General features: G+C 62.2%; 50 protein-coding genes and 1 pseudogene (1 of these 51 running past the window's edge). 36 read left to right on the top strand and 15 right to left on the bottom strand.

Going from position 1 to position 57671, the window contains the following annotated elements:
• On the bottom strand, positions 1–6 hold the start of the coding sequence (locus tag Q0687_RS25830; protein ID WP_298883242.1) for a hypothetical protein. The gene continues 345 nt to the left of window position 1, outside the view; 6 of the gene's 351 nt are visible here — the first part of the coding sequence; it begins with the start codon at positions 4–6; its stop codon lies off the left edge, out of view.
• A 571-nt stretch (positions 7–577) separates the two neighbouring features.
• Between Q0687_RS25830 and Q0687_RS25825 the strand changes: the two genes are divergently transcribed.
• From Q0687_RS25825 to Q0687_RS25815, 3 genes are all read left to right on the top strand, one after another.
• On the top strand, positions 578–784 hold the full coding sequence (locus Q0687_RS25825; RefSeq protein WP_298883237.1) for a hypothetical protein: 207 nt from the start codon (positions 578–580) through the stop codon (positions 782–784).
• A 39-nt stretch (positions 785–823) separates the two neighbouring features.
• Positions 824–1213: a hypothetical protein gene (locus Q0687_RS25820; RefSeq protein ID WP_298883233.1), complete on the top strand. Its 390-nt coding sequence runs from the start codon at positions 824–826 to the stop codon at positions 1211–1213.
• A gap of 1009 nt (positions 1214–2222) precedes the next feature.
• Positions 2223–2981 (top strand): outer membrane beta-barrel protein, encoded by a 759-nt coding sequence (locus tag Q0687_RS25815; protein ID WP_298883230.1) that lies wholly within the window; start codon positions 2223–2225, stop codon positions 2979–2981.
• A gap of 177 nt (positions 2982–3158) precedes the next feature.
• On the opposite strand, the pseudogene Q0687_RS25810 reads toward Q0687_RS25815, so the two are convergent.
• From Q0687_RS25810 to Q0687_RS25800, 3 genes and pseudogenes are all read right to left on the bottom strand, one after another.
• Positions 3159–3827 (bottom strand): annotated as a pseudogene (locus Q0687_RS25810) (IS3 family transposase); the annotation flags it as partial.
• 516 nt (positions 3828–4343) lie between these two features.
• Positions 4344–4493: a hypothetical protein gene (locus Q0687_RS25805; RefSeq protein ID WP_298883228.1), complete on the bottom strand. Its 150-nt coding sequence runs from the start codon at positions 4491–4493 to the stop codon at positions 4344–4346.
• An 849-nt stretch (positions 4494–5342) separates the two neighbouring features.
• Positions 5343–5534: a hypothetical protein gene (locus Q0687_RS25800; protein ID WP_298883226.1), complete on the bottom strand. Its 192-nt coding sequence runs from the start codon at positions 5532–5534 to the stop codon at positions 5343–5345.
• Between the two features lie 288 nt (positions 5535–5822).
• On the opposite strand from Q0687_RS25800, the gene Q0687_RS25795 reads away from it, so the two are divergent.
• The 5 genes from Q0687_RS25795 to Q0687_RS25775 all read left to right on the top strand — a co-directional run bounded on the left by Q0687_RS25795 (position 5823) and on the right by Q0687_RS25775 (position 12706).
• A complete protein-coding gene (locus Q0687_RS25795; protein ID WP_298883223.1) occupies positions 5823–6443 on the top strand; it encodes a response regulator in 621 nt (206 codons plus the stop codon).
• A complete protein-coding gene (locus tag Q0687_RS25790; protein ID WP_298883221.1) occupies positions 6440–8068 on the top strand; it encodes an ATP-binding protein in 1629 nt (542 codons plus the stop codon). The genes Q0687_RS25795 and Q0687_RS25790 overlap by 4 nt, the downstream gene beginning before the upstream one ends.
• Positions 8069–9390: 1322 nt before the next feature.
• Positions 9391–10011, top strand: coding sequence for an NYN domain-containing protein (locus Q0687_RS25785; RefSeq protein WP_298883259.1), 621 nt, complete (start codon positions 9391–9393; stop codon positions 10009–10011).
• A 1046-nt stretch (positions 10012–11057) separates the two neighbouring features.
• Positions 11058–12149: an AI-2E family transporter gene (locus tag Q0687_RS25780; RefSeq protein ID WP_298883218.1), complete on the top strand. Its 1092-nt coding sequence runs from the start codon at positions 11058–11060 to the stop codon at positions 12147–12149.
• Between the two features lie 119 nt (positions 12150–12268).
• The gene (locus Q0687_RS25775) at positions 12269–12706 is read left to right on the top strand and encodes a potassium channel family protein (protein ID WP_298883215.1); all 438 of its coding nucleotides are present in this window, start codon (positions 12269–12271) and stop codon (positions 12704–12706) included.
• A gap of 16 nt (positions 12707–12722) precedes the next feature.
• On the opposite strand, the gene Q0687_RS25770 is transcribed toward Q0687_RS25775, so the two are convergent.
• Positions 12723–13406 carry a helix-turn-helix domain-containing protein gene (locus Q0687_RS25770; protein WP_298883212.1) on the bottom strand — a complete coding sequence of 228 codons (684 nt, stop codon included), beginning with the start codon at positions 13404–13406 and terminating at the stop codon, positions 12723–12725.
• Between the two features lie 299 nt (positions 13407–13705).
• On the opposite strand from Q0687_RS25770, the gene Q0687_RS25765 reads away from it, so the two are divergent.
• Both Q0687_RS25765 and Q0687_RS25760 read left to right on the top strand, forming a co-directional pair.
• Positions 13706–14329, top strand: coding sequence for a response regulator (locus Q0687_RS25765; protein ID WP_298883210.1), 624 nt, complete (start codon positions 13706–13708; stop codon positions 14327–14329).
• Positions 14330–14456: 127 nt separating this feature from the next.
• Entirely contained in the window at positions 14457–14825 is a 369-nt protein-coding gene (locus Q0687_RS25760) for a response regulator (protein ID WP_298883208.1), read from the top strand.
• A gap of 14 nt (positions 14826–14839) precedes the next feature.
• Here the strand turns inward: Q0687_RS25760 and Q0687_RS25755 are convergent, their stop codons facing one another.
• Genes Q0687_RS25755 through Q0687_RS25745 form a run of 3 tightly spaced genes read right to left on the bottom strand, consistent with a single transcriptional unit; the run spans position 14840 to position 18017 of the window.
• Positions 14840–15424 carry an invasion associated locus B family protein gene (locus tag Q0687_RS25755; protein WP_298883205.1) on the bottom strand — a complete coding sequence of 195 codons (585 nt, stop codon included), beginning with the start codon at positions 15422–15424 and terminating at the stop codon, positions 14840–14842.
• Between the two features lie 8 nt (positions 15425–15432).
• A complete protein-coding gene (locus Q0687_RS25750; protein ID WP_298883257.1) occupies positions 15433–16284 on the bottom strand; it encodes a dienelactone hydrolase family protein in 852 nt (283 codons plus the stop codon).
• 44 nt (positions 16285–16328) lie between these two features.
• Complete coding sequence (locus Q0687_RS25745) at positions 16329–18017, bottom strand: TrkA C-terminal domain-containing protein (RefSeq protein WP_298883202.1); 1689 nt, start codon at positions 18015–18017, stop codon at positions 16329–16331.
• Positions 18018–18153: 136 nt separating this feature from the next.
• Here Q0687_RS25745 and Q0687_RS25740 point away from each other — a divergent pair, with 136 nt between their 5' ends.
• The 5 genes from Q0687_RS25740 (at position 18154) to Q0687_RS25720 (ending at position 25597) form a co-directional block, all read left to right on the top strand.
• Positions 18154–18834: a YoaK family protein gene (locus Q0687_RS25740; RefSeq protein ID WP_298883199.1), complete on the top strand. Its 681-nt coding sequence runs from the start codon at positions 18154–18156 to the stop codon at positions 18832–18834.
• Positions 18831–20534 carry a SulP family inorganic anion transporter gene (locus Q0687_RS25735; protein WP_298883196.1) on the top strand — a complete coding sequence of 568 codons (1704 nt, stop codon included), beginning with the start codon at positions 18831–18833 and terminating at the stop codon, positions 20532–20534. Before Q0687_RS25740 ends, Q0687_RS25735 begins: the two co-directional genes overlap by 4 nt.
• 137 nt (positions 20535–20671) lie before the next feature.
• Positions 20672–23425 carry a decarboxylase gene (locus Q0687_RS25730; protein WP_298883194.1) on the top strand — a complete coding sequence of 918 codons (2754 nt, stop codon included), beginning with the start codon at positions 20672–20674 and terminating at the stop codon, positions 23423–23425.
• Positions 23426–23442: 17 nt separating this feature from the next.
• A complete protein-coding gene (locus Q0687_RS25725; RefSeq protein WP_298883192.1) occupies positions 23443–25143 on the top strand; it encodes a transporter in 1701 nt (566 codons plus the stop codon).
• A 19-nt stretch (positions 25144–25162) separates the two neighbouring features.
• Complete coding sequence (locus tag Q0687_RS25720) at positions 25163–25597, top strand: hypothetical protein (protein ID WP_298883189.1); 435 nt, start codon at positions 25163–25165, stop codon at positions 25595–25597.
• 68 nt (positions 25598–25665) lie between these two features.
• On the opposite strand, the gene ppk2 is transcribed toward Q0687_RS25720, so the two are convergent.
• Both ppk2 and Q0687_RS25710 read right to left on the bottom strand, forming a co-directional pair.
• On the bottom strand, positions 25666–26466 hold the full coding sequence (gene ppk2, locus Q0687_RS25715; protein ID WP_298883187.1) for a polyphosphate kinase 2: 801 nt from the start codon (positions 26464–26466) through the stop codon (positions 25666–25668).
• A gap of 26 nt (positions 26467–26492) precedes the next feature.
• Positions 26493–26948 (bottom strand): hypothetical protein, encoded by a 456-nt coding sequence (locus tag Q0687_RS25710; protein WP_298883185.1) that lies wholly within the window; start codon positions 26946–26948, stop codon positions 26493–26495.
• Positions 26949–27085: 137 nt separating this feature from the next.
• Between Q0687_RS25710 and Q0687_RS25705 the strand changes: the two genes are divergently transcribed.
• The 9 genes from Q0687_RS25705 (at position 27086) to Q0687_RS25665 (ending at position 35823) form a co-directional block, all read left to right on the top strand.
• Positions 27086–27523, top strand: coding sequence for a hypothetical protein (locus Q0687_RS25705; RefSeq protein ID WP_298883183.1), 438 nt, complete (start codon positions 27086–27088; stop codon positions 27521–27523).
• The gene (locus tag Q0687_RS25700; protein ID WP_298883182.1) at positions 27516–28748 is read left to right on the top strand and encodes an HlyD family secretion protein; all 1233 of its coding nucleotides are present in this window, start codon (positions 27516–27518) and stop codon (positions 28746–28748) included. Before Q0687_RS25705 ends, Q0687_RS25700 begins: the two co-directional genes overlap by 8 nt.
• A gap of 85 nt (positions 28749–28833) precedes the next feature.
• Positions 28834–30726 carry a sensor histidine kinase gene (locus Q0687_RS25695; RefSeq protein ID WP_298883181.1) on the top strand — a complete coding sequence of 631 codons (1893 nt, stop codon included), beginning with the start codon at positions 28834–28836 and terminating at the stop codon, positions 30724–30726.
• 112 nt (positions 30727–30838) lie between these two features.
• Complete coding sequence (locus Q0687_RS25690; protein ID WP_298883179.1) at positions 30839–31831, top strand: ABC transporter substrate-binding protein; 993 nt, start codon at positions 30839–30841, stop codon at positions 31829–31831.
• Positions 31832–31937: 106 nt separating this feature from the next.
• Positions 31938–33650 (top strand): DUF3300 domain-containing protein, encoded by a 1713-nt coding sequence (locus tag Q0687_RS25685; protein ID WP_298883176.1) that lies wholly within the window; start codon positions 31938–31940, stop codon positions 33648–33650.
• Entirely contained in the window at positions 33647–34564 is a 918-nt protein-coding gene (locus Q0687_RS25680; protein ID WP_298883175.1) for a DUF2950 domain-containing protein, read from the top strand. Before Q0687_RS25685 ends, Q0687_RS25680 begins: the two co-directional genes overlap by 4 nt.
• Complete coding sequence (locus tag Q0687_RS25675) at positions 34548–35018, top strand: hypothetical protein (RefSeq protein ID WP_298883172.1); 471 nt, start codon at positions 34548–34550, stop codon at positions 35016–35018. Before Q0687_RS25680 ends, Q0687_RS25675 begins: the two co-directional genes overlap by 17 nt.
• A 215-nt stretch (positions 35019–35233) precedes the next feature.
• A complete protein-coding gene (locus Q0687_RS25670; RefSeq protein WP_298883169.1) occupies positions 35234–35425 on the top strand; it encodes a hypothetical protein in 192 nt (63 codons plus the stop codon).
• Positions 35426–35505: 80 nt separating this feature from the next.
• Positions 35506–35823 (top strand): DUF1476 domain-containing protein, encoded by a 318-nt coding sequence (locus Q0687_RS25665; protein ID WP_298883166.1) that lies wholly within the window; start codon positions 35506–35508, stop codon positions 35821–35823.
• 14 nt (positions 35824–35837) lie between these two features.
• On the opposite strand, the gene Q0687_RS25660 is transcribed toward Q0687_RS25665, so the two are convergent.
• The gene (locus tag Q0687_RS25660; protein WP_298883164.1) at positions 35838–36419 is read right to left on the bottom strand and encodes a TIGR00645 family protein; all 582 of its coding nucleotides are present in this window, start codon (positions 36417–36419) and stop codon (positions 35838–35840) included.
• Positions 36420–36567: 148 nt separating this feature from the next.
• On the opposite strand from Q0687_RS25660, the gene Q0687_RS25655 reads away from it, so the two are divergent.
• Both Q0687_RS25655 and Q0687_RS25650 read left to right on the top strand, forming a co-directional pair.
• Complete coding sequence (locus Q0687_RS25655) at positions 36568–36861, top strand: hypothetical protein (RefSeq protein WP_298883256.1); 294 nt, start codon at positions 36568–36570, stop codon at positions 36859–36861.
• A gap of 948 nt (positions 36862–37809) precedes the next feature.
• Positions 37810–38739, top strand: a complete 930-nt coding sequence (locus Q0687_RS25650) for a septal ring lytic transglycosylase RlpA family protein (RefSeq protein WP_298883161.1) — start codon at positions 37810–37812, stop codon at positions 38737–38739.
• A gap of 21 nt (positions 38740–38760) precedes the next feature.
• On the opposite strand, the gene Q0687_RS25645 is transcribed toward Q0687_RS25650, so the two are convergent.
• Positions 38761–39720, bottom strand: coding sequence for an alpha/beta hydrolase (locus Q0687_RS25645; RefSeq protein ID WP_298883158.1), 960 nt, complete (start codon positions 39718–39720; stop codon positions 38761–38763).
• Between the two features lie 152 nt (positions 39721–39872).
• On the opposite strand from Q0687_RS25645, the gene Q0687_RS25640 reads away from it, so the two are divergent.
• The 10 genes from Q0687_RS25640 to Q0687_RS25595 all read left to right on the top strand — a co-directional run bounded on the left by Q0687_RS25640 (position 39873) and on the right by Q0687_RS25595 (position 52162).
• Entirely contained in the window at positions 39873–41135 is a 1263-nt protein-coding gene (locus Q0687_RS25640) for a D-alanyl-D-alanine carboxypeptidase family protein (protein ID WP_298883155.1), read from the top strand.
• A gap of 2 nt (positions 41136–41137) precedes the next feature.
• Positions 41138–41824, top strand: coding sequence for a dTMP kinase (gene tmk / locus Q0687_RS25635; RefSeq protein ID WP_298883152.1), 687 nt, complete (start codon positions 41138–41140; stop codon positions 41822–41824).
• Complete coding sequence (locus Q0687_RS25630; RefSeq protein WP_298883254.1) at positions 41821–42867, top strand: DNA polymerase III subunit delta'; 1047 nt, start codon at positions 41821–41823, stop codon at positions 42865–42867. Before tmk ends, Q0687_RS25630 begins: the two co-directional genes overlap by 4 nt.
• Before the next feature lie 46 nt (positions 42868–42913).
• Positions 42914–44890: a methionine--tRNA ligase gene (gene metG / locus Q0687_RS25625; protein ID WP_298883149.1), complete on the top strand. Its 1977-nt coding sequence runs from the start codon at positions 42914–42916 to the stop codon at positions 44888–44890.
• Positions 44891–45282: 392 nt separating this feature from the next.
• A complete protein-coding gene (locus tag Q0687_RS25620) occupies positions 45283–47340 on the top strand; it encodes a PAS domain S-box protein (protein WP_363323990.1) in 2058 nt (685 codons plus the stop codon).
• A gap of 143 nt (positions 47341–47483) precedes the next feature.
• Positions 47484–48260 carry a TatD family hydrolase gene (locus Q0687_RS25615; protein ID WP_298883146.1) on the top strand — a complete coding sequence of 259 codons (777 nt, stop codon included), beginning with the start codon at positions 47484–47486 and terminating at the stop codon, positions 48258–48260.
• Positions 48261–48273: 13 nt separating this feature from the next.
• A complete protein-coding gene (locus tag Q0687_RS25610; RefSeq protein ID WP_298883143.1) occupies positions 48274–49071 on the top strand; it encodes an MBL fold metallo-hydrolase in 798 nt (265 codons plus the stop codon).
• Positions 49072–49248: 177 nt separating this feature from the next.
• Complete coding sequence (locus tag Q0687_RS25605; protein WP_298883140.1) at positions 49249–49830, top strand: TRAP transporter small permease; 582 nt, start codon at positions 49249–49251, stop codon at positions 49828–49830.
• 2 nt (positions 49831–49832) lie between these two features.
• Complete coding sequence (locus Q0687_RS25600) at positions 49833–51146, top strand: TRAP transporter large permease subunit (protein WP_298883137.1); 1314 nt, start codon at positions 49833–49835, stop codon at positions 51144–51146.
• Positions 51147–51184: 38 nt separating this feature from the next.
• The gene (locus Q0687_RS25595) at positions 51185–52162 is read left to right on the top strand and encodes a TRAP transporter substrate-binding protein (RefSeq protein WP_298883135.1); all 978 of its coding nucleotides are present in this window, start codon (positions 51185–51187) and stop codon (positions 52160–52162) included.
• Between the two features lie 61 nt (positions 52163–52223).
• Here Q0687_RS25595 and Q0687_RS25590 read toward each other — a convergent pair whose 3' ends face one another.
• The 3 genes from Q0687_RS25590 to Q0687_RS25580 are packed head-to-tail and all read right to left on the bottom strand — an operon-like array spanning position 52224 to position 56834.
• On the bottom strand, positions 52224–53873 hold the full coding sequence (locus Q0687_RS25590; protein ID WP_298883133.1) for an acyl-CoA synthetase: 1650 nt from the start codon (positions 53871–53873) through the stop codon (positions 52224–52226).
• A gap of 24 nt (positions 53874–53897) precedes the next feature.
• Positions 53898–55787, bottom strand: coding sequence for a TRAP transporter large permease subunit (locus tag Q0687_RS25585; RefSeq protein ID WP_298883130.1), 1890 nt, complete (start codon positions 55785–55787; stop codon positions 53898–53900).
• Between the two features lie 15 nt (positions 55788–55802).
• Entirely contained in the window at positions 55803–56834 is a 1032-nt protein-coding gene (locus tag Q0687_RS25580; protein WP_298883127.1) for a TRAP transporter substrate-binding protein, read from the bottom strand.
• Between the last annotated feature and the right edge of the window lie 837 nt (positions 56835–57671).

The raw sequence follows: 57671 nt of genomic DNA, 5'->3' as shown, positions 1-57671 counted from the left end.
GATCAAACAGGTCGTCGGTGCTAATGGCAAAATGAGCAAAGATTGATGCGATCGGCGCCGACTATGCAGAGCCGCCCGTTTGAGAAACGAAACCGGAAAAGTGGAGGCAATAGATCAACCTTGGGCGCGACCTGCAATAACCGTCCCTCTGAGGAGTAGTTCGCCCCGTCGCTGATTACGATGATCTGATCACGCCGCTTGACGATGTTCAGCGCTGTTTGTTTTCGTTCGCGGGTCGCTTCAGCTGGCTTGTCAGTGCGAAGTTTGCGCCGGCGGCAGGCCTGCGTAACCGCTCTATAGAACTCTGGTTATTCTGGTTACTCTGATTACTCCTCTAATGAATAACCGGAGTAATCGGAATAATCGGGGTTCTTTTAGCGGAGGATTAGGATCGGAATGTCTGTGAGGAGAGGGCGGTGATCTTGCCTCTAGGAAGGGCTGGCGTAGCCCGTCATGTATTTGAAGACTTGGCCCGTGTTCGCTAAGGGGCGCTGTCAAATAATGCGCTACGGCCAGCGGCTGAACGTTTGATTAAGAAGACTCGGCTAATCTGCCATTTATTTGCCGGAGCATTGCCGTGCGAATTTCAGCCGAGCATGCGGACCTGCGCCGCAAAATGAACGAGTTTCAAAAGTATATTGAGGATCAAGAACTTCTGCTTCCCGTGCTTGAGCGGGACGGTCACAACGTCGAGGCCGAAAGAGCTAAACTAAAAATCGAAAGAGCAAAGCTCGCGCGACTGATCGCGCAAGAGCTTGATTTTATCACGAAAGAGGCGGTTTAGCCGCTCTCCGCTGGTTGCCGTCCAAGGAGGAATCTAGATGTGGAGACCACAATAGCCCAAGTAATCGAGCTATTTTCCACAGCGAACCGGGCCGATGTCCGCCGCCGCGCAGCGCGCCGGCTCAAAGCTATTTCTAGTTCATTATCGTTCTTGGACTTGTCCGGTTTGCAAACGCAGGACGATGCCCGTCGAGCGTTATGCGTCCTCGAACTCGCTGGCCAGTTCGTGCACTCTGTATTGGCTGTGCTTCGCGAGGACGACGCCGGGGACGAATTAATCCGAAAAGGCGAAGAACTGATCGCGTCAGTTGACCTTGCCCGCAGATTGCTGAGCGCCGATACTGCAGGCCAACAGGACGGAACGGGCGTTAAGGTTGTCGACCGAAACCTGCCGCTATCTCAGTTAACTTCGCGTCAGAATCGATCCTGATCAGTAGGCCAACGCCCGGCTAGCGGAACGGAGCGCTTCTTAAAGGCGTTGAACGTCTGCTTCGTGCAGCGCTAACACGGCCCGTAGTACGTTTGAGGACTTGGCCGGTGTTTGGTCAGTGGCCCTGTCTAATCGCTCCTGCCGGCCCGCCTACGGTCTGCAGGGGCTCGCCGGGAGCGCGATCCAACGGTTGGTGCGCCTTGGCAAGGCCGGTGGCGTAAGGTGGCGCGTCGTTGCTTGCCGTCTGGAAGATGACCTTTTCCATGGTGACTGCTGACGCAATTACTATGACGGTCAACAGGGCGAATGCGAATACTGCCAATGTGGTCCTATGGCGCTCCATCGAAAAACCTCCGCCATGAAAATGATCGCAGTAACCGTACCGTAACGCGCCCAGCCAGGGCAGAGTTTCATTGGCTGTGCCGCATGTCCCGCTGTGGCTTGGTACGGTCGTTGTCAGGTAGACCCTGGCTAGCAGCACGCAGCTCGCGGTGTAACCGCTCTACATCTAAGTCGTGGACTGCTGTCGCCTCCTTGAGCGCTTCTAATACCTTGCAGGCATCGGCTGCACTGCGCCCGCGCTCACAGAGGTTTGCAACCAACGCCTCTTGGCGGACGACAAGGCGCCTGCCTTCGGCGGCGTGCCGTTCGGCTTGCGCGAGGTGTTGTTGGATCAGGGCTGCGTCCATGACCGATAACACTATGCCCGGAGGTTAGTTCTGTGCAGCCAAAGGCCGCGTGTTGCAGGTGCGCCAAGATGTTTACCGCCCCGCAGCCCTGTTTGCTCGTTACGTAAACCGTGTGGACAGAGTCGCGTATATTGAGGCCGCGATATGCACGCTAGCATGCTTTAGGGGCCCTAGTTCTTAACGGAAATCAATAACTTGATTGCGGTCTTCGATGGGCGGTGTTGTAGGGAAGCTACAGCAATCAGAGTGCGAACCGATTAGAATCAACTCAAGGTGGGGCGTAGCGTCGTTGCTCGAACTCGTTCTTGGGAGACTACTTCATGAAAAAGCTTTTGATTGCCGCGGCTGGAATGATGGCCGTGGGTCTATCCGTTCCTGCGTCGGCGGCTGATCTGGCGGCTCGCCCGTATACCAAGGCACCGCCTATGGTAGCTCCGATTTACGACTGGACCGGTTTTTACATCGGTGCCAACGGCGGTTGGGGTCAAAGCCACAGTTGCGTGGATTTCGTTACCGCTGCGGGAACGTTCGCGAGCGGCTGCGGTGATCGCTCCGGGGGCGTTGCCGGTGGACAGATTGGATATCGCTGGCAAACCAATCAGTTTGTGTTCGGGTTGGAAGCTCAGGGCGATTGGGCCGACCTCAAGAACACGCGCGTGAGCCTGTTCGATCCAACGCTCTCAACCACGGCAAAGACTGACGCAATTGGTCTCTTCACCGGCCAACTGGGTTGGGCTTGGAATTCGGCGCTGCTCTATGTGAAAGGCGGTGCGGCGGTGACCAGCAATCGCTTGACCATATTCGACAACACCACCGGCATCGGTCTGGTCTCGGCAGATAGCACGCGGTGGGGCGGTACCTTGGGCGTTGGTTTTGAGTATGGCTTTACTCCTAATTGGTCGATCGGTGCTGAATACGACCACCTGTGGATGGGGCACGCAAATAACTCCTTCGCCGTGGTCGATCCTCGTCTAGCGGCGGTACTCAACGACCGGGTCAGCCAAGACGTGGATATGGTCACCGTCCGCTTGAACTATCGCTTCGGTGGCTACGGCGCCCCGGTCGCGGCGAGATACTGATCGTTCAATCTGCGCAAACGAAGCCCCGGCTCGCCGGGGCTTTTTCTTTGACAAGTCACGGGCGCTCAAACGATATGATTGCCATAGTTGCGAGCGTTGAGGATCGCTAGTGTGATAAAGGCGAATGTGAAAACCAGATTATGGTTGACATGATCTTCCCCCAAAAAGTGGACGGGTTTAAGCAGCTTTTAGCTTCATCTGGATCGGAGGGATGTATCCGATGGCGGAATGGAGCCTGGTTCAATTGTAGAAGCCCCCGATGAAGGCGAAGATATCGCGCTGAGCCTCGGCACGGGTTTCGTACTGGCGATGATGGACGAGCTCGGTCTTGAGGGTGTGGAAGAAGCTCTCCATCGGGGCGTTGTCGTAGCAGTCGGCCTTCCGGCTCATCGATGCGGTGATGCCGGTGGCGGCAAGGGCTTCGCGATATTCGTGTGAGGCATACCTCTCGCCGCGATCGGAATGATGGATCAATCCGGCGCCCGGCCGCTGCTGGCGGATCGCCATCGACAGCGCGGAGGAGACGAGTTCGACCCGCATGTGGTCGCGCATCGCCCAACCGGCGATCTTGCGGCTGAAGAGGTCCATGACGGCGGCCAGGTATAACCAGCCCTCGGCGGTCGGGATGTAGGTGATATCGGCAAGCCAGACCCGGTTGGGGGCTGTGGCGGTGAAGTCGCGCGCGATCAGGTTCGGCGCGATCGGCAGATCCTGGCGGCTGTCGGTGGTGCGGATTCGGCGTGGCGGCGCCATGATCGCCCGAATGCCGTGCCGATGCATCAGCCGCTCGATCCGGCCGCGGCTGGCGCCACGTCCCTGCGTGCGCAGGACAGCGTGGACCCGGGGATTCTTCAGAGGGCAATGGGAGGAGAAGAGAGGGAAGAGGGAGGAATCGCATGTTACTTTCTTTCCTCGCAAGTCGACCGCTCCGGGGTCATCCGCGTTGCTCGGAATAGAACACGCGATGTCCGCTCGCATCGATAGCTGATCTCCTGAGCTTTTAGCTGAGCGTCTCCATCACCTGCGTCATCGGAGCCTGCGCCCGGTTCTTGACCTTCAACCAATGCGCACACCGTCCCGCCCGGTAAGCCCGATCTCGCCGCTTCGACCGGGTCTGCTCATAGCTAGTTTGCGACGCAGCATCGAATCAAACCGTTCCGCCAGCAACCAAGCGCGAGGCACAGCGATTGAACACGGCTACCCACCTTATGGAGCCGAACTATGCGCATCCTAGTACCAGCAACCGCTCTGTTCCTCTCCTCCAGCGTCATACCGACGGTTGTGTTTGCTCAACAGTCGTTGATTACACCAAGCACCAGCCCCCAAGCCGCTCCCGTACAGCCGGATCGTACGCCTCGGCAGTCAGACCAGGCGCGCGACCGGGACGGACAACGCGCCGAAGATACTCGCGTTAATCAAGACTGGACCACCCAACAGGGCGACCAGGATCGCATGGGTATGGATCGCATGCGTCAAAAGCACATGGGGCGAATGATGGAAGATATGGGCCATTGCACCACCGGTCGAAACTGCCGAATGCAGCGTGACGACGGGGATATGGACCGCCGCTCCCGATATTCCGATGAGGATCTTCCGCACCGTCGGGTGAAGATTTGCTTTGAGTACGACAACGGGGACGAGTTCTGTCGGTACCGCGACTAAGGGCGACGCACCCAAATGCAAAAGAGGCCGACGGCCGGGGCTCAACGGGCGAGGCGGCGCAGTAGTGGCGTGACTTCGATGCCAACTGCGGCGACGAGGACGGCGCGCTCGACGAGGCGCGTTTGACCGCAAGTTTGGGGAGCTGGGCGAACGGCCGTGCTCAAGCGCCCGGCGCTTGCCATATCCTCGAGCCGTAGTTCCGATTTTTCATGATCTGGTTTTTATGATCTGGCAAGGCTCGCTCTGGAAGCCGCGATCAGGAACGATGCCGACGTCGCCGAACTGTTCGATCAGGCGCGCTGCAGGATAGTTGTGCGAGGTCTTGGGCAAGATGGCTGCGCATGCGCGCGTAGGAAAGCCGCCAAAAGTCGGACAACTCGGCGCGGTCTGACGGCGGGCAGACCGGCAAAACGCACCGGTGACTCGGCTGAGTCATGGCGCGCGCAGTCGGGCAGGACCGAGTCAAACATGGTCTGAAGGTGTTCAGCCTCGAGAACCCACGATGGGGGGGCGGATTAAATTTGAAAAGAACCCCATGCAAAGCGGATTGGCCAGTAATTTAACACTTAAGCGCTCAGGCGCGAACTGACCCGATCGAACAAGAAAAAAGGGCCGCCGGCGGCGTCGACGGCCCTTTGTCGGTGTGGTGGGGGACGCAGAGTTGGGGGCACGCTTTTCACCACACCGCCAAAATGTACTTCAAACGGGAACCGGGGGACCGGCGTCCTTGATCAGCTCGGCGCGCTGCGCTGGTTCGGGAAGCTTGGTAACCTCGCTCATGAGCAACTGGAGCAAGATGCTGCGCTTGTCCGGGTGCGTTTCGGTCTTCAGTAACGTCCTGAAGTGACGGATGTTCTGGGTGGTGACGAAGTACTCTATCGCATTAGTCATTCGAGGCTCTCGTTCCGACGATTATGCGGGGCCGGGCGCCGAACATCGCGCAGCGTCCGCCGTCGTTCTCATGCTCACGGATTTCAGCTTTTCAACGCGAAATCCCGCGAGAAATTTAGCCGGCGAGGAACGGGCCGGTAACTGGGACGAACGCGAGCTAGTAGATCTACGAGGTTCGCCGCCCCCGAAAAGCGGAAATTGTGCCAACAACAGCCGCCTTCCGCTTGATCCCGATCAATCCAGCATTGTTCGACGCTGCTATCCGGTTCTATCTGGGAGGAGCCGCTCTTGCCTGGCGAAGCCGTCATCCATGTCGTGGAAGATGACCTGCCGATGCGGGAGTCTCTGCTCGAACTGCTCAATGATGCTGGCTACGCGGTTCGCGCCTACGCTAGGGCTGAGGAACTGCTTGCGCGAGGCGACGATCTTGAGCCGGGTTGCATCGTAAGCGACGTCCGAATGCCCGGCATCGATGGCCTGACGCTGCTCAAGCGACTGCGGTCCGCAGGCGCCGCGTTGCCGCTGATGCTGATCACCGGCCACGGCGACGTCACGATGGCTGTGGCGGCCATGAAGATGGGAGCCGTGGATTTTCTGGAGAAGCCGTTCGAGGCCGATGTCCTGTTGGCCGCGATCGAGGCTGCCTTGCGCCGTCGAATGAGCGAGATCGGAGCGGCCGATGTCGAAATCGCCCGGCGCGCGCTGCAAACACTGACCTCCCGCGAGACCGAAGTGTTCGAAGGGCTTGTGACGGGCAAGTCGAACAAGGAGATCGCAATTGCACTCGGCATCAGCCCGCGCACCGTGGAATTCCACCGTGCTCATATCATGGAAAAGACATCGGCGAAGGGGTTGGCTGATTTGGTCCGTGTTTGGCTCTCAGGCAACGTTTCACAATCGATCAAATGAGCAAAGACGCGGTCCCAGACTCCGCGGTTGAGGGGCGCAATGACAACCTTGCGGCACCTGAAGGGACGCTCGGCGCGGACATAGGGCTCATCAACCTCCAGCCGACGCGCAGGCAGAACTGGACCGCGCTTGCAGCCGTCGCGGCTCTCGCGATCGCCGTTGCGGCGGTAGCTCCATTTGCGGCAACGCCGCTGCCTCGCTTTGCCGCGTTCATTCCATTCTTAAATGCAACGATATTGGTCACCGACCTGATCACCGCGATCTTGCTGTTCGGCCACTTCTCAATTTCGCGCCTGCGCGGACTCTTGGTCCTGTCGGGGGGATATCTCTTCACGGCGCTCATCGTCATCCCCCATGCGCTCACATTTCCTGGTGCGTTCTCGGAAACGGGTCTTCTCGGTGCGGGTCTGCAAACGACTGCTTGGCTCTATATCTTCTGGCATCTCGGTTTTCCGATCTCTCTCGGAATATACGCATGCTTGAAAGACGAGCCATACGGGGTACAAGGCTCGATGTCGTCGGCGATCGGGTGGTGCGTCGCGCTCATCGTTAGTCTCGTGTTGGCGCTGGTATGGGCGGCGGTCGTCTGGGATCGCTATCTGCCGCGCCTGTTCCTCAGCGCATCGGGTCTCACGCCGCTGGGCACATACATTCCTTTCTTCGACCTGATCATATGTGCACTTGCGCTTGCCTGTTTATGGGGGCACCGCCGCTCGGTACTCGACCTCTGGCTGATGGTCGTAGCCTGCGCCTTGATAGGCGAGCTGGCCCTTACCGTCGTCCGCTTCAGTCTCGGATTCTATGTGAGCCGGATTCTGTCGCTCGCAACGTCAACGATCGTTCTCGTCATTCTGCTGACGGAGACGACGGGATCGTACACCCGCCTCGCTCGCGCGAATCTGATGCTCCGACGCGAGCGCGAAAACAAGCTGATGAACCTGGAGGCCGTGGTTGCTTCGATCTCTCATGAAGTGAAGCAGCCGCTGGCCACGATCGTGATGCGCGGAAGCACGGCGTTGCGGTTTCTCGGGCACAGCCCGCCGGATCTCGGAAAGGCCCGATCCGCGCTCAACAACATCGTCAGTGAGGGTCATCGCGCGAGCCAGATATTCGACAATATTCGCGACTTGTTCAGGGCACACAATCAGGAGCTGAAGCCCATCGATGTGAACGACATGGCGTTGCGCGTCCTCGACACCATGCAGGGCGAGTTGATGGAGCGCCGGATCGAAACGCGAGCCGAGTTGATGCCGGGTCTGCCGGTCGTCTGGGGCCATCGCGGACAACTACAAGAAGTCATTCTCAACCTGATTCGCAATGCGATTGAGGCCATGGATGCAGTTGGCAGCGGTCGTGTGCTGCGACTGACCACTGAAAAGCGGCCGAACGACGGGATCAGCATCAAGGTCATCGACTCTGGCCCCGGCATCAGTCCGGAGAAACTGGACACGATCTTCGATGCGTTCGTCACTAGTAAAGCTCAGGGAATGGGGTTGGGACTAGCTATCTGCCGCTTGATTGTCGAACGCCACGGAGGACAACTTCTGGCATTTTCCAACCTGGGCAGCGGTGCGCAGTTCGAGATCAATTTGCCGATCATGCGTCCTGATGCCGCCGCGAATTGAGCGGTAGCCGAAAAACCCCCTCTCGTCCGAGGCGGCCCCAGTCGAGCCACGGAACCTCGTAGAACTACCCTCGTAAACCTACGAGCTCGCAATCGACCGAGCTACGGAAGATGGATCGGCGTGCCATGTTGGCCGCATACTTGAAGTGATTATCGGTGCAATCGCTTTTGCGGTCGCATCGAAACAACAGGGCCGCCGATTTCACTTTCGGCGGCCCGCCTTTAAGCCGGTGCAGTTCGCTTTCGTGGTCGACAACACCGAAACGGAGAGATTCGGGCTCATCAATTGGAGAACTCACCCGACATGTTGGATGTAGCGACGGATCCCTCTCCAAACACGTCTCAAACCGATTCGACGTCTTGCGCCGTCGCCAAGCGGCTGGGAGCGATCAGTGGGGTAGTATCCTCGCTCGACGTCACAGGGATAAGAAGCCGTGAGGATGCGACCCGCGCCCTATATGTCCTAGAGCTTGCGAATAAATGCATCCGTGTCATTTTGCGCGAGGTCCACGGCACCTTTGCGAAGAACGCATTGATCGACCAATCGGACCGTCTGCTCGACCTGATTGATGTGGCGCGGAGCAAGCTCGTAAGTTTGCGCCTAGTTTGACCGGTATTTCACCGCTTTGCCGTTGACCACTACCTCTTTGAGCGACTTTGGCATCATGCACTACAGAGCAAGTCCAGACGCCTGCAAGGAATTGTTCCTGCCGAGACTGATGCGGGCAAAGCATCACGGCCCGCATCAGGTTCAGACTTGCCATATCCTTCATGAAGCAGATTGTCGAACTCAACCTCAGCAAGCCAGCCATCGGAGAGTTCAATCGTGTTGTAGACATGGGCTGCTGGCAGTACCGCGTGGCAGATTACGTCAGGCCTTGCAGAGGAAAATGATATCAAGTTTGACATGTTTACGTCCATCGCGGACAAGCTTTGCTTGCAAATGAAGAGGCGGTCGTTGACTCAAATCAGAGACAACAGGAACGGTTGCCCGCTTGGCGTTTGAGATCATGATGGTCTAAGGAGTAGATTGACACCTCGGATGCGACTTACCGTCGCTGCGACATTGCAATTCAAATGGTCTCTGTGTAGATTTTCTCTATTACCAATACTCGCCTTGATCAATTTGGTGCGGGTTAAACTCGCAAGCGGGGCGACACTTTAGTTGCTTGTGGTGGCAAACTGCGCAGCTTCTCTGTCGCGCGCTGGATAATGCCGTACTTTTTAAAGAGGCCGCTAAACTGGCGGCTCATTATTTCATTCCGAAATCCACCCTAGCATTGCGCATCGTTGTTGATCCGCAACGCGCTGAGTATTGGCATCATGTCATCTAAAACAAGCAAGATCGCGCTGCTTATCGACGGTGCAAATCTCTACGCGACGTCGAAGGCCCTTGGGTTCGATATAGACTACAAGCGACTTTTGCAGGAGTTCATGCGCCATGGGACGCTTCTCCGTGCGTTCTACTACACTGCGGTCATCGAGGACGAGGAGTTCTCGTCGATCCGCCCATTGATCGATTGGCTGGACTACAACGGCTACACGGTTGTCACTAAGGCGACCAAATCGTTCATCGACTCAGGTGGACGTCGCAAGATCAAGGGCAATATGGATATTGAACTTGCCGTTGATGCGCTGGAGCTTGCTCCCCACATCGACAGGATGGTGCTCTTCTCAGGCGATGGAGATTTCCGCTCACTCGTGGCTGCGATGCAGCGACATGGGGTGCACGTTACTGTAGTCTCAACGATTAACAGCCAGCCGCCAATGATTGCAGATGAACTGCGCAGACAAGCCGATGTTTTCACCGACATTGCCGAATTGCAGCCCGGCATCAGCCGCGATATCGGGGAGAGGGGGAGGCACGCTGACCGCAGGACGGCACTAACGTTGCCTGTTTCGCGCAACGAAAATGGAAGAAAAAGATTTCGTATAAGTGGCTGACTTGCTGAAGATTTTGGTGGCGCGCTGGGACTCGAACCCAAGACCCGTGGTTATAAGAAAAGTGGTCCGTGAGGGCGAAAGCCAAATGGCTGAGCTACTCGACCACGACCTGTACTCAGGTGTCCGTGTGCGCCTCAGCTTGACCGCCAGATTGCCCGATCAGCCAAATTGATCCGCCCCGCGGCCGTATTGAATGCAGGCAGCAGGGTGCAAGCCTCGTTTACCGGCGGAAAAATCTACGGTTGAGATGTCGCTGGGACGACCGTTGCAAACACCGTAGCTATTTTTCCGAGGTGCGAGGAAAGTCCAGTTGAATCAACGAGGTTGACAAGACACCCCTTCCGCCAGAACACAACAAAATCAATTACTTAAGTGGATGGACGCACAATCCAACGTGCACTCGCCAAGCGCCGTTGTGCGCGACGTAGGTTTGAGCTGATGCACGTCGAGCGCGCCTTCACGCCTTCACCGCCTGGGCGACCGAAGAAGAGCAGGGCGCATTGCGGTTCGGTTGCGACCGTTAGGCTTCGAATGGCCACCATGCACACTGCGGTCACGGCGCCGGTGCGGCCGCTTGAGGGTCTTGGCTGGCGCCGGTTGTCGGCGGGCGTTCATTCGTGTGGGGAACACGCGCGGCTTAGCTTTTATTAACCATACTTCGTTACGCTCCCTTAATCCGAACGGGAGGGCCGCATGCTTCAATCCCTTGTCTTGATCTTGGCTACGTTCGCGAGCTTCGAAGCGCTCTTTCTCTTTACAGCAGAAAAGCTGAAGGTCGATCTCTAAGGCCGCCTCGATCGATCTTCTGTTTGATCGTCGGGAGCCGCTGAACTGAGTGCAACCGCGACGCCGATCGCGCACGCCGCCTATCCCAATCGATCAAAGATCTGTCCAGGCACTGCAGTGCCTCTCAAACGTCCCAGGAAATAGCAGGCCGGATCGATGCCGCTGGCTCGGCCGCCATCTGGCTTGATCTGGGTCAAGCCTGCTGCGTGAGGTTGGTCTCTCCTTGAGGAGGCAACGCTCACGCAGACAGGGGCCTCGCCTTGAAAACGATTCGCCAGTTTCTCTTCGCTGATGACGTGATCCAGCTCGTGATCCGGCTTGCATTGCTCGGACTGCTGGTCGTGTGGACCTTCCTGATCATCAAGCCGTTCGTGCCGATCCTGACCTGGAGCGCGGTTCTGGCGGTGGCGTTTTATCCCGCCTTCAGCTGGCTCGCGAAGCGTCTCGGCGGTCGTCCCCGAACCGCGGCAACCATTCTCGGCCTGATCATGCTCGGCATTGTAATCGGTCCGGCGGCGTGGCTGGGCGTCAGCGCCATCGAGGGGATCAGGGACATCGCAAGCCAGATCGGCACCGGCGATCTCGCGCTTCAGGCCGCACCGGAGCAAATCAGGAGCTGGCCGTTGATCGGTCCGCAGCTGTTCGATCTCTGGACCCTGGCTTACACCAATGTCCGCGCGCTGCTGCGCGAAGTGGCACCGTATCTGAAGCCGCTCGCCGGAACCATGCTGTCTTTCGCCGGCAGCGCCGGGATCGGCACGCTGCAGTTCCTGCTGTCGGTACTGGTCGCCGGATTTCTGTTTCCATACGGGCCGCAACTCGCCGGCGCGATCCGAAGCTTCCTGCGTCGGATCGTGCCGGAGCAGAGCGAGCACTTCATGGAGCTCAGCGGTGCGACCATCCGCGCCGTGTCGCAAGGCGTAATCGGGGTTGCGATCATTCAGGCGCTGCTGGCCGGCATCGGCTTCAAGCTCGCCGCCATTCCGAGCGCGGGCTTGCTCGCCATCATCGTTCTGCTCCTGTCGATCGTGCAGATCGGTGCGGCCATTGTCCTCATTCCCGTCGTGATCTGGATCTGGATGGCCAAGGATGTGACCGTGGCGCTCCCGCTGACGGTGTTCTTCATCGTCGTGGGACTTCTCGACAACATCTTGAAGCCGATGGTCATGGGCAGGGGATTGACCACGCCGACGCTCGTGATCCTGATCGGGGTGATCGGCGGAACGCTCGCGCACGGGATCATCGGGCTTTTCATCGGGCCGATCATCCTGGCGGTGGCCTGGGAGCTCACGGCGGCCTGGATCCGCATCGAGCGGCTTACGCCGGCGCGGGACGTTACTGCTGACCGTTGACTCAAATCAACGTCGACGACCGCAGCCCCTCTTGAATGGAGGTCCGGCCCCCGGGGGGCGCGATGCCGGACAGCGCGGGCTGTCGGGCAGGCTCTGCGATTGAGGTCTGGTCGACCCTTATGCTGTTGCAATTGACGGTCGGCGCGCTGATCAGCGCGATCAATATCGGCATCCACGCGCTGGTCACCGTCGTCGCCATCGCAATTGCTCGCAGCGCGGGTCTTCGAACGGTTGAGCGGCCGAGATTGCACCTGATGGGGGTGATGGTTGCGACAGCAGCGGTCCTGCAAGTCGCGCATGCGCTAGAAGTCCTGGTATGGGCTTGGACCTATGGCATCATCCAGGCCGTGGCCGCTCCCGAAAGCGACCTCGTCTATTTCGCCTTCGTCAACTACACGACGCTTGGCTATGGCGACATCACGCCGGTGCGCGATTGGCGGCTGATCGGGCCGCTGACCGCGATGAACGGCGTGCTGCTGTTCGGCTGGTCAGCCGCGATCCTGTTCGAGGTCTTGCGCAAGACGCTCGACCACGTTGGATTGATCAACGACCAGTAGTAGGCTTCCTGTCAGATCAAGCTGGCAGCTCGAGGCTTGCAAGCTGGTGCCGGTCCACCAACACGATCTGGCGCTGCGTGTTGCCGATAAAGCCGATGATGCCGAGCTCGTGCAATCGCGACAAGGCGCGTGAAACGGTCTCCAGCGTCAGCCCGAGATAGTCGGCGATATCGCGCCTCGACATCGGCAGGGCCATGACACCGGCCGCGGTCAGCCGCTTGTCCATCTCGAGCAGGAACGCCGCAACGCGCTCCAGCGAGGTCTTGCGCCCGAGCAGCAGCATATGGTCTTCCGCGTGCTGGAGATTGTTCGTGGTCATGCTGAGCAGGTTCCTGGCGACGACGGCGTCGTTCTCGGCGACCAGTTCGAGGCTCTGCCGCTTGACGAGACGTACTGTGGTGTCGACGATCGCCTCCGCCGTGAACCGGTGCTCGCTGCCATTCTCCAGGCCGAAGATATCGCCCGCGAGATGAAAGGCGCCGATCTGCCTGCGACCATCCGACAGCAGCTTATAGCTCCGCACCGCCCCAGACTTGATCTGATAAACATATTCGGCGGGTTCTTTCTCGCCGTAGACTTCAGTACCTTTCCTGTATGAAAATTCGCTCAGACTGACCATCGTCGTCGAAGAGCTGGTCATGCCGAGGTCGCGGAGCGAATTGGGGCGCGGTGCGGAATCCGTGGTGATGCGAACGAACATAGGCCAACTCCTCAGCTCGACGCCGAATTGGTCTGTCAGATGGAAATCTCCCGGCAGGAAATGCGCCCGCGCTGTCCCACTCCCGCTCCAGTTGATTTACGACTAACGCGGTATTCCCATCCATTGTCCTAAGGTTCATTGTACCTAGGGGCACAATGAACCTTTGTTGCGCGGATTGAGAAGCCTTTTGCTGCCGTTGGAAGAGTGTCGTGTGGATTCACATATTTTGATTTTCGTTCAATTTGCCGAATATCGTTTCGGTCTTCATCGCCATCATTGAACTTTGCGATAGGTGAAGAGTGCCCGGCCTGATCCATGTGGTCGATGACGACGCATCGTTCCGGACGGCGATCGCACGCCGGCTGAAGCTCGCCGGCTATGACGTCGCGACCTATGCGTCGGCGCAGGAGCTGCTGGACGCCGCGCCAGGTGACGATCAGCCCGGCTGCATTCTGCTCGACGTGCTGATACCGGGACTGAGCGGCCCCGAATTGCAGAGCCGGCTGGTTGCGTCGGGCTCGACGTTGCCGATCATTTTCCTGACCGGGCATGCCGATACGCCGACGACCGTGCGGACAATCAAGGCCGGGGCGGAAGATTTTCTGACCAAGCCGGTCTCGTCGGAGTTGCTGCTTGACGCGATCGAACGTGCGCTGGTGCGGCAGGACACCGTGCGGAGCCAACGGGGCAGGCTGGACGTGTTCCGCGCGCACCTCGCCAGGCTGACCCAGCGTGAACGGCAGGTGTTTGATCTCATTGTCCGCGGCAAGATCAACAAGCAGATCGCATACGAGTTGGGGACGACCGAGCGAACAGTGAAAGCTCACCGCCACCAGGTGATGGAGAAGATGCAAGTTCATTCGCTGGCAGAGCTTGTCTCGATCGCGGAGCGGCTCGGAATGCTCGATGCCAACGGCAGTTAGGTTTCCATCGTCGGGATGATGGTTTGCCGCAATGGCACTGCCCCAAGGTACAATATGAAAATTCACGCGGCAATGCTGCCGTGCAGGCGTCGCGCTGCAAATAGCGCTGGCCTGAAAGGTCGCTCCCTTGCCGTCCTGCGACACGGTTTTCGTCGTCGATGACGACCTCTCGATGCGGACCAGCTTGAGCAGGCTGCTTCGCGCGCACGGGTTCGCTGCAACGCTGTTCGACTCGGCGAACGCCTTGCTCGAACGAGGCAAGTTCGACGAGGCGCTCTGCATCGTGCTCGACATCAATCTTGACGGAAAATCGGGCATCGAGCTGCGGCGCCGACTGGCAGGGCAGGGGGTCGTTGCGCCTGTTATCTACATCACCGGCAACGACAATGCGGCAAATCGTGCTGCCGCGATTGCATCAGGATGCGTTGCATACCTGACAAAGCCATTCTCGGCGCAATTGCTGATCGCCTCGGTCGTACGTGCATCGGCCGCCTGACTTGCCGGAAGGACTCATTCGTCGACATATTGCTCCAGTATCTTGGCTGGCGCGCCCTTGTGAACCGCCGCGAAATTCGCCAGCGGCACCGACGTCGTCGTCGCCAACAGGCTTGAATCGACGACCTGGAGCACCAGGGCCTGTCCCGCGTCCATCTCCTTGATGATCCTCGGCGGCGCGACATCGGCCGCGATACACGTGTTGGTCAAACACCAGCTATAGGGCACGCGCACGGGCTTGCCCTGATCGACGGTTAGTGTTGCCGGCTGCTGAAGATACATGCCGACAGGGACGAAGAGTTGCAGCCGGGCGGCCGAGCTGTCTTCTCGCTCGATCAGGTCGATGCGGACGGCCATCTGGCCGGTCGGGAATTTTCCGGTGATCGACGTCCGGCACAGGGTCGGGGCGCCTCCGGCCTTGAAGCAGAGCTTCTGCCAATCGCCATAGGCAATGTCCTTGGCCTCCCGCTGACCGCGAGCGGTGACTTCAGCGGGCTTTTCGGTATCTGCCTTCTTCGGCGCCGAGTTGGCCGAAGACATCGCGGCGCCGGCGACAATCAGAGCCAGAAAGGCTGTCAGATGGTCACGAACATTGGTCATGGTTGTCTCTATTTCTGCGCGTCGAGGAACTTGGCCACCAGCGGCGACCAGATCGGGACCGCGTCCGGTGAACCAATGAAAAAGTGACCTTCGTTGCCGAATGGCGGCATCAGATGATACTCGGCCTTGCCGCCGGCGGCCGTGAATGCGTCACGCATCCGCCGCGACAGTGCGGGACCGAAGAACGTGTCGTTCTCGAGGTAAATCCACAGCATCGGCACGCGCGAGGTGCGGCCGAAATCGGCGGTCGCTTCGACCAGCTTGTCAGGCGCGCAATTGTTGTTGGGCTTGCCACCGACGCGGCCGCCGCGGCCGGCGGCGAAAGTGATGATCGCCTTCACCGGTGGTGGGTTCATGCTGGAAAGGGCAATCGCGGCCCAGCCGCCGGCGGACTGGCCGACCACGACGACGTTGTTCGGAATGATGCGCTTCTCGGCGGCCATGTAGTCGATGATCCAGAGGTCGACTTGTGCGACCGCGAGCCCGGCATCGAGGAAGTTGGGGTTGATGCATTTGCCGATCTTGGAGAAGAACGGGCCGTAGAGCGCCCGATCCGGAATGTCGATGGCGGTTGCGCCATAGCCGCTCCCGACCGGCGCCACGACCAGATTGCCGCGCTTCGCGAACCATTTGGCGGCGTCGCGGAATTCGACCAGCGGGAAGAAGCTGCGGTCGGTCGGATTGAGCGAAACGCCATGGTTCATGATCACCAGCGGAAAGGGACCCTCACCAACCGGCCGGACCAGATAGGCGAACATCGGTAGCGGCAGAGGCAGTGCCCAGATCTCCTCCTGGATCCGGACTTCGTCTTCGGCGTGCGCGTGCAGCGCAAGGACGGGAAGAACCAGGATGGCAGCCATGAACCGGCGAAGAATCGCAAGCAGGGGACCCATCATGGCCTCCCTCATCCCGAATATGTTGCGGCGACAACGATCGGGCCGAGCACCGTCAGCACGACGTTGCCGACCGCATACGGCACCGCAACGCCAAGCACCGGCGTCTTGCTCTCGGCAACATCGCAGACGCCGGTCACGGCAGCATCGACCGTCATGGCGCCGGCCAGCGCGCCGCAGGTCACAACCGGGTTCATCCGAAGCACGTAATAGGCGACTATCGTACCGACCGTCAGCGGGACCAGCGTGACGACCATCCCCATGCCAACCAGCAACATGCCATGGGCCTGGATCGCCGACCAGGCGGCAAGGCCGTTGCCGAGGCCGATCGCCGCAATGAAGCCGCCGAGCCCGATATCGCTCAAGGTCTGCTGTGCGGCCGGCGGCATCGCGCCCATGGTCGGTTTGCGCGAACGCAGCCAGCCGCAGACGAGACCTGCGATCAGCGCGCCGCCTCCGCCGCCCAGCGTCAGCGCAACGTTGCCAACCCTGAAGCTGGCGAGACCGGCCAGAAGACCGACGGCAATGCCGGCGGCAAGAAATGCGATGTCTGTGCGGTCGCTCGTGTTCAGGGCAGAGCCAACCTGCGCGGTCGCCCGCGCGATATTGGCGGTGCTGCCGACCAGCGTCATGACGTCGCCGACATACACGCGCGTGTCGGGCCCGAGCGGCACTTCGCGGCCCATCCGGGTCATGGCGCGCAGGAAGACGCCGCGCGCGTTATTGCCGACGATATCGGCGACTTCCCGGATCGAGCGGCCGTGCAGTTTGCGGCTCTCCACCAGGACGTCGATGACGTTGCCGGGCAGGTTGCGCAACAATTCGTCGGCGTCGATTTCGGCGCCGATAACCGGCTTGGCCGCAACGATCGCCGCGGTCGGGCCGGTCAGGACGATGGCGTCACCATTTTCGAGCACGACATCGCGATGCGGTCCGACGTCGGCGCCCTGGCGGACAATCCGCTCGACGATGGTGCGTCCGCCGATTTCGGCTTCGATGGCTTCGACGGTGCGGCCGGCTGCGGCCGAGACGCGATAGGCCCGTGCCTGGAATTTGCGGTAGGACAGATTGTCCGTCTTCGCGGGAATGCCGCCGGCAAGCTCGGCCTCCAGCTTCTTGGCCTCCGCCTTCAGATCGACCCGCATCAGCCGCGGCGCGACGAAGGGGACGAACAGCAGCGTCAGGATGTAGCCGAGCACGTAAGTCACGGCATAGCCGGCGGCGATATTGGCTTCCTGTTGTTTCAAGACGTCGGGCGCGAGGCCGAGCTGCGCCAGCGCGCCTGATGCGGTACCGATCACCGAGGACTGGGTGAGCGCGCCGGCAGTGAGGCCGGCAGCGGTGCCGGTATCGAGCTTGAACAGGTGGGCAAAGATCAGCACGAGCATGAGGCCCGTTGCACCGATCACCAGCGACAGCACGACCTGAGCCAGCGTCCGGATGCTCAAGGAGGCGAAGAACTCCGGGCCAGAGCGGTAGCCGATCGTGAAGACGAACAGGCTGAACAGGATGCCGCGAAGCACCGGCGGGAAGGAGAAGCTGCCGAGTTGGCCGATCAGCACGGCGACGATCAAGATGCAGGCGGTCGTGCCGAGCGCGAAGCCACGAACCTTGAGGCGCCCGAGAACGGTGCCGATCGCGATCGCCAGCAGCAGGAAGATTTCCGGTGCGGTGGAGATCATCCACTGGACGGTGCTCATGATCGAAGTTCCTCCGCGGATTTCCTACGATTTGATTTGCCGGAGGGAAAGATTGCTTGATCCAGATCAAGCTGCAGCGGATGCGCGAAGACGCCTATGGTAGGATGAACAGTTTGCGACAGCCAGTCCTGCGGACATGAGCACTCTGGACGTTGCCGCCAGCGCGATCCGCCGCGACGAGACGGTCGAGGTCGTCATGCTGCTGGCGTTCGCCGGTGGCTACATCGACGCCTTTACCTGGATCATCCATGGCGTCATGGCGAATGCCCAGACCGCCAATGTGATCTTTCTCTGGGTCTACGCCATGGCCGGCGATTGGACCAAGGCACTGCATTTCGTGCCGCCCATCCTGGCCTTCACCGCCGGCATTGTCGTTGCCGCCTGGCTGCGCCGTGTCGCAGGCGAAAGGGCCAGCGGGCTCAGCGTCCTAGTCGAGATCATCTTCTTGATCGTGATCGGCATCTTGCACAATCGGCTGCCGGATCTGGCTGGGACACTCGGCATTTCGATGGTTGCGGCGATGCAGGCAGCGATGTTCGTCAAGGTCGAGGGAACCGTCTGTAGCACGGTGATGATCACCGGCAATATGCGTCAGACCGTCGAGAACGTCTTCGCGGTCGTCTACGGCGGCGCACCGATGGGGACATTGCGGAAGTCGGCGATCTTCTTTGCACTGTGCGCGGTGTTCGGCTGCGGCGCTGCGGCCGGCGCTCTTGCCACCGAGACCATTCCCAAACTAGCGCTCGGCATTCCCGTGATCGTGCTGCTGATGGTCCTGCTGCGCTGCGAAGCGACGCCACGTGGGGTGGTCGCATGAATACGCCATCCGAACCGAACTGGACGCGCTTCTTTCCACCGGCCGGCTGGCTGGCCGCTTATCGTCGCGAATGGCTTGCCTCCGATGCCGTCGCCGGCGTCACGCTTGCGGCCTACGCCATTCCGGTCTCGCTGGCCTACGCGGCGCTTGCCGGCCTGCAGCCGCAGATCGGGGTCTATGGCTACATGCTCGGCGGCGTTGGTTATGCCTTGCTTGGGGCTTCCAGGCAGTTGGCGATCGGGCCGACTTCGGCGATCTCGCTGATGATTGCCGCGACCGTCGGCGCGCTCGCCGGCGGCGATGCCGTGAAGTATGCGCAGATCGCAAGTCTCGCGGCTTTCGGCGTTGCCGTGCTCTGCTTCGTCGCCTGGCTGTTCAAGCTCAGTGTGCTGGTTCGGCTTGTCAGCGACAGCATCCTGGTGGGATTCAAGGCGGGGGCGGGGCTCACCATCATCATGAGCCAGTTGCCGAGCCTTTTCGGCGTTGCCGGCGGCGGACACAATTTTTTCGACCGCGCGTTTAAACTGGCAGGCCAGCTTGGCCATCTCGATGTCCTGGTGCTGGGGATCGGTGCAGTCGCACTCCTGCTGCTTCTGCTCGGCGAACGGCTGTTGCCCGGGAAGCCGGTCGGCATCACGGTCGTGGCGCTCGCGATTGTGGTGGCGACGTTGTTCGGCTTTCCCGGCCTGGGCGTGCCCGTTACCGGGAAGATTCCGGAGGGGCTCCCGGCGCTGGGCATGCCGACCTTCGGCCTGCTCGAGTTCGACGATTTGTTTCCGCTCGCTGCAGGGTGCGTGCTGCTGGCCTACATCGAGGGCGTTTCGGCGGCTCGGAGCTTCGCGGCCAAGCACGGCTATCCTCTCGACGTCCGTCAGGAGTTTTTGGGGTTGGGTGCCGCGAACCTCGCGGCCGCCTTCGGCCATGGCTATCCCGTCGCCGGCGGCTTGTCGCAATCGGCGGTCAATGACAGCGCCGGTGCGCGAACACCTCTGGCGCTCGTCATCTGTTCGGTCACGCTCGGGCTCTGTCTTTTGTTTTTCACGGGGCTGCTGACCAACCTGCCAAAGGCGGTGCTCGCGGCGATCGTCTTTGCTGCGGTCTACAAGCTGGTCGATATCCGTGCGCTGGTGCGGATGTGGCAAGTGAGCCGGATCGACTTCTACGCTGCCACGATCGCCCTGATCGCCGTGCTGTTGCTCGGCATCCTCCAGGGCGTCCTGCTGGCCTCGATCGCGTCGATTGTCCTGCTCCTGGCGCGCGCCTCCAGGCCGAACGTCGCGTTTCTCGGCCGCTTGCCGGGCAGCGGCCGCTACTCGGACAGCGCGCGGCACGCGGACGTCGAGCCGCTCGTTGGCATCATGGCGTTTCGCCCCGAAGCTTCGCTGCTCTACATCAACGCCGAAACCATTCTGGACACGGTCCTGACCGCGCTGCGGAGTTCGCCGGGCGTCCAACTTGTCGCCTGCGATCTTTCGGCGTCGCCCTATATCGATCTGGCGGGCGCACGCATGCTGCACGATCTCCACGACGAGCTTGCCGCGCGCCGGGTGGGCCTCTGCATCGTCGGCGCGCATGCGCAGCTTCGTGACCTCCTGCGCGCCGAGGGGCTCGCCGAGAAAACCGACAGCGGTCAGTGGCTGCGCTCGCTCGACAGCGTGCTCGGCGAAAACACGCCCGGTCCGGCTCAGCGAACGGCCTGAGGCCGCGTGTTGCGACGCGAACGGCCGTGGCCGGCATTCCGAGAATGCGCGCGACCGTTGACTTGGATCAATGGGGCGACCGGCGCCGAAAGCACGATCCCGCATCACCTTTCGTCTTTGAGGATCGGGAGAGACATATGTCCAAGGACAGCAAGGCCGCGCAAAAACGCATCGACCAGTTCTTCTCCGGTCCCGGCGCGCGGGCGGACGATTGGCGCGATCTGGTCGAGGCGGCCAAAGTCTGGGCGCGCGGCGGCGATCGTGCGGCCTATGACGAGGCGCTGGCCAGTCTTTCGGTGACGGAAGAATTCCACGGCTATCCCGGCCTGCAATTGATGGCGGCCCTGCGCGAGGCTGCGTCCGCTGGCGATGCGGCAGCCTCCCGCTCGCTCGCGACCCGGATCACCCAGGCCTTGGCGACGCGATCCTTCCGCCAGCATGCCGGCGACTGGAATGCGAGGGATGAAGGCAATGGTGATGCGCCCGAACTGGTGTCGCCAACCTTCGGCACGCACGCGGCTCGCCGGCCCTATTTCGAGACTTTGATCGTCACCGGCATGCCGTCAAGCCAGTGGCCGGCGCTCGCGGCCGAATGGCGCAAGCTGCGTCGTCCGGAAGATGGCTTCATCTACGAGCCGGTCATCGTCGGCAGCATGGAAGACGCCTTCTGCGCCACCATGCTCAATCCGAATCTCGGGGCCGTCATCATCAACGAAGGCTTTGCGCTCCGGTCGCGGCACGATGCGCCGGTCCTCCGTTCGATCACGGCCACGGCTGGTCTGAAGGATGAATCCGACGCCTCCGCCTTGCGCCTGGCCCAGGTCATCAAGCGGATCAGGCCGGAGCTCGACCTCTACATGATCTCGAACCGAGACGTCGAGGAGCTCGCCGGCAATCCCGAAGCCAATGTCGTCCGCCGCATCTTCTATTCGGTGGAAGAGTTGTTGGAGCTGCATCTGTCGATCCTCGAGGGCATCCAGGATCGCTACGACACACCGTTCTTCGACAATCTCAAGAAATACGCACAGCGCCCGATCGGAACGTTCCACGCGCTGCCGATCGCCCGCGGCAAGTCGATCTTCAAGTCCGACTGGATCCGCGACATGGGCGAGTTCTACGGCCCGAACTTGTTCCTGGCCGAGAGCAGCGCCACCACCGGCGGCCTCGACAGCATGCTGGAGCCGACCGGCAACATCAAGAAGGCCCAGGAAAAGGCGGCGAGGGCGCTTGGCGCCGACCGCGTCTTCTTCGTCACCAATGGGACCTCGACCTCGAACAAGATGGCGGTGCAGGCGCTGCTCGCGCCTGGTGACATCGCGATCGTCGATCGCAACTGCCACAAGTCGCACCATTACGGCATGGTGCTCGCCGGCGCGCAGCCGCTCTACGTCGAAGCGTTCCCGATGACGGAATATTCGATGTATGGCGCAGTGCCGCTGAAGACGATCAAGCAGGCGCTGCTCAACGCCAGGGCCGAAGGCCGGCTCGACCGCGTCAAGATGCTGGACCTGACCAACTGCACCTTCGACGGCCACATCTACAACACCCGCCGGGTGATGGAGGAGTGTCTCGCCATCAAGCCGGACCTGATCTTCCTGTGGGACGAGGCCTGGTTCGGCTTCGCGCGCTTCTCGCCGTTCCTGCGCCGCCGCACCGGCCTCGGCGCCGCCAACGACATCGAGGCGTGGATGCGCGATCCCAAGTCGGTCGAGGCCTATGAGAAGCAGCGGGCTCAGCTTGGCAAGAACCCGACGGATGAGACGCTGCTGAGCACAAGGCTCGTTCCCGACCCGCGGCAGATCCGGCTCCGGGTCTACCAGACCAACTCGACCCACAAGTCGATGTCGGCGATCCGGCAGGGTTCGATGCTGTCGGTCAAGGACGTCGAATTCCATACGGTCGAGCAGCAGTTCAAGGAAGCCGTGTTTACGCATGCCTCCACCAGCCCGAACCAGCAACTCATCGCCAGCCTCGATATCTCGCGGCGGCAGATGGAGCTGGAGGGCTATGGGCTCGTCGCCAATGCGATCGAGATCGCGTTCGCGATCCGCCAGGCGGTCAACAACAATCCGCTGCTCTCGAAATACTTCCGCATCCTCGGCGCCGACGCCATGGTGCCGGCGCAATACCGCCAGAGCGGCTTCACGGATTATCTGTCAGCTGGCGTCAACTGGGCGAATACGCTGAAGAGCCTCGACGAGGATGAGTTCTGCCTCGATCCGACCCGCATGACGCTTGTGTGCGGCACGGCCGGATTCGATGGCACCGAGTTCAAGGGTATCTTGGCCAACGAATACAACATCCAGGTCAACAAGACCTCGCGCAACTCCGTCCTGGTCCAGTCCAACATCAACAACACCCGCAGCGACGTCGCGCATCTCATTCGCGTCCTCGCCGAGATCGCAGGCGAGGTCGATCGCGGGCTGGTGCAAGGCGGCGAAAATGCGCGCAAGACTTTCGAGGCGCGCGTCAAGAGCTTGATGAAGGACGTTCCTGACCTGCCGAACTTCTCCCACTTCCACCCGAGCTTCCGCGGCGATGCCGGCGGCAAGACCAACGAGGGCGACATCCGCAGCGGCTTCTATGCCGCCTATGACGTCGCGGGCTGCGAGCATATCCGCCTTGGCGATCCCGAAATCGATCGGCGGCTGAAAGCAGGTCCCGAACTCGTCTCGGCGAACTTCGTGATCCCCTATCCGCCGGGCTTCCCGATCATGGTGCCAGGGCAGGTCATCACCCAGGAAACCATCGACTTCATGCGCAAGCTCGATGTGAAGGAGATCCATGGCTACGACGCCAAGGAAGGCTTGAAGCTCGTGCGCAGTGAAGCTCTGGCGAAACTCGGTCGGCCGAAGCCCGGTGCCACGCCGAAGCTCAAAGCCGCGTCATAAGTAGCGAGGGGACCAACATGCAGGCGCTTTTCACGTTCTTGCAGCAGAATCCGTATCTGCTGCTGTTCTTCGTCGTCGGTCTCGCCGTCTATATCGGTCGGGCTAGCATCAAGGGTTATGGCCTCGGCATGGTCGCCGGCGCCATCGTGGTCGGCGCCGGCCTGTCGGTGTGGGCGTCAACCTACGGCGTGAAGCTCGAGCTGAATAATTTTGTCAAGAGCCTGTTCTACTATCTCTTCATGTACGGCGTCGGCTTGCGCGTCGGACCGTCCTTCATCAACAGCCTTAGGGGTGACGGCCTCAAATTCTGCATTCTCGCGCTGGTATCGAGCATCCTCGGCCTTGGGCTGGTGGTGATCGGCGCAAGAATGTTCGATCTGCCTGTCGGTGCTGCCGGCGGCATGCTGGCGGGATCGCAGACCATGTCGGCGGCGATTGGTTCGGCCGAGCAGGCAATCACCTCGGGCGTGGTCAAGCTGCCGGAAGGCATGAAGCCCGAGCAAGCGTCCGGCATGATCGCGCTGTCCTACGGCATCACCTATATCTGGGGCACCGTCGGCATCATCCTGATCTGCAAATATCTGCCGCGCTGGTGGGGCGTCGACGCCAAGGCCGCCGCCAAGCAGTATGAGCAGGAGTTCGGCGTCAAGGATCTCGAAGGCGGCGGCCTGACCGGCTATCGCCAGTTCGGCCTGCGCGCCTATCGGCTGGAAAATCCGGCGGCAGCCGGCATCAGCATCGCCAAGTTCCGGGCGATGAATCCGGAATACCGGATCGTCAATGTCGGACGCAACGGCGAGCCCCAGGGTGCCGATCCGGACTTCGTGCTGCAGAAGGGCGACGTCGTCGCACTCGGCGGCTCGACCGAGAGCCTGACCGACAAGATGGGCCTGATCGGGCCTGAGGTTGCCGATGCCAAGACGCTCGGCATTCCCATGGATCAGGCGGAAATCCTGATCACGAACAAGGACATGGTGGGCCGCACGTTCGAATCCTTCCGCGACACCGCGATCGCAGGCCAATTGCAGGTCACCAAGGTCGAGCGCGGCGGGGTGCAAATTCCGGCCGGTCTCAGGACCAAGCTGGAGCGAATGGACATCGTTTCCGTGGTCGGCCTCAAGGGAGCCGTCAATGAGCTCGGCGAGATGTGGGGCCGCATCGCGCGGACCAACACCTCGACCGACCTGCTGACCCTGGCGGTCGGCATGATCATTGGCTTCCTGATCGGCATGGTCGAATTTCCTGCCTTCGGCGCCAAGGTCGGCCTCGGCAACGCCGGCGGCCTGCTGCTGTCGGGCGTGATCGTGTCCTCAGCGGTGTCGCGGCTGCGATTCTTCGGTAACACGCCGAATGCCGCGCGCAATGTGCTCGAGGATCTCGGCCTGGTCGTTTTCGTCGCCATCGTCGGCGTCAATGCCGGCGCGGGACTGCTATCGCAGCTGACCGGCGCGATCGCCCTGAAGATCTTCATCGTCGGCTTCATCGCCTGCACGATCCCGCCATTCATCGTCTGGGCGATCGGCTTCCACGTCTTCAAGATCAACCCGGCGGTGCTGATGGGTGGCGTTGCCGGCGCGCGGTCGCATTCGGGCCCGTGCCGCGAGGCCGCGGTCGAGATCCAGAGCTCCGTGCCCTGGATCGGCTTCCCGGTCGGCTATGCCGTCTCGGGCATCCTGCTGACGATTTTCGGCTACTTCGCAATGCTGCTGGCGCAGTAAACAAAAGGGGAAAAGCGCTATGAGAAAATTGACTGTCGGAGCTGTCCTGGTCGCTTCGCTTGCGATCGTTGCGGGTGTCAGCACGCCTTCACATGCCGACACCGGCCAGGTCGCCGTCGTCTTTACCAAGGGCGGCTTCATCGTCGGCATCGGCGGTGGAGAGGGCGTGCTGCTCTACAGGGGCCACAAATACCCCTTCACGGTATCGGGGATGAGCGTCGGCTTCACGATCGGCGCCTCGACCACGAAGCTGGTTGGACGCGCGCTCAATCTGAAGGGACCGCAGTCGATCGAAGGCTCCTATGCCGCGGGCGGAGCGGGTGGGGCCGTCGCTGCCGGCGCCGGCGCCGTGCAGTTGCAGAACGGCAATGGCGTGATCCTTCAGCTCAGCGGGCCGAAGGTCGGCGCGGAGGTGTCAGCCGCGGTCGGTGGCGTCACGATCCGGCTGAAATAGCCCAAGGCTTACGACAAGCAAAACGGGCTGCGTCACCGCAGCCCGTTTTCATGTGCCGATCGCGCGCGTCAATATCGCTCTTCGACGAATTTCAGCCCGCGCAGGCTGGCCTGGTCGTTATAGCGCCCCTTGTGCGAACGCGGCGGCAGCTTGACCTTGTCGCGCTTCACCTTCTTGTACGGGATCGTTTGCAGGATGTGTGAGATGACGTTGAGGCGGGCGCGTCGCTTGTCGTCGGAGCGGATCAGTCGCCATGGGGCATGTTTGGTGTCAGTCGCCTCGAACATCATGTCGCGGGCGCGTGAGTAGTCGTACCAGCGACCGAACGATTCGGTGTCCATCGGGCTCAGCTTCCACTGTCGCAGCGGATCCTCGATGCGCGCCTTGAAGCGAAGCTCCTGCTCCTCCATTCCCACCTCGAGCCACAGCTTGATTAGAATGATCCCGGCGTCCACCGCGAATTTCTCGACCAGCGGACACAGTTCCAGGAAGCGCTTGTGCTCGACCGGCGAGCAAAAGCCCATGACATATTCGACGCCGGCGCGGTTGTACCAGCTACGATCAAAGATCACGATCTCGCCGGCAGCCGGAAACTGCTCGATATAGCGCTGCATGAACAGCTGGGATTTTTGCCGGTCGGAAGGAGCGGGCAGGGCGCAAACACGGAAGACGCGCGGGCTCACCTTTTCCGTCAGGGCCTTGATGGTCCCGCCCTTGCCGGCGGCGTCGCGCCCTTCGAAAATGACGATCACCTTCAGCTTCTGCGCCTTGACCCATTCCTGAAGGTGGCAGAGCTCGACCTGGAGCTTTTCGAGCTCCTTCTCATAGGCCTTGCGCTTCATTTGCTCCGCGGGCTCGTTCTTGGCCATGCCTGTCCTTATCCTTTCAAGTGTCGTCACTCGTCGTCCCATGAAATGGTCACGCCGATATCGCCGGGCATGCCGCCCGGAAAATCGATGACCTGATAAGCGATGCGATAGCCGCGCGGCTTCAGATAGTCGGTCCAGAGCTGGAAGATCTCCTTCGGGATCCCGGTCAGCGTAGCCTCCCAGCCTTTTTCCATCTGGTTGATGGCGCGACCCTTGTCGGTGCAGAGCGAGTTCGGGAACCGATAGACCATCACCTCGGTGAGGCCGTTTCGTACCGCGCGCTGGATGATGGTCGCGGCGAGCTTGATCTTCTCCTCCTCGCTCTTGCCGGAGGGCTTGCTCAGGCGCTCGATCAGCGCGCGCTTTTCGGCCTCCGCGGCGGTGGCGAGGCGGACATATTCCTCGGCCTTTTCGGCCTCCTTGAGGGCGGCCTCTTTGCGGATCTGGGCGGCGTCGGGAATGAGATCGTCAAGGCCGGACATGCAGCGGCTCCCTGTGATGATCCAATCAGTGGTCACAAGAGGCTATGTCCGGCGAGGGGTATTCCCTTGATTCAAATCAAGCAAACGAGGAAGCTGCCTGAACACAGTGCCGCAAGAGCACGTAGTCTGGAGAGACAATGAGCGATCAGCTGAATCCGATGGCGCCGCACCATCTGCCGTTCTATCTCGCGCCGGGAAGCGGGACCGACACGCTGATGGTGGTGATGGGGATCTTCCTGATCGGCACCCTGCTATGGGTCGGTACGCTCTATTGGCGGCTGCACAGCCTCCCGGAGCGGATGGCGCATAAATCGCAGAAGCTCCAGTTCGAGTTCGTGGCCGTGCTCGGCCTGATCTCGCTGTTCACCCATATGCACATCTTCTGGGTCGCCGGCCTCCTGCTCGCGCTGATCGACCTCCCCGACTTCGGAACACCGCTGCGCAGCATCGCGGACTCCGTCGAGAAGATTGCGGACTCCACGCCCGGTCAGGATGGCGGACTGGCAGAGGCCGGTCCTGCGCCGGCCCCCGCGGGCGCTCAGGATGCTGCCAAGAAGGAGCACAGTCATGCTTGAGCTCATGATTTGCTCACTGGTGACGATTCTGCCGGACTATCTCTACCGGCGTTACCGGCAGGGCAAGCGGTTCGGCAAGGAGATCACCTTCTTCTCGGTCTGGTACGAGCTGCGCTGGGGCATCACCGGGTGCCTCATGCTGACGATTTCGCTGATCACCATAATCTTCTATTTCCATCCCGCAACGGACGCGGCAACGCTTTATTACCGGACCGTGCCGATCCTGCCTGAAGGATCGGGGCGAGTAGAGGAGGTGAAGGTCACCTTCAGCCAGAGCGTGAAGAAGGGCGACGTGCTGTTCACGCTAGACAGCTCCAGGCAGAAGGCAGCCCTTGAAACGGCCAAGCGAAAGGTCGCCGAGATCGACGCTACAATGACGTCGGCGCAATCCGACGTGGTCAAGGCGGAAGCGCAGATCCAGGAAGCCAAGGCCAATTATCAGCAGGCCAAGGACGAGCTCGACGTCAAGAGCGAGCTTCAGAGCCGCAACCCTGGCATCGTGCCGCAACGTGACATCGACAAGCTCAAGGTGCTGGTCGATCAGCGCCAGGCGGGGATCGACGCAGCTACCGCGGCCAAGCAGACGGCGAGCTTGCAAGTCTCGACGCTGCTCCCGGCGCAGAAGGCGAGCGCCGAGGCCGCGCTCGATCAAGCCCAGGTTGATCTCGACAAGACCACGATCCGCGCAGGCGTCGACGGGCGGGTCGAGCAATTCTTCCTTCGTCCCGGCGACCTTGTCGCGCAGATCATGCGGCCGGCCGGCATTCTCATCCCCGATGGCGCGGGCAAGACCGCGCTCCAGGCCGGCTTCGGCCAGATCGAGGCGGGCGTGTTGAAGGAAGGCATGGTTGCGGAAGCTGCCTGCATCTCAAAGCCCTGGGTGATCATTCCCATGGTCATCACGAGCGTGCAGGACTATATCGCGGCGGGCCAGTTCCAGGGTGGCCAGCAATTGATCGAAGCCCAGAACGGTCCCAAGCCTGGCACGATCCTGGCGTTCCTCGAGCCGCTGTACAAGAACGGTCTCGACGGCGTGACGCCCGGCAGCAGCTGCATCGTCAACGCCTACACCAGCAATCACGAGGAAATCTCTGCGGCGCATACCAGCACCGGCCGGGCGATCGCGCTCCACGTCGTCGATGGCGTGGGCCTCGTGCATGCGCTGCTGCTGCGCATCCAGGCCTTGCTGATGCCCATCAAGACGCTGGTGTTGAGCGGTCATTGAATCAGCTTTGCGGCCTGTTGGAGTTCCGCAATTCCCGCTAGAATTGTGGCCAGAAGCGGCTGGAAAGGCCGCCGGCGGAGGCGAAATGAGCGGGCGCAAATCCAGGGCCTCGGTCAAGCTGCGGGCGGCTTGGGCACCGTGGCTCGGACTCGGCCTGTTACTCGCCTGCGTTCTCCCCGGCAGCGCCGATGCCGCCCAGCGCAGTGCGCGCGGCGAGCTCAAGCGGGTGCTCGTGCTGCATTCCTTCGGCCGCGAATTCCGCCCCTGGAGCGAGTATGCGCGGAGCATCAAGGCAGGGCTCGAGCAGCAATCGACATGGCCGCTCGACATCCAGGAGCACACGCTGCTCAGCGCGCGTTTCAACAATCGCGGCCCGGAAGCGCCCTTCGTCGCGTATCTGCATTCGCTTTACGAGGGCGCGCCGCCCGACATCGTACTCGCCATCGGCGCTCCAGCGGCGCGGTTTGCGCAGCGTTATCGCGCGACGCTTTTTCCCGACACGCCGATGGTGCTGACCGTGGTCGAGGATCGGCTGGTGGACCGCGCCGATCTCACCGATAACGACGTCGTTGTGTCGGCCCATCTCGATTTTATGGCCGTGTTCAACACGATCCTGCGTGTCTTGCCGGACACCAAAACCGTCGCCATCGTGATCGGAGCATCGCCGCTCGAGAAATTCTGGACCGACGCATTGAAGCGGGAATTGAAGCCGCTGGAAAACCGTGTCGACCTCGTCTGGTATTCGGACCTCTCGTTCGAGGAGATGCTCGCACGCGCGGCCAAGCTTCCGCCCCATGCCGTGTTGTTCTGGGGGCTGATGTCGGTCGACGCCGCGGGCATCGTCTACGAGGGCGATATCGCCTTGCGCAGCCTGCGCGCGGTCGCCAACGCGCCCATCTTCTCCTATCAGGACCCCTTCTTCGGCGACGGCACCGTTGGCGGCCCGATGCAGCTCACGGCCGACACCAGCCGCAAGACGGTCGATGCCGTAATGCGTATTCTCGGAGGCGAGAAACCGTCTGCCATCAAGTTCGAGCCGATCGACTTCGGGCGGCCGAAATACGACTGGCGCGAACTGCAGCGCTGGGGAATCAGCGAAAGCAATCTGCCTCCCGGCAGCGAAATCCTGTTTCGCGAGCCGACCGTCTGGGAGCGCTATCGCTGGCAGATGTTGCTGATCACCGCCATCATCCTGGTCCAGTCCGGCCTGATCAGCGGATTGTTACATGAGCGCCGCCGCCGCGTGGTTGCGGAGATCGAGTCGCGCAAGCGCCTCACAGAGCTTGCGCACATCACCCGCTATTCGGCCGTCGGCGAATTGACGACTTCGATCGCGCATGAGCTCAATCAGCCGCTGGGCTCGATCCTGACCAACACCGAGACGGCCGAGCTCATGCTCCAGGGCAATTCACCCGACATCAAGGAGATCCGGCTGATCCTCGCCGATATCAGGCGGGACGATCAGCGGGCGAGCGAAGTCATCCGGCGGCTGCGCAGTGTCCTGAAGAAGACGCCGTTCGAGATCAAGGAAATCGAACTCAACGAGACGGTCCGCGAAGCCATCGGCCTTGTCAGGGCCGTTGCCGGTGCACGCCGGATCACGCTGACCTTTACGCCGGTATTGGCCGATCTGCGCGTCAGGGGTGATCCCATTCAGCTTCAGCAGGTCGTTCTCAACCTGATCATCAATGCGATGGACGCGATCTCCGACGCGAACACCGGGAAGCGCGAGATCAGTGTCTGGACCGTGCGCACCGATGGCAAGGCGGAGGTCAATGTCGTCGATACCGGGCCAGGGGTGACACCTGCCGATCTCACCGGATTGTTCGATCCCTTCTTCACCACCAAGCCTCAAGGCATGGGCATGGGGCTTGCGATCGCGAAAACCATCGTCGAGGCCCACCAGGGCACGATCAGCGCGACCAACCAACAGGGGGGCGGAGCACGATTCACGATCCGGCTGCCACTCCGCGGATGATCAGCGGTATCTTGATCTCGATCAAGACTTCCGGCTGGCGAGAGCCGTTTCCTTCCGCGGTGCGTCATAATCAGATGGGTGGAGACGCCCATCCGAAGTGTGGTGGGGTACGATGAGACGCCGCGAATTCCTCTCGCTGGTCGGCGCAGCGGCTGCGTTTCCGGTCCTTGCAAGAGCCCAAGACGGGATCCAGGACAGGATGCCGTCGGTCGGCGTCCTCACCGGCAATGTTGCCGGCGATCCCGGTGCACAGATGCGTGTCGATGCTTTTCAGCAGGGGCTCGCCGATCTCGGCTGGGTCGCCAACCAGAACTACCGGCTCGAGGTGCGCTGGCCGGGTCCCAATCCGGCGCGGCAGCAATTGGAAGCGCTCGAGCTCGTCGCCGCCGGACCGGATGTGCTGTTTGCGACCAGTACAGGGGCGACCCGGGCGCTACGCGATGCCACCCAGAGAATTCCAATCGTTTTCGTCGGGCTTTCGGATCCGGTCGGGACGGGGCTCGTCGCCAATCTGGCGCGGCCGGACGGCAATCTCACCGGCTTTTCGCTTTACGAGCATTCGATGAGCGGGAAGTGGCTCAGCCTGCTGAAGGATATGGTGCCCGACTTGAGTCACGCCGCCGTCCTGTTCAATCCGGAATCGGCGCCATACGCGCCGTATTACCTTCAGGCCGCGCGCCAGATGGAAAATCGTCTGGGCATCAAGGTGACGGGTGCCAGTGTCCGCAGCGGCGCGGAGATCATCGCGGCGATCGATGCAGTCGCACGTATCGGGAGCGGCATTGTGGTCTTGCCGGACGGCGGATTTTTCGCGGCGCAGAGCGGGATCGCGATTCCGTTGCTGGCGCAGCGCCGCGTGCCGGCCATCTACGCCGTCCGCTTCTACGCCGTGAATGGCGGCCTGATGTCCTATGGCGCCGATCTCACCCAGCAGTTTCGCGACGGTGCCAGCTATGTTGACCGCATTCTGCGCGGCGCCGAAATTCGGGCGCTCCCCGTGCAATTCGCCACCAAGTTCGATCTGGTCATCAACATGAAGGCCGCCAATGCACTCGGACTCTCCGTGCCGAGTCGCCTTCTGATGGAGGCGGAACTGATCGAGTGATCTGTCGCCTCGCAGCAGCGGGAGGAGCCGTTTCGTTGATCTCGATCAACAAACGCCGATGCCCCGGCCCCGATGGTCACGCACGGAAAGCTCTGTGGAGGTCGTGATGTCTCGTTGCGGCAAGATCCTGATGACGCTTGCGCTGATGGTGGCGGTCCCGGCCGCTGCAATGGCTCAGGCCACGACGCCGGCGGCTCCGGCTGCCCCAGCCACGCAGGCGCAGCCCGCAGCCCCGCCAGCCCCCGCCGCCGAGCTGCTGAAACCGGAGCAGCTTGAGGCGTTGGTCGCGCCGATCGCGCTCTATCCCGACGAGCTCCTTGCCAATGTGCTGGCAGCCTCGACCTATCCGCTCGAAGTGGTGCAGGCCGATCGTTGGCTGAAGGAGCGCAAGAGCCTCAAGGGCGATGCGCTGAAGACCGAAGTCGAGAAGCAGGCCTGGGACGACAGCATCAAGGCGTTGGCCAGCACGGCTTCTGTTCTGACCATGATGAGCGACCAACTCGAATGGACCCAGAAGCTCGGCGACGCCTTTCTCGCCCAGCAGCCCGACGTGATGGACGCAATCCAGCGCTTGCGCAACAAGGCCTATGACAACAAAAAGCTCGTCACCACCAAGCAGCAGAAGGTCAGCGTCCAGTCCCAGGAAGGCAAGCACGTCGTCGTCATTCAGCAGGCCAATACTGCGGAGATGTACGTGCCATATTACGATCCGGCGACGGTCTACGGCACCTGGCCTTATACGGAATATCCGCCTTATTACTGGGGCTACCCGTCCTATATCGGCGCAGGCGTGGTCGCAGCCGGCCTCGCCTTCGGTACCGCATGGGCGATCGGGCGCTGGGGCAATTACTGGGGCGGCGGCTGCAATTGGGGTAACCGCAACGTCTACGTCAATCATCGCACCACCAACATCAACGGCGGTGGCTGGCAGCACAATCCGGCGCATCGTGGCGGCGTGCGCTACAACAACGCCAACGTCCAGCAGCGCTTCGGAAACAACAATATCAGGGCGGGCGCGTCGGACCGCATGGATTTCCGCGGCCGCGACGGCAACCAGGTGCTGCGTCCGGACCAGGGTCGCGCGGGTGATCGTGCAGGAGATCGAGCGGGTGATCGTGCCGGTGACCGTGCAGGCGATCGTGGCGGCCCTGGTGATCGCGGCGGTGCCGGCAACCGTGGAGATCGTGCCGGTGCAGGCGATCGTGCGAGCGCGGGGACACGCGATCGGCCTGGCGGCGGTGATCGTGCCGGCGCCGGTGATCGTGCCAAGGGCGGCAACAAGGGCGGCGGCGACCGCGCGAAGGCAGCTAATCGTGCCGGCGGCGGAGCCGCTTCCAACCGCGGTGGCGGCGGCAATCGCGGCGGCGCCATGAACGTCTCGTCCGGCCGCTCGGCCGCCGCGGCATCCGCACGCGGAAGCGCGAGCATGGCGAGCATGCCGCGCGGTGGCGGCGGCGGACCGAGCATGGCCGGGCGCGGCGGTGGCGGTGGAATGGCCGCGCGTGGAGGGGGCGGCGGCGGAGGAGGCCGCGGAGGCGGCGGTGGTGGCCGGCGGTCCGATATCGCGCTGAAGCACGACATCGTCCTGCTCGGCCATCTCGCGAGCGGGCTCGGCTATTACCGCTTCAGCTATCTCGGCAGCGACAAGGCCTATGTCGGCGTGATGGCGCAGGAGGTCGAGCAGGTGATGCCCGACGCGGTGACCCGCGGCAGCGACGGTTATCTGCGCGTCTATTACGAAAAGCTCGGGCTGACATTCCGCACCTACCGCGACTGGCTCGCCGGCGGCGCGAAGATCCCTGCGGAGGTGGTGCCATGAGCGGCGTGACATCGTTCCATCGTGCGATCCGGCCCGGCGTGATCGCACTCGCTCTGTTCGCCACGCCCTCACTGGCGCAGGAGTCGTACAAATCCCCGGAGGATGCGGCCGCAGCACTCGCCGCGGCCGTCAAGGCTGGCCCGAAAGATATACTGAAGGTGCTTGGCAGGGCTGCCGACGACATCGTCTCGTCAGGCGACGAGGTCGCCGACAAGGACATCCGCGCGCGCTTCTCGTCGATGTACGACACCAAGCATGGCATCAAGGCGGAGGGCAACAAGACCGCGACCTTGATGCTGGGACCGGACGATTTCCCGTTCCCGATTCCGCTGGTCAACACCAGGGCAGGCTGGGAGTTCGATACGAATGAGGGCCGCATCGAAGTGCTTCGCCGGCGCATCGGCCGCAACGAGCTCGACGCGATCCAGACCGCGCTCGCCTATGTCGATGCGCAGAACGAATATGCCGACAAGGACCGCGGCGAAGGCGTCGGCGTCTATGCCCAGCACTTCGTCTCGTCGCCCGGCAAGAAGGACGGTCTGTTCTGGCGCGACGACAGCGATCCGAGCCCGCTCGGCGCGCTGGCGGCCGAGGCCTCGAAGGAGGGCTATCGTGCCGGCGACGTCGGACCCACGCCTTATCACGGCTACTACTTCCACATCCTCAAGGGGCAGGGGCGCGATGCGCCTGGCGGCACGCTCAACTACGTCGTCAAAGGCAAGATGATCGGCGGCTTCGGGCTGATCGCCTGGCCGGCCGAATACGGCAATTCCGGCGTGATGACCTTCCTCGTCAATCATGCCGGCACCGTCTACCAGAAGGATCTCGGCAAGCGCACCGAGTTCATCGCCGAGCGCACCACGCTGTTCGATCCTGATGAGACCTGGAAGAAGATCGATGCCGCAAAACCCTGAATGGCGTACCGCCGCTCGCCGTTTTGCCTTCCGTCTGATTGCGGTTCTCCTGCTTGCGATCGCGTTGGCGGCGCCGGCGAGCCCATCCTTCGCGCAGGCCGCTGGCCAGGTCCGGGCCAGGATCGTCAAGGCCGGCCTGCTGCTCGGCGGCGGCGCCGGCCGCGGCGTGCTGATCTATCGCGGCAAGACCTACCCCTTCAGGATCACCGGCCTGAGCTTCGGCATCACGGCTGGCATCACGGTCGGACGCCTCGATGGCTGGGCTTCTGACATCCGTGACGTCAGCGACTTCGCCGGCACCTACAGCTCCGTCGGCGGCGGTTTTGCACTCGTCGGCGGCGTCAACGGCGTTCACCTCCGCAACGAGAAGGGCGTCACCATGATCCTGCAAGGCCCGAAAGCAGGGCTCGAGCTTGCGGCCAATATCAGCCAGATCACGATCTCGCTGAGGTGACCCACGCCGCAACGGGCTCGGCGGTCAATTCGGAATAATCGCATTTTGTCACTGTTTTGCCCGACGCGTCAAACGATTTTGCGAGACGAGGCGTAACGCCTTGATTCGACAGGGCCGCGCTACTGTGCATGGGGTTGTTTTCGATGCGTTGGGGCAGACTGGCCGGCAGGCAGGCGCGAGGTGGAACCTTCCCGTCACCGGCGCGTTGTCTTGCCATGACTGAAGACCTTTCCTTCCGACGCAAACCCCTGACACCCGAACAGCGCCAGGCGCGCGATGCGGCTCGCCGGATCGAGGCCGAGAAGGCCATGCGCGACCATGAGGAGGCGCAGAAGGCGTTTTACGCCAATCGCGAGCGGCTAAAGGCCGAGCGGCTGGCACGCGAGGCGGCCGCAGCAAAGGCCTGAGGGCCCTGAGCTCCTCGCGGCAGCTTGACGGCGCCCGTCTTCAGTCGGAAGATTTGGTTATGGTGCAAATGGAGCTGCCCATGACCACGTTCGACAAGCGCGAGCAGGGTTTCGAGGCCAAATTCGCCCATGACGAAGAGCTCATGTTCAAGGCCGCGGCCCGGTCGAACAAGCTGCTCGGACTGTGGGCCGCCGGCGAGCTGGGGCTCAGCGGCGATGCCGCCGCGGGCTACGCGACGAAGCTGGTGACCGACAGTCTGACGATGGACGAGACCCTGAACCAGGTCACGAGCGATCTCGCCGCGAAGGGCATTTCGCGCGAGCAGGTCGCGCAGAAGATTCAGGAGTGCCTGCACCAGGCGCTGGCGCAGCTCGAAGCCACATCGCGCCAGGCTTGATACCGATCGCCGCGTCACTCCTCCTGGTGCTTGCGCGTGGACGTATCGCTGAACCTGTCGACGAAGGCGATCCCGATCGCCGAGGCGACGAAGGTGATGTGGATCAGCACCTGCCACATCACGCCATTCTCGGTGAGGCTGGCGCGGCTCGAGCCGAGGTTGCCCGCCTCAATGAAGGTGCGCAGCAGCGCGATCGAGGAGATGCCGATGATCGCCATCGCGAGCTTGATCTTGAGCACGCTGGCGTTGACGTGGCCGAGCCATTCCGGCTCGTCGGGATGGCCCTGGAGGTCGAGGCGGGAGACGAAAGTCTCGTAGCCGCCGACGATCACCATCACCAGCAGGTTGGAGATCATCACGACGTCGATCAGGGCCAGCACGCTCATCATGATCTCCTGCTCGGTGAGATCGAGCGCATGCGATGCGAGGTGCCAGAGCTCCTTCAGGAACAGCACGATGTAGACGCATTGCGCCACGATCAGCCCGAGATAGAGCGGCAGTTGCAGCCAGCGCGACCCGAAGATGATCATCGGCAACAGGCCGAGGCGCGGCGAGGGCGGGCGGGGGCCGGTCGTCGTTTCAGGCTCTACCGACATGCAAGGTCCGATGATGGAAGTGACGCTGGTTTCCATGTACCCCGCCACGATGGCCGGAGGAAGACGTCGCGCCGCTTCGCCTTCTGGAGCCCGCGTCGTCTCATGCTATCGTTCCGGATTGACGGCGGCGATGCTTGGGAGGCAGACAGTGCTGCGCAGCGGCTTTGGCCAACAGCTCGGAAGGATCGCGCTTGCAAGCGCGGTGATCATAGGTGCCGGCAAGGCCGCAGAGGTGAGGGCGACGCCCCTGACGCCATTTCGCTATGAGGAGCAAGCCCAGCGCCATTGCCCCGGCGACAAGGTGGTGTGGCTGGATTTCAGGAAGGGCGTCTATTACCGCAAGGCACAGAAGCTGTATGGCCAGGGGTTTGACGGCAGCTTCGTCTGCCTGGGTGAAGCGCGCGACAGCCTCTATCGCAGCTCTCCCTTGGGCTTGCGCTGAGAGGCAAGCGCGTGGCGGGCTATTTGCGGCTCGGCAGGGTCACCGGGACGTGCGCAGCGGTGCTGATGACCCGTGGGCTTCCGTCCGGGTAGCTCCGGCTGCCGCGGATCAGCGATTCCAGAACCAGCATGAATTTCTCGGCTAGCATGTTCGTCGCCTTGCTCGGTGGTGGCCTCTCGAAATTTGGTCGAGGCGCCGAACACGAAAATTCAATCAACTAAAAGCGAGCGGGGTTATCCCGCATGCTGCAATGGCGCAGCGATCTGAAAATGTGAAAGGGTGGTTGGAGGATTAGCCGAAGGCCAGCGCCACGAGGCTCGAGCAGAGCAGGACCAGACCGCCTGCGGTCAATGCCAGAAAGCCATCGGATACGAGGTCATGTTTGCGCATGGGACACCTGCTGCTCTCGTCCTCGATGCTCGACCGGATTTGTTAAAATTGTCCGAACGTGCCGCTGTGAAGAGGTGATGCAATGTCGGGCGCGCGAGTGCCTTCAGGCCCTCGTGCGGTAGCCTTCAAACGCATGGGCCAGGAAAATCCCCGCGCTTACCAGACCCATCAGTGCCGAAACCGTCTCGATCATCGTTAAATTCCAATCCCGCCCCTGCACGCGAGAAGACGCGGGCGACCTTGCACAGTCAAAAGAATTCCGCTGAAGCCAGCGATATCGGGGGTGGAGTGAGCTTTTGGCGCAACAGCTTGTGCGGGACTGGCACAGACGAGCCGGTGCCGTGGCCCTCGCGCCCCGTAGATCAACGGAGAATTGCGAACGTCCTGTTTACCATGCCGGTGCGTACGTCGTGGGCTCCCCATTTCCGCCGTGTTCGGGTTGCGTTATCGTTACCGTCTCCGGGACGGTGGTGGGCCGCTCGGAGCTTTGAGGTCCGGAGGGTACCCCCGCAGCAAAGCGGGTTAGGTTCGTCTCCGGCGAAATGGTATTTGGGGCGAATGGGGATCCGACGGTCAGATTCGGTGGTGCGGGCCGCGCGGTGCGTTGCGGTGGTCGGCTCCTGCCTAGCGCTCGCCAATTGCGCCTCGTCCAACAAGTTCGCCAGCCGGGTCGATCCCAAATACGGCGTGTCGTCGAGCCCGCGGGTCGTCGGCTGGGGCGAGCCCGTGCCCAAGGGCGGCGGCACTTATCGCGTCGGCAAACCCTATGTGGTGGCGGGCCGGACCTACGTGCCGGAGGAGGATGTCAACTACCGGGCCGAGGGCATGGCGTCCTGGTACGGCGATGATTTCCACGGCCGCCTGACCGCCAATGGCGAGGTCTTCGACATGGGCTCGCTGACTGCGGCCCATCCGACCCTACCAATGCCGTCCTATGCGCGGGTGACCAATCTCTCCAACGGCAAGTCGCTGATCGTTCGCGTCAACGACCGTGGTCCTTATCACGGCAATCGCCTCATCGACGTCTCGAACAAAGCCGCCGAACTCCTTGAATTCAAAGGCAATGGCGTCGCCAAGGTCCGCGTCGAATATGTCGGCCGGGCGCCGCTGGAAGGCTCGGATGACCGCCAGCTGATGGCGACCCTGCGCACCGGTGTGCCGGCGCCGTCACCCTCGATGGTCCGGGTCGCGTCGGCGCGGCCGTTCGTGCCGGAGCTGCCCTCGTCGAACCGCGGTGCCTTCAGAGGCGAAGTCCCGATGCCGGAAGGGCGGCCCTACAGCTTGGGCAATACTTCAGCGGACGTTGCCTCGATCAATGCGACCTCGGAGATGTCGGCCTCGAGCCGCAGCCGCGGCCGGGCACTCCAGAATGTCCGCCAGGTGTCCTACGACGAGGAGGGCCGCTATGCCTCCGATAACGGTCGTTCCGCCTCAGACGACGGCGCAGCCGAGGCCCGCAGCATCCTGACCGGCCGCGGCCTGTATTGATCGTCGATTGCGCGGTGCTGCCTAGGCTGACGATGCTTCGCGCAGGAATCTGACCAGCGCGGCGTTGACTTCGTCGGGCCGCTCCTGCTGCACCCAATGTCCGGCGCCCTCGATGATCAGCTTTCGCGTGAGGTTGGGCAACACGCGCTCCAGCTCGTTGACGCGCTTGGCGCCGATCAGGCCCGTGATGACGGCATCCTGCGCGCCGGCGATGAAGAGCGAGGGTTGGTGGATCTGCGCGTCCTGCCAGGGCGCGGTCAGCTCCCAATTGCGGTCGATGTTGCGATACCAGTTCAGCCCGCCGCGGAAGCCGGACTTGCGGAAGTTTTCAGTGAAATGGGCAAGATCGTCTTCGCTGAGCCACGGCGGTAGCGGCTCGTCAGCGCTCGCATGGTCGAGAAAGCCCTTACCCTCCTGCACGAACATTGCGGCGTCAGGATCGGCAAGACCGCGCCCGCCCAGCAGGGTCCGCATGGTGCGGGCGACGTCCTGCTCAAACTCTGCCTCGGCGACACCAGGCGCCTGGAAATACTGCCAGTAGAAATTGGTGATGCCGCCCTGGCGCAGCAGCTCGAGCGGCCGGCCGCGTCCGCGGAACGGTGGCGGCACGCTCAGGCCTGCGACGGCCGTGAAGATGTCAGGACGAAACAGAGCCGCATGCCAGGCGACCGGAGCGCCCCAATCGTGGCCGACCACCATTGCCTTGGTCTTGCCGAGTGCCTGGACCAGGCCGACGACGTCGCCCACCAGGTTGAAGATCGAATAGGCGGCAGCGTCCGGCGGCGCCGCGCTTTGGCCGAAGCCGCGCATGTCGGGGGCCACGACGTGAAAGCCGGCGGCCGCCAGCGCCGAGATCTGATGTCGCCACGAATATGATAGTTCCGGCCAGCCATGGCACAGCACCACCAGCGGTCCCTGGCCGGCGGCTTCGCGGATGAAGAGGTCGATCCCGTTGGCCTTGATCACACGAGTCGTGGACATCGCTTTTCCGCCTTGTTTCAGGGATTTGGTCAGGAAAGATGAGGTGCCACGATAGGGATGCGGCGAGAATCGTGCAATCTCGGCGCAGGCACCGTTCCTCGTGTTGTTCGCGCCGGTTCCGTTTGTTAGAACGCCGCTCTCAGGGCTTCGCCATGGCATTTCGTTTCATCCCGCTCCGCCACATCAGGTTCACAGCCGGAGTGCTGGCGCGCGGGCTGGTCGCGGCGGCGCTTGCCGTCAGCCTCAGCTGGGGTGGGGTGCTCTACGCCGCCAACCAGAGCGTCCAGGGCGCCAAGAAGGCCGAAGATACCGGCTTCGACGGCGACGCCCCCACGGCGATCCTGATCGAGGCCTCCAGCGGCAGTGTGCTGTTCGAGAAGAACGCCGATGAGCTGCGTGCGCCCTCCAGCATGATGAAGCTCATGACCGCGGAGGTCGTGTTCAACGCGATCAAGAAAGGCGACGTCAAGCTGACCGACGAATACCGGATCAGCGAGAATGCCTGGCGCAGGGGCGGGGCCCCTTCCGGCACCTCGACCATGTTTGCGGCCATCAACAGCAAGGTCTCGGTCGACGATCTCCTGCACGGCGCGATCATCCAGAGCGGTAACGACGCCTGCATCGCGCTCGCCGAAGGCATCGCCGGCAACGAGAAGATCTTTGCCACGGACTTCATGACCAAGCGCGCCCGGGAGCTCGGCCTGACCAAGTCGACCTTTGCCAATTCCAACGGCTTGCCCGACCCTGGCAACAAGATGACGGTACGTGAGCTCGGCATGCTCGCGCGTCACATCATCCTGGACTTCCCGGAGTTCTACAAACTGTTCGGCGAGAAGGAGTTCACCTGGAACAAGATCAGGCAACCCAACCGCAATCCCTTGCTCAATTCGATGGAAGGCGCTGACGGCCTCAAGACGGGTTACACCAAGGAAGGCGGCTATGGCATGGTCGGCTCGGCGGTGCAGAACGGCACGCGGTTGATCGTCGTCGTCAACGGGCTTGAAGATATCGAGGATCGTGCCACTGAAGCCAAGAAGATGCTGGAATGGGGCTTTCGCAATTTCGAGAGTCGGACTCTGATCGCGGCCGACCAGCCCGTCGGCTACGCCAAGGTTTTTGGCGGCGAGAGCCGCTCGGTGAAGCTCCTCGCGAAAGAGCCGGTGAAGGTGATGGTGCACAAGAGCGGCGGCGACAAGCTGATCGCGCGTATCGTCTATAGCGGTCCCGTGCGCGCACCGGTCAAGGAGGGCCAGCAGGTCGGAGTGGTCAGGGTCTGGCGCAGCGGCAATATCGCGGTGGAGACACCGGTCTATGCGGCCGAAGCGATCGGCACCGGCTCGACCATGCGGCGCGCGATCGACGGCGCCAGCGAGCTCGTGATCGGTATGTTCCGCGCAGGCGCCGAGAAGCTCTGACCATGAGTGAGACCACGGGACAGCGGCCGTCCGGACGCGGGCGCTTCATCACCTTTGAAGGCGGCGAGGGGACCGGCAAGTCCACCCAGATCAAGAAGCTCGCTGAACGTCTCAGCGCGGCCAGACTGCGGATCCTGGTCACGCGCGAGCCCGGCGGCTCGCCGGGCGCCGAAATCATGCGTCATCTGGTGTTGTCGGGGATGGGCAAGCTACTCGGGCCCGAAGCCGAGACGCTGCTATTCGCGGCCGCGCGCGACGACCATGTCCGCACGATGATCGAGCCCGCGCTCAAACAAGGTGTCTGGGTTCTGTGCGACCGCTTCGCCGACTCGACGCGAGCCTATCAAGGCAGCCTCGGCAGCGTGCCTGCCGGACTGATCAACGCGATGCAGCGGGTCACGATCGGTGATCTCAAACCTGATCTCACCATCATCCTCGATCTGCCGGTCGAGATCGGCTTGGCGCGTGCAGCAGCGCGGCGCGGCAGCGGAACGCCTGACAGGTTCGAGAGCGAAAAGCTCGCCTTCCACCAGGGCCTGCGTGAGGCCTATCGCAAGATTGGCGCAGACGATCCCGCGCGTTGCGTCCTGATCGACGCCAATTCCGATCCTGACACGGTCGCCGGCCGCGTCTGGACAGCGCTGTGCGAACGCCTGCTGCCGACGCCGGCCTCGGTGATCTCGGCATGAGCCCGCGTCAGGCCGAGCGCGAGAGCGCGATCCCGCATCCCCGCGAGACCAGCCTTCTGTTCGGCCATCGCGAGGCCGAGATGGCGCTTTTGACGGCCTATCGCAGCGGGCGCATCCCGCATGCCTGGCTGATCGGCGGTCCTCGAGGCATCGGCAAGGCAACGCTGGCCTATCGCATGGCGCGCTTTGTGCTCGCTCACGGCCAGCCGCTGGCGGCGGCCGTGCAGTCCGCCGAAGACCTCGCCATCGATCCTGATCACGCTGTGGCGCGACAGGTCGCGGCCGGCTCTCATGGCGGCTTGCTGACGCTGGAGCGCACCGCCAACGACCGTGGCGTGATGCGCACGGTCATCACGGTCGACGAGACCCGCGAGACGATCGCGTTCTTCGGCTCGACGGCTGCAGCGGAGGGTTGGCGCGTCTGCATCGTCGATACCGTCGATGAGCTCAATCCCAATGCTGCGAACGCGCTGCTCAAGATCCTCGAGGAGCCGCCGCAGCGATCGCTGTTCCTGTTGGTGAGCCACGCGCCGGCGCGCGTGCTCGCCACCATCCAGTCGCGTTGCCGCAAGCTGCGTTTGCGAGCACTGACAACCGACCAGGTCCTTGGCGCAGCAGCTGCGGCCGCCGGCATCGCGCCGACCGATTTGGCATTGCGCGAGGCAGCGGAGGCCTCCGAGGGCAGCGTCTCACGCGCGCTGACGCTACTCGGCGGCGACGCGCTGAAGCTCCAGCAGCGCACGGCGGCGATGCTGGCGCGGCTGCCGGAGGTCGATCCGCGTGATCTGCACACGCTTGGCGAATCCCTTGGCACCAGCGATCGCGTGGCGCTTGCCGCCTTCGTCGACGGCGTCGATCGCTGGATCGCGGATCGCCTGCATGAAGACGAAGCCAATGCCAATCAGAACCTGCCGCGCCTTGCGCGCTTGAGCGAGGTATGGGAAAAGATCGTCCGCGCCGCGCGCGACACCGAAACCTACAATCTGGAGCGAAAGCCCTTGGTTTTCTCGGTGTTCGGCTGGCTGGCGGACGCAACGCGCTAGGCGCAGTTCGTTTCCAAATTTCGAGAAGCCGGTAAAGGAATTCGTCGTGGCAACACGCGCTAAGAAAGCCGCCAAGGCCAAGAGCAGCAAGAAGACCGCAAAGAGGCCCACTAAGAAGGCCGCGAAAAAGGCTGTGAAAGCGCAGGCGCGCAAGGCCGCCAAGAAGGTCAGGAAGACCCCAAAGCCCGCTGCCAAGAAGGGCATGAAGAGCGCGTCAAAAACGGCGAAGAAGGCGGGCAAGAAAGCTGCCAAGAAGCAGGTTGCCAAGAAGGCCGTGACCAAGAAAGTCGCGTCCAAGAAGGCCGCCAAAAAGCCCGCCAAGGCTCTGGCCAAGAAGGCAGGGGTGAGCGCCCCCGCCGTGGTTGCCGCGCCGGCTCCCGTCGCGGCGCCGCCGAAGGCCGTGAGCCCTAAAGAGTCAAAGCCCAAGGCGCCGAACCGCGTGGCCGCAGCGCCAGGAAAAGTGCCCGCTGCCGCCCCCGCGCGCGACAACGTCTTCTACATCTCGACCGCCATTGCCTATCCCAACGGCAGCCCGCATATCGGCCACGCCTATGAGGCGATCTCAGCCGACGTGCTGGCGCGCTTCGCCCGGCTCGACGGCAAGGATGTGTTCTTCCTGACTGGCACTGACGAGCACGGCCAGAAGATGGTTCAGACTGCGCAGAACGAGGGCTTGTCCCCGTCCGCACTCGCGACCCGCAATGCCAACCGCTTCAAGGAGATGGACCAGCGGCTGAACGTCTCGTTCGACCGCTTCATTCGCACCACCGAGGAACAGCACCATCGCTCGAGCCAGGAGATCTGGCGGCGCATGGAAGCGAATGGCGACATCTACGCCGACACCTATTCGGGCTGGTACTCCGTGCGTGACGAGGCCTATTACGCCGAGGACGAGACGCGCCTGAACGAGGATGGTGTACGCCTGGGACCGCAGGGCACGCCGGTCGAATGGGTTGAGGAGAAGAGCTATTTCTTCCGCCTGTCGGCCTATCAGGACAAGCTGCTGAAGCTCTACGCGGACCATCCTGAATTCATCGGCCCGGACTCGCGCAAGAACGAGGTGGTGAGCTTCGTGAGAGGCGGCCTGCGCGATCTCTCGATCTCGCGCACCACTTTCGATTGGGGCGTGAAGGTGCCGAGCGACGATGCGCATGTGATGTATGTCTGGGTCGACGCGCTGACCAACTACATCACTGGCGTCGGCTTCCCCGACGAAAGCGACAAGAACTGGCGCTACTGGCCGGCCGACGTGCACATCATCGGCAAGGACATTATCCGCTTTCACGCCGTGTACTGGCCGGCATTCCTGATGTCGGCAGGCATTGCGCTGCCAAAGCGGGTTTATGCGCACGGCTTCCTGTTCAACAGGGGCGAGAAGATGTCGAAGTCGGTCGGCAACGTTGTCGACCCCTTCAATCTCGCCGACCAGTACGGCGTCGACCAGATGCGCTATTTCTTCCTGCGCGAGGTCTCCTATGGCCAGGATGGCAACTACAACCATGAAGCCATCGTTGCACGCATCAATGCCGATCTCGCCAACGATCTCGGCAACCTCGCGCAGCGCTCGCTGTCGATGATCGCCAAGCAGCTCGGCGGCGTGCTGCCGGAGCCCGGCGAGTTCAGCGATAACGACAAGGCGATCCTGGCGATGGCCGACGGCATGATCGCCGCCTCGCGCGAGGCGATGGCGACACAGCAGATCCATCACTGGCTCAATGCCGTGTGGGCCGTGGTCGCGGAAGCCAACCGTTATTTCGCGGGCGAGGCACCGTGGGCGCTCGCCAAGACTGATCCTGTCAGGCAGAAGACGGTGCTCTATGTCACCGCCGAGGTCGTGCGCCAGATCGCGATCCTGGCCCAGCCGGCGATGCCGACCGCATCAGGATTGCTGCTCGACAGCCTCGGCATCCCCGCAGCTGAGCGCAATTTCGCGATGCTCGGCGGCGAGAAGCGGATCGCGCCCGGCACGACGCTGCCAGCGCCGACGCCGGCGTTCCCCCGCTACATCGAGCCGGCGGCTTAGTTTCAAGCAATCTTTTGGTGATGCGATTCGGAAACCGGATCGCGTCACCACGAAGCGGTTGCGGGGTATCAAGACCTGCCAACCATCGAGCGCGGGCCCAAAATCGGTATCGAGATAGGTAACACCGCCCTGCGACCCTCGTCAGGCGTGGGGTGCGATTCGCGTCATTGACCTAGATCAATGCAAGTGAAACGCAGGTCTCTGCTTCTCATACGAGATGAAGAAGCAACAGACCGACTTGCGTCGCGCGATGGGTGACGCATCCATCGCGATGGTGACGCCTGTCAGTGAGAGGTCCGCAGCTTTTGCGGCTCCTGCCGTGCTCCAAGGGAGACGGTCAGTTTGCGTCGTTTGCCTGGGAGTGGCTATGAGAGCCGCATGGTAGGTGGGATTTGAGTCATTCGGATACCCGGGACGATGGCGAGGCCTATGGAACCCTCAAAACCCCGTTGTGGCCCAGACTGCAACAGCGACTGCGCGCCCTGAATTTCGGCAAGGCGTCCGCACATCGGGCCAAGGCAGCAGCCGATTTGCACGCGAGCGAAGCTAGATTCAGAGGCGTCCTCGCGGCAAGTCCGGACGCGGTCCTGATGGTCAACAACGCAGGCGTGATCGAGTTCGCCAGCGATCGCGTCTTGGACATTTTTGGGTACGCCCCTGAAGAACTCGTGGACAAGCCCGTCAGCATACTGATCCCGGAGCGATTTCGCGGCGCACATTCACCCCATTTGAGCACCTATTTCGCGCAACCGAAGACCCGCATGATGGGCGGTGGTCTTTCGCTATGGGGACGCCGCAAGGATGGGACGGAATTCCCTGCCGAGATCAGTCTCAGCCCAGTTGCGATGGCTGATCGTTCCGCCGCGATCGCCGCGGTGAGGGACGTTTCGGCTCGCAGGGCGCTCGAGGCTCGTCAGCAAAAGGCAGTTGAAGACCTGCGAGAAAGCGAGGAGCGACTAAGATATTTCATCAAGTACGCTCCAGCTGCGATTGCGATACTCGACAAAGACCTGTGCTACCTCGTTTACAGTGACCGTTGGCTTGCTGATTACGGCCTCGTCGGCCGGGATTTGTACGGGCTGTCACATTATGAGGTGTTTCCCGAGATCCCGGATCGCTGGCGCATTATTCATCGCCGCGCGCTTGCCGGCGAGACGCTTCATGCCGAAGAGGACTCGTTCACGAGGGTCGACGGACGCGTGCAATGGCTGCGCTGGGAGGTGCGACCATGGTTCGACACCCTTGGCAATATTGGTGGCGTTGCCTTCCTGACCGAGGACATCACGGATCGCAAGCGGATGGAGGCGCAGCTGCTGCAAGCGCAGAAAATGCAGGCAATCGGGCAGTTGACAGGCGGTGTCGCCCACGACTTCAACAATCTGCTGACGGTCATTCTCGGCAATGTGGAGGTCATGCTGGACGAGATGAAGAGCGACGATCCGCATCGCAAGCTGGCCGAGCCAATTCTTGCTGCCGCTGAACGCGGCGCAGGTTTGACACAGCTGATGCTGGCTTTTGCCCGCCGCCAGGCACTCGAGCCGATCGTTTTTGATCTGAATGAAGTGGTGTCGCACATGAACGCGCTGCTACGGCGCACCATTGGCGAGAATGTCGAAGTCGATCTTCGGCTGACGAAATCGTTGTGGGCCGTGACTGCCGATATCCGTCAGATGGAGACCGCAATCCTCAACATTGTTCTGAATGCGCGCGATGCGATGCCCGAGGGAGGTAAACTGACGATCGAGACCAGTAATGTCGAACTATCGGACGACTACGCTGCAAGCAGCGTGGAGGTCGCTCCGGGCCAATATGTCATGATCGCCTTGTCTGATACGGGGAGCGGAATTGCGCCCGACATACTCGATCGCATCTTCGAGCCTTTCTTCACAACCAAACCAGTCGGCAAGGGAACGGGCCTGGGGCTGAGCATGGTGCACGGCTTCGTCAAGCAGACCGGCGGCCATATCCAGATTTACAGCGAGGTCGGGCACGGCACCTGCGTGAAGATATTTCTGCCGCGTGCCAAAGCCGATGCGACCAATGCCGTTCAACCGGCCTGTGCTCCTGCGGCCCCCGCGACGGGCGCTGAGTCGATCCTCGTCGTAGAAGACGATCCTCACGTGCGGATGTTTGCGGTTCAGCAATTGCGTCACCTGGGATACAGGGTGACCGAGGCCAGCGATGGACCTTCGGCGCTGCAGGAGATCTCGCGATCCGGTGCTCCTGATCTGTTGTTCACGGACGTCGTAATGCCTGGCGGCATGACCGGAAGGCAACTCGCAGAGCGGGTGAGGCAGACGGCTCCCGGCATCAGGGTCTTGTACACGTCGGGCTATACCGAGAACTCGATCGTCCATCATGGCCGGCTCGATCCCGGGGTGCACCTGCTTCAAAAGCCGTACAAGCGCGACAAGCTCGCGCAAAAGGTGCGTGAAGTTTTGGACCTCTGATCGCGCGGCTACGCACATTTGGACGTGCCCCGGAACCGACTGCATGAGCGAATTGTCGGTCCCGTTGACGTTCCCACACGCTTCCCCTACCTGTGAACAGCGGCCTCGGCCGACCTCAGGCCTATGGAAAGCGATACCCGGAAATGCTGGTTGATAGTCACTGCCATCTGGATTTCCCGGACTTCGCGGAGGATATCGACGGGATCGTGTCGCGTGCCCGCGCGGCCGGGATTGGCCGCATGGTCACGATCTCGACGCGGGTGCGAAAGCTTGATCAGCTTCTCGCCATCGCCGAGCGTTTTGATGACGTGTATTGCTCGGTCGGCACCCATCCGCACAACGCGGATGAGGAAGACGGCATCTCGCCGGACGAGCTGATTGCGCTGACACGGCATCCCAAGTTGGTCGCGCTGGGCGAAGCCGGGCTCGACTATTTCTACGACGACGGCTCGCCGGAGGCGCAGGCGAGGGGCTTTCGTGCCCATATCGCCGCCGCGCGCACGACCGGCCTGCCGCTGGTGATCCATACCCGCGAGGCGGACGAGGACTGCGCGCGCATCCTGGAGGAGGAGACGGCAAAGGGATCGTTTCGCGCCGTGCTGCATTGTTACACGGGCGGGCGCGAGCTGGCGCTAAAGGCGGTGTCGCTCGGGCTCTATATCGGCTTCACGGGCATCGTGACCTTCAAGAAGTCGGATAGTCTGCGCGCGCTTGCAGCCGAATTGCCGTCCGACCGTATTCTGGTTGAAACAGACTCGCCCTACCTTGCGCCGGGCAAGTTCCGGGGCAAGCGCAACGAACCGGCCTATGTCGTCGAGGTCGCGAAGGTGCTCGCCGAAACGCGCGGCGTGTCGCTCGACGAGATTTCACGCCAGACCACCGACAATTTCTTCCGCCTGTTCTCCAAGGTGAAAGCTTGAGGTTCTGAGCCGCATGACGCTGACGTTGACGATACTTGGCTGCGGCTCCTCGGCCGGTGTGCCGCGTCCAGCCCTCGGCTGGGGCGCATGCGATCCCACCAACCCCAAGAACCGCCGCCGCCGCTGCTCGTTGCTGGTCGAACGGACCTCACATCACGGCACCACCCGCATCGTGATCGATACCTCGCCGGACCTGCGCGAGCAGTTGATCTCGACCGATGTCGATCACATCGACGCGGTGTTCCTGACGCATGAACATGCCGATCAGACCCACGGCATGGACGATCTGCGTCCGGTCGTGATGCACATGCGCAAGCGCATTCCGGTCTATTTCAATCAGTCGACCGCAAAAGACATCATGGCGCGGTTCTCCTACTGCTTCATCGCGCCGGAGGGCAGCGATTATCCGCCGATCCTCGTCAGGCATTCGATCGAGGCCGGCGGAAGCCAGACCATCGTCGGCAAGGGTGGCGCGGTGACCATGACCGCCTTCCTGGTCCAGCACGGCAACATTCCCGCGCTCGGCTACCGCATCGGCAACGCGGCCTACACGCCCGACCTGAATGACATCCCGCGCGAGAGTTTTGGCGCACTGGAGAATCTCGACCTCTGGATCGTCGATGGCCTGCGCTACACCCAGCATGTCAGCCATTTCAGCATCAACGACGCTTTGTCGTGGATCGATCGCTTCAAGCCGAAGCGCGCCGTCATCACCAACATGACGGCGGACGTCGATTACGAGGTGATCCGGCAATCGCTCCCCGCTGGCGTCGTGCCGGCTTTTGACGGGCTGCGGCTGGAAACGCTTTGAACCTGCGGTAGAAATTCCGCCACCCGCGGGCATACTCCTTGCTTGCATCGGCTGCATCATGTTGATCTAACGTCTGAAAGACAGGGCGTTGGGCAAGGGTGATATTCAGACAGATCAACGGCGGGAACGCGTGATCGCCGGATCGGCTGAATTGTCTCGTGTGAGAATGGAGATTGCGTGGCAGGGGACGACGTAACGGCTGGGGGATCGGTGCGCCGCGCTCTGGATCTCCTTTATCTCGGGGCGGGCTACGCCGCTGGCGTATTCCTGGTTGCGATCTTTGCAATCATGATGGCCATGTCGGTCGGGCGGCAATTTGCGATCAACGTTCCTGCCGGCGATGATTTCGCGTCCTGGTGCATGGCCGCAATGGCCTTCCTCGGCCTTGCGCATACATTCAAGCGCGGAGAGATGATCCGCGTCGGCCTGTTACTCGAGCATCTGCATGGGCGGACCAAGCAGATCGCGGAGATCGTGGCGCTAGTTATCGCCACCGCGTTCATCCTTTATTTCACCCGCTATGCCGTGCAGATGACCTACGATTCCTGGCGCTTCAACGACCTGGCGCAGGGCGTGGTCGCGCTTCCGCTCTGGATTCCGCAGCTCGGTTTCTCCGGCGGACTTGCGATCATGTCGATCGCACTGGTCGACGAATTGATCAGCGTCGTCAGCGGCAACCGGCCGAGCTTCGAGAAGGGCTCGCCGGATGAGACGCCGGAAGAGTTCGTCGAACGCATCTCGCAGGGCGGCGGAGGTTGACCATGGCCAATCTCGGCATGATCGAGCTATCGTTCATCCTGCTCGGCGTCATGATCCTGCTGCTGGGAAGCGGCGTCTGGATCGCGGTTTCGCTTGGCCTCGTCGGCTTCGTGGCGATGGCGCTGACGACCAGCCTGCCGCTCGGCGCAGTGCTTGCCACCACCACCTGGAGCGCCAGCTCGTCGTGGACGCTGGCAGCGCTACCGCTGTTCATCTGGATGGGCGAGATCCTGTTTCGCACCAAACTGTCGGAAGAAATGTTTCGGGGGCTCTCCCCCTGGGTTCAGTGGCTGCCGGGGCGTCTGACCCATGTCAACGTGATCGGATGCGGCATCTTCGCTGCCGTGTCGGGTTCGTCGGCGGCGACCTGCGCGACGATCGGCAAGATCGCGCTGCCCGAGCTCGACAAGCGCGGCTACGACAAGGGCCTGAGCCTCGGTTCGCTGGCAGGAGCGGGCACGCTCGGCCTCCTGATCCCGCCCTCGATCCCAATGGTGGTCTATGCGGTCACGGCAAACGTCTCCGTGCTGCAGGTGTTCCTCGGCGGATTTCTGCCGGGTGTGCTCGTGATGCTGCTCTATTCGGGCTACATCATCATCTGGTCGCTGCTCAATCCCAAGAAGGTGCCGCCGCGCGATCCGCCGATGCCATTCCGGCAGAAGCTGCGGGAATCGGCGAAGCTTGCGCCCTGCATGCTGCTGATCCTGGCAGTCTTCCTTTCGCTCGTGCTGGGCTTCGCGACGGCCACGGAATGCGCGGCATGGGGCGTCACGGGCGCCTTGCTGCTGGCGTGGTGGAGCGGCACGCTGACCCGCAGGAATTTCCTCGAGAGCATCATGAGCGCGACGCGCCTGACCTGCATGATCATGCTGATCCTGGCAGGCGCCGCTTATACTACGGCCGCGATGGCCTATACGGGCATTCCGGCCGCGCTTGCCACCTGGGTCCAGGGGCAGCAACTCACGCCGACCATGCTCGCGCTGTATCTGAGCATCATGTACATCATCCTCGGCTGCCTGATCGATGGCATCTCGATGATCGTTCTGACCGCCGTCATCGTGCTGCCGATGGTCAAGCAGGCCGGGCTCGACCTGGTCTGGTTCGGCGTCTATCTCATCATTCACGTCGAGATGGCCCAGATCACGCCGCCGGTCGGATTCAATCTCTTCGTGCTCCAGAACATGAGCGGCCGCGACACTTTCACCGTTGCCCGCGCGGCGTTTCCGTTCTTTGTCCTGCTTCTGGCCGCCGTGTTCATCATCACGGAGTATCCGCAGATCGTGATGCTCCTGCCCAAGCTCGCTTTCCCAGATTGATTGCAACCGGTTTCAAATTGACCGTAAGGAGAAGTCCGATGATGTCTCGCTTATTCCGCGCATCCTTGATCGCGGGCCTCGTGGCCGCTGCGACACCTGCTCTGGCCCAAACCAAATGGAATTTGCCGGCAGCATATCCTGCGGATAACCCGCACTCCGAAAACCTGATCGCTTTCGCCAAGGACGTCGAAGCCGCCACGTCCGGAAAGCTACAGATCACGGTCCATCCCGGCGCTTCGCTGTTCAAGGCTCCCGACATCAAGCGCGCGGTAGTGACCGGGCAGGCGCAAATGGGCGAAGTGCTGCTCTCGATCCACGAGAACGAGGATCCGCTGTTCGGCATCGACGTCGTGCCGTTCTTGGCGACCAGCTTCCCCGACGCGATGAAGCTTTATCAGGCCTCCAAGCCTGCGATCACCAAGAAGCTCGATGCGCAGGGGCTCAAGCTGCTATTCGCCGTGCCCTGGGCGCCCCAGGGCGTCTATGCCAACAAGCCGCTCGCCACGATCGAAGACATGAAGGGCCTGAAATGGCGCGCCTACAATGTCGGAACAGCGCGCATCGGCGAGCTGGTCGGCGCGCAGTCAGTCACGATCCAGGCGGCCGAGCTGCCGCAGGCGCTCGCCACCGGCGTGGTTAATTCCTTCATGTCGTCAGGCGGCACCGGCTACGACGCAAAGGCCTGGGAGTCGCTGAAGTATTTCTACGACGTGCAGGCCTGGATTCCCAAGGACTACACCTTCGTCAACAAGGCCGCGTTCGAGGCGCTCGACAAGCCGACCCAGGAGGCCATCCTCAAGGCGGCGGCAACGGCGGAGACCCGCGGCTGGAAAGCCTGGCAGGACAAGAGCACCTGGTACATCGACCAGCTCAAGGCGAAGGGCATGACCGTCGAGCCGCCGAGCCCCGCGCTGAAAGCCGGCTTCCAGAAGATTGGCGAACAGCTCGCCGCCGACTGGCTCAAGAAGGCCGGCGCCGATGGTCAGGCGGTCGTCGACGCCTACAAGAAGATGTGAGGCCGACGAGGTCCTCCGCCCGCCGCCTTCTGTTGTGCGGGCGGACGCGTGCGCGGCCGGCTCAGCTCGAGATCGCCTTGACTGATCCAACCTCGTTGCGCAGCAGGAATTTCTGGATCTTTCCCGTGGAAGTCTTCGGGATCGGTCCGAACACGACGGCCTTGGGCGTCTTGAAGCCGCTCATATGCGCGCGGCAGAAGGCGATGATCTCGGCCTCGCTGGCGCTCGCGCCGTCCTTGAGTTCGACAAAGGCGCAGGGCACCTCGCCCCATTTCGGATCGGGTTTTGCGACCACGGCCGCGAACAGCACGGCCGGGTGCTTGTAGAGGATGTCCTCGACCTCGACGGATGAAATGTTCTCGCCGCCCGATATGATGATGTCCTTGGAGCGGTCCTTGATGGTGACGTAGCCGTGCTCGTCGAGCACGCCGAGATCGCCGGTGTGAAACCAGCCGCCTTCGAAGGCTTCCTTGGTCGCCTTCTCGTTCTTGAGATAGCCCTTCATCACGATATTGCCGCGGAACATGACCTCGCCGATGGTCTCGCTGTCGCGCGGCACCGGCTGCATCGTCTGCGGATTGATGACAGTGACGCCTTCCTCGAGCGGGTAGGGCACGCCCTGCCGGCGCTTCATCTTGGCGCGCTCGGCCGGCGGAAGCTCGTCCCAGCCGGGCTGCTCGGCGCAAACGGAGGCGGGGCCGTAAACCTCGGTCAGGCCGTACACATGCGTGAGCCGGATGCCGATGTTTTCGGCGCCTTCGAGCACCGCAACCGGCGGTGCGGCACCTGCGATGAGGCCGACGACACGGCGGGCTGCGTTACCCTTAGGCGCATCGGGCGCGTTGATCAGCGTATTGTACACGATCGGCGCGCCGCACATGTGGGTGACGCCGTGCTGCCTGATCAACTCGAAGATCTTCGTCGGCTCGACCTTTCGCAGGCAGACATTGATGCCGGCGGCCGCCGCAAGCGTCCAGGGGAAGCACCAGCCGTTGCAGTGGAACATCGGCAGGGTCCAGAGATAGACCGGATGCTGGCCGAGATTGCCGGCGAGAATGTTGCTGACGGCATTCAGATACGCGCCGCGATGATGGGTGACGACGCCCTTGGGATTGCCCGTGGTGCCCGAGGTGTAGCTCAGCGCGATCGCGTCCCATTCGTCGCTTGGAAGGATCGCCGCGAAATCCGGATCGCCTTGGGAGAGGGCGGTCTCGTACTCGATCTCACCGATGCGTTTGCCGCCCTTGAAGGCGGCATCGTCGACGTCGATCACGAACGGCTTCGATCCCGTCATCCGTGCCAGCGCATCGGTGATCACGTCTGAAAATTCAGGATCGACCAGAATGATCTTTGCGCCGCCATGGTCGAGCTGAAATGCGATCGAAGGCGCATCGAGGCGGATGTTGAGTGCGTTGAGCACCGCACCGGTCATGGGCACTGCGAAATGCACCTCGTTCATCGCCGGGATGTTCGGCAGCATCGCAGCGACCGTGTCTCCAACGCCGATGCCCTTGCTGGCGAGATAGGAAGCGAACCGCTTGCCGCGCTCATGCGTTTGGCGCCACGTGAAGCTGCGGCCCTCATAGACCGTGCCGACGTGATCGGGATAGACGGCGGCGCTGCGCGCGAGAAAGCTCAGCGGCGACAGCGGCACGTAATTGGCCGCGTTCTTATCGAGGCCGATATTGTATTGGTTCTGCCGATCACTCATCGACCCCCTCCTTGGCGCCGCGCGTTACAGGAATCCGATCGAGATCCAGGGGAATACCGCGACGACGATCAATCCGACCAGCAGCGCCAGCAGATAACCCCAGATCGGCCTCATGCCCTCGGCCGGCTCGACACGTCCGATGGCGCAGGCGGCATAGTAACCGACGCCGAATGGCGGAGCGAATAGCCCGATACCCATCGCCAGAATGATGATCATGGCATAGTGCACCTCGTGCACGCCGACGGCGCGGGCAATCGGAAACAGCAGCGGCCCGAACAGCACGATCGCAGGAATGCCCTCCAGCACGCTGCCAAGGATGGTGAAGGCCAGGATGGACACGGCGATAAAGGTCGCAGCTCCCCCTGGCAATCCGGTCATGGCTGTAGCCAGCGAGCGTGAGAAGCCTGATTGCGTCAGGCCCCAGGCCATGCCGGTGGCCGTGCCGATGATCAGCAGGATCGCACCCGACAGCGCCGCCGTCTCGACCAGCATCGGAAACAGCCGCGACCAGTCGAACCGGCGGTAGATGATCAGTCCGACGAGGCCGCCATAGACGATGCCGATGGTGGAGACTTCGGTGGCGGTCGCAATGCCTTCGACCACGGCGTAGCGGATCACGAAGGGCAGCGCGAGCGCGGGCAGGGCGACGACGAAGGTCTTGCCGATCTCGGACGCGGTGGCGCGGCGAACATGGCTCATGTCCTCGTGGCGATAGCGCCACCACACCAGCGTGCACAGCGTGAGTGCGAGCACGACGCCCGGCAGCAGGCCGCCGGTGAAGAGGGCGGCGATCGAGACGCCGGTGACCGAGCCGATCGTGATCAGCACCAGGCTCGGCGGAATGGTTTCAGTCTGGGCGCCCGTGGCCGCGAGCAGGGCGACGAGATCGCCGGGCTTGGCACCGCGCTGCTTCATCTCCGGGAACAGCACGGGCGCGACCGCGGCCATGTCGGCGGCCTTAGCGCCGGAGATGCCGGAGACCAGGTACATGGCGCCGACCAGCACATAATGCAGCCCGCCGCGGACATGGCCGAGCAGGCTCGCCAGGAACGCCACCATGGCCCGGGCCATGCCGGTCATCTCGATCAGCAGCCCCAGAAACACGAAGAGCGGCACGGATAGCAGGATGAGATGACTCATGCCTTCGTCCATCCGTCCGACCAGCACCATGACCGGCGTATGCGTGGTCAGCGCCAGATAGCCGAAGATCGCAAGGCCAAAGCCGAACGCAATGGGAACGCCGGCGAAGACGCAAAAGCCGGCGACGCCGACGAAGAAGATGAGGAGGTTGAGATTGCCCAGCGGGCGCAGATACGGCTGTGCCAGCCAGAACAGCCCGACCACGAGAGCGACCGACAGCGCGGCCGTCAGCACCTTCAGGTAGTCGGCCGCTCGCACGAGACGCAGCAACGCGAATGCCGCCATCAGGCAGAGCCCGACCGGCAGCGCGACGGCACGCCACATGTTCGATATCTGGAGCGCCGGCGTCGTGATGAAGCTCTCTTCATACGCGTAGTCGTAGGCCGGCCAGACGATCATCGCGAGGAACGCCAGCGCGGCAGAGACCGCCACCAGATCGAGCCAGGCCCGCATCGCAGGGCTCGCGCTGGCGACGATCGCGGTCATGCGCATGTGCTCGGAGCGGCGGAACGCCACCGCCGCGCCGAGCATGGCCAGCCACAGGAACAGGATCGAGGCAAGCTCGTCCGACCAGATCAGTGGCCGGTGCAAGCCGTAGCGCGCGACCACGCCGGCGAACAGGATCACGATCTCGGCGACGACCAGGATCGCGGCGGGGATCTCGACGACGAGGCCGAGAATGCGCTCCAGCGAGGTCAGCCAAGAGCGCCGGCGAGGGGACTGGACAGCCGCCTCGCCCACCATTTCGGTCACTTGAACCTCGACCTGAGCCATGACGGCCCCAACGCGTTACGACAGCTTGCCGACGGCCTTTTCAAGCAGCTCCCAGGCCTGCTCACCGTACTTGCCCTTCCATTCGGCATAGAAGCCGGCGGAGCGCAGCTTGTCGCGGAATGGCGCGACCGTGGGCTGGTTGAAAGTCAGACCCTTGCCCGCGAGCTCCTGCTGGAGATTGGCGTTCAGCTTGGCGGTATCCTCGCGCTCCTTGACGGCGGCGGCGTTGATGTTCTTGGCGACGATGGTGCGGATGTCCTCGGGCAGCGCGCTCCAGGCTCTGCGGTTAGCCAGGAACCAGAAGCCGTCCCACATGTGGTTGGTCAGCGAGCAGTACTTCTGCACCTCGTAGAGCTTTGCCGTCGAGATGATCGCCAGCGGGTTCTCCTGGCCCTCGACGATCTTGGTCTGCAGCGCGGAGTAAACCTCGGCGAAATTGATGGAGGCGGGCGCGGCGTCGAACGCCTTGAACATCGAGGTCCACAGCGGCGACACCGGCACGCGGATCTTGAAACCCTTGAAATCATCAGGGCCGTTGATCGGCTTGGTCGATGACGTGGTCTGGCGGAAGCCGTTGTCCCAGATCTTGTCCATGACCTCGAGGCCGGCCTTCTTGATTTCGCCGCGGACATAGGCGCCGAGGTCGCCATCCATGGCCTTCCAGACCGTGTCGTAGTCCGGGAACGCGAAGCCGATGCCATTGATCGACGCGGCCGGCACCAGGGTCGACAGGATTAGGCCGGACAGCGTGAAGAACTCGACGCCGCCTGAGCGGATCTGGCTCAGCATGTCGGTGTCGGAACCGAGCTGGTTGTTCGGAAAGATCTGGAGGTCGAACTTGCCGCCGGTCTCGCTCTTGATCGCCGCGGCCATCTCCTTGGCGCGGGCGTTCATCGGGTGCGAGTCAGGCAGGTTGTTGGCGTATTTGTAGGAGAACTCGGCGGCCTGAGCCCGGGCCACATAGGGCGCGCTGACCCCGCCAAAAACGGCGGTCGCGGCGCTGGCCTTGAGAAGCGTGCGGCGGGAAAAACGCGTTGAAAAGACCATGGGTCTGCTTCCTCGGAAGTTTGTTCTTGTTGTGAGACGCAAACCTATACGGACGTCAGGTCAGCAGTCATCTGCGATCTCGCGGAGCTCGCTTATTGCAGCCGGACAAGGTCGCGGCAATATCGGCTTTCGGTGTGACCAGCCGCGATGGAAAACGCGAAAACAACCCCATGCACAGTAGCCGTCAAGCACGGGAGCGATCGGGGATGGCCGGCCCGAAATCGACGCTGGAGCAAAGGCGGCGTGTCAGCAATCCGATCTAAATAACTGATCTAATTCGATATAAATATATTCCATAATATACCTTATGCGAATTATGGATTTGGGTGTGCGGGGATGACCTAGACCCTGAGCCGCTCGGCCAGCCGCGCATCCCCTTGCCACATCTGTTGCCGCATCGGCGCGTGGTGACACACCCAACAGCAAGGCACGGGACCGGATGGCGCACCGCAGCCCAGGCTGATCGAGGTGATGTCCGCGACGAGACACCAAGAGCGCTGCTGGTTGATCCCGTGGCGCTGACGCGGTTGGCCGGCGTTCGATTCGGCCGCGCGTTGCTGACGCCAACGAGCCGCGTTCGGCTCGCGGTCTAAAGCGGGATGGGGTTAGTCTGAATCGACTTGGGATTGAACGAAGCCGCTACCGCGGCGTGAGAGGCAAGGTGGCGTAGATCGCCTCCTGGCTGAGAGGATGTGGGTGTTGGAGCCCACCCCCTTAGCCAGGAGTATCGAGATGGCCGATTTGAGCCCTCTTCGCCGCCGCATGATCGAAGACATGACGGTGTGGCGGCTGGCGAACGCGATCGACCCGAGGTGGCGCGGCGGCGAGCCCAGTGGA

The sequence above is a fragment of the uncultured Bradyrhizobium sp. genome, from assembly GCF_936928535.1.
In the GTDB taxonomy this organism is placed as follows: Bacteria; Pseudomonadota; Alphaproteobacteria; order Rhizobiales; family Xanthobacteraceae; genus Bradyrhizobium.
Note: the sequence above shows the minus strand (reverse complement) of the source record. Positions and strands in the feature narration are given on the sequence as shown.

What these genes read in the sequence shown, in the direction of transcription:
- Q0687_RS25610 (WP_298883143.1), top strand. Translation starts at nt 48,274, where the DNA reads ATGACGCTGACGTTGACGATACTTGGCTGCGGCTCCTCGGCCGGTGTG.
- Q0687_RS25660 (WP_298883164.1), bottom strand. Translation starts at nt 36,419, where the DNA reads ATGTCGGTAGAGCCTGAAACGACGACCGGCCCCCGCCCGCCCTCGCCG.
- Q0687_RS25580 (WP_298883127.1), bottom strand. Translation starts at nt 56,834, where the DNA reads ATGGTCTTTTCAACGCGTTTTTCCCGCCGCACGCTTCTCAAGGCCAGC.
- Q0687_RS25775 (WP_298883215.1), top strand. Translation starts at nt 12,269, where the DNA reads ATGCTGTTGCAATTGACGGTCGGCGCGCTGATCAGCGCGATCAATATC.
- Q0687_RS25685 (WP_298883176.1), top strand. Translation starts at nt 31,938, where the DNA reads ATGTCTCGTTGCGGCAAGATCCTGATGACGCTTGCGCTGATGGTGGCG.
- Q0687_RS25600 (WP_298883137.1), top strand. Translation starts at nt 49,833, where the DNA reads ATGGCCAATCTCGGCATGATCGAGCTATCGTTCATCCTGCTCGGCGTC.
- Q0687_RS25800 (WP_298883226.1), bottom strand. Translation starts at nt 5,534, where the DNA reads ATGACTAATGCGATAGAGTACTTCGTCACCACCCAGAACATCCGTCAC.
- Q0687_RS25680 (WP_298883175.1), top strand. Translation starts at nt 33,647, where the DNA reads ATGAGCGGCGTGACATCGTTCCATCGTGCGATCCGGCCCGGCGTGATC.
- Q0687_RS25735 (WP_298883196.1), top strand. Translation starts at nt 18,831, where the DNA reads ATGAATACGCCATCCGAACCGAACTGGACGCGCTTCTTTCCACCGGCC.
- Q0687_RS25710 (WP_298883185.1), bottom strand. Translation starts at nt 26,948, where the DNA reads ATGTCCGGCCTTGACGATCTCATTCCCGACGCCGCCCAGATCCGCAAA.
- Q0687_RS25670 (WP_298883169.1), top strand. Translation starts at nt 35,234, where the DNA reads ATGACTGAAGACCTTTCCTTCCGACGCAAACCCCTGACACCCGAACAG.
- Q0687_RS25665 (WP_298883166.1), top strand. Translation starts at nt 35,506, where the DNA reads ATGACCACGTTCGACAAGCGCGAGCAGGGTTTCGAGGCCAAATTCGCC.
- Q0687_RS25725 (WP_298883192.1), top strand. Translation starts at nt 23,443, where the DNA reads ATGCAGGCGCTTTTCACGTTCTTGCAGCAGAATCCGTATCTGCTGCTG.
- Q0687_RS25745 (WP_298883202.1), bottom strand. Translation starts at nt 18,017, where the DNA reads ATGAGCACCGTCCAGTGGATGATCTCCACCGCACCGGAAATCTTCCTG.
- Q0687_RS25700 (WP_298883182.1), top strand. Translation starts at nt 27,516, where the DNA reads ATGCTTGAGCTCATGATTTGCTCACTGGTGACGATTCTGCCGGACTAT.
- Q0687_RS25805 (WP_298883228.1), bottom strand. Translation starts at nt 4,493, where the DNA reads ATGGCCCATATCTTCCATCATTCGCCCCATGTGCTTTTGACGCATGCG.
- ppk2 (WP_298883187.1), bottom strand. Translation starts at nt 26,466, where the DNA reads ATGGCCAAGAACGAGCCCGCGGAGCAAATGAAGCGCAAGGCCTATGAG.
- Q0687_RS25640 (WP_298883155.1), top strand. Translation starts at nt 39,873, where the DNA reads ATGGCATTTCGTTTCATCCCGCTCCGCCACATCAGGTTCACAGCCGGA.
- Q0687_RS25675 (WP_298883172.1), top strand. Translation starts at nt 34,548, where the DNA reads ATGCCGCAAAACCCTGAATGGCGTACCGCCGCTCGCCGTTTTGCCTTC.
- Q0687_RS25730 (WP_298883194.1), top strand. Translation starts at nt 20,672, where the DNA reads ATGTCCAAGGACAGCAAGGCCGCGCAAAAACGCATCGACCAGTTCTTC.
- Q0687_RS25690 (WP_298883179.1), top strand. Translation starts at nt 30,839, where the DNA reads ATGAGACGCCGCGAATTCCTCTCGCTGGTCGGCGCAGCGGCTGCGTTT.
- Q0687_RS25740 (WP_298883199.1), top strand. Translation starts at nt 18,154, where the DNA reads ATGAGCACTCTGGACGTTGCCGCCAGCGCGATCCGCCGCGACGAGACG.
- Q0687_RS25815 (WP_298883230.1), top strand. Translation starts at nt 2,223, where the DNA reads ATGAAAAAGCTTTTGATTGCCGCGGCTGGAATGATGGCCGTGGGTCTA.
- tmk (WP_298883152.1), top strand. Translation starts at nt 41,138, where the DNA reads ATGAGTGAGACCACGGGACAGCGGCCGTCCGGACGCGGGCGCTTCATC.
- Q0687_RS25585 (WP_298883130.1), bottom strand. Translation starts at nt 55,787, where the DNA reads ATGGCTCAGGTCGAGGTTCAAGTGACCGAAATGGTGGGCGAGGCGGCT.
- Q0687_RS25695 (WP_298883181.1), top strand. Translation starts at nt 28,834, where the DNA reads ATGAGCGGGCGCAAATCCAGGGCCTCGGTCAAGCTGCGGGCGGCTTGG.
- Q0687_RS25645 (WP_298883158.1), bottom strand. Translation starts at nt 39,720, where the DNA reads ATGTCCACGACTCGTGTGATCAAGGCCAACGGGATCGACCTCTTCATC.
- Q0687_RS25590 (WP_298883133.1), bottom strand. Translation starts at nt 53,873, where the DNA reads ATGAGTGATCGGCAGAACCAATACAATATCGGCCTCGATAAGAACGCG.
- Q0687_RS25630 (WP_298883254.1), top strand. Translation starts at nt 41,821, where the DNA reads ATGAGCCCGCGTCAGGCCGAGCGCGAGAGCGCGATCCCGCATCCCCGC.
- Q0687_RS25705 (WP_298883183.1), top strand. Translation starts at nt 27,086, where the DNA reads ATGAGCGATCAGCTGAATCCGATGGCGCCGCACCATCTGCCGTTCTAT.
- Q0687_RS25755 (WP_298883205.1), bottom strand. Translation starts at nt 15,424, where the DNA reads ATGACCAATGTTCGTGACCATCTGACAGCCTTTCTGGCTCTGATTGTC.
- Q0687_RS25790 (WP_298883221.1), top strand. Translation starts at nt 6,440, where the DNA reads ATGAGCAAAGACGCGGTCCCAGACTCCGCGGTTGAGGGGCGCAATGAC.
- Q0687_RS25615 (WP_298883146.1), top strand. Translation starts at nt 47,484, where the DNA reads ATGCTGGTTGATAGTCACTGCCATCTGGATTTCCCGGACTTCGCGGAG.
- Q0687_RS25750 (WP_298883257.1), bottom strand. Translation starts at nt 16,284, where the DNA reads ATGGCTGCCATCCTGGTTCTTCCCGTCCTTGCGCTGCACGCGCACGCC.
- Q0687_RS25720 (WP_298883189.1), top strand. Translation starts at nt 25,163, where the DNA reads ATGAGAAAATTGACTGTCGGAGCTGTCCTGGTCGCTTCGCTTGCGATC.
- Q0687_RS25650 (WP_298883161.1), top strand. Translation starts at nt 37,810, where the DNA reads ATGGGGATCCGACGGTCAGATTCGGTGGTGCGGGCCGCGCGGTGCGTT.
- Q0687_RS25770 (WP_298883212.1), bottom strand. Translation starts at nt 13,406, where the DNA reads ATGTTCGTTCGCATCACCACGGATTCCGCACCGCGCCCCAATTCGCTC.
- Q0687_RS25595 (WP_298883135.1), top strand. Translation starts at nt 51,185, where the DNA reads ATGATGTCTCGCTTATTCCGCGCATCCTTGATCGCGGGCCTCGTGGCC.
- Q0687_RS25785 (WP_298883259.1), top strand. Translation starts at nt 9,391, where the DNA reads ATGTCATCTAAAACAAGCAAGATCGCGCTGCTTATCGACGGTGCAAAT.